The sequence below is a fragment of the Vibrio sp. D417a genome (assembly GCF_030248595.1).
Classification (GTDB): domain Bacteria; phylum Pseudomonadota; class Gammaproteobacteria; order Enterobacterales; family Vibrionaceae; genus Vibrio; species Vibrio alginolyticus.
This window is the reverse complement of record NZ_JAHGAM010000003.1, coordinates 113793-171463: the sequence shown is the minus strand read 5'-3', so window position 1 is coordinate 171463 and position 57671 is coordinate 113793. Positions and strand designations below refer to the sequence as shown.

Genomic DNA, 57671 nt, shown 5'->3' with positions numbered 1-57671 from the left:
GCAGCACAACGTGACCAAGCTTTCGAAGCAATCACCTCAAGCCGTAGTGCTCTATTACCACAAATTAACCTTACTGCGGGTTACAATTTAACTCGTGGTGATACTGAATACGATTCAAATCTAATTAGCGACGTATCAAACGATGGCAACGCACTAACCGCTGGCGTTAGCTTTTCACAAGCACTTTACAACCGCGCATCTTGGATCTCTCTAGATACTGCTGAGAAAAGTGCTCGCCAAGCAGACGCAACTTACGCAGCGACGCAACAGGCACTGATTCTTCGCGTATCACAAGCGTATTTTGAAGTTCTACGCGCACAAGATAATCTTGTTTTCGTACGTGCAGAAAAAGCCGCGGTTGGCCGTCAACTTGAGCAAACTAAACAGCGTTTTGAAGTAGGTTTGTCTGCAATCACTGACGTGCATGACGCACAAGCTCAGTACGACCAAGTGCTAGCGGACGAAGTGTTGGCAGAAAACGCGCTCACTAATAGCTACGAGTCACTGCGTGAAATTACAGGCCAAGAGCACAAAGATCTCAACATTTTGGACACTGGCCGCTTCACTGCTAGCCCATCGACCGTACCTGCTGAATCGCTCATTGATGAAGCAAAAACCAAAAACCTGACCTTGCTATCTTCACGTATTCTTCAAGACATTGCGCGTGACAATATTTCACTAGCAAGCTCTGGCCACCTACCAACGCTCTCTCTAGATGGTGGTTACAACTACGGTGATACTTCTCATAGCTCTCGTGACAACACGACAGACAACTTCAATATTGGTGTGAACCTTGCTGTACCGCTATACACAGGTGGTAACGTAACCTCTCAAACCAAACAAGCTGAATACGCGTACGTGGCTGCAAGCGAAGATCTTGAAGCGCAATACCGTAGCGTAGTAAAAGATGTTCGCGCACAAAACAACAACATTAACGCCTCTATCGGCGCATTACGTGCGTATGAGCAAGCGGTTATTTCTGCACGCTCTGCACTAGAAGCAACAGAAGCTGGCTTTGATGTAGGTACTCGTACTATCGTTGATGTACTGGACGCGACTCGTCGTCTATACGATGCGAACAAAAACCTATCGAACGCTCGTTACGACTACATTTTAAGTGTTCTTCAGCTACGCCAAGCAGTTGGTACGCTAAGCGAACAAGACATCTTGGACGTTGATGCAGGTTTGAAAGCGGCAAAATAACCGCGAACTGAATACTTCAGGTCTTAATAAATAAAAAACGCCAGTTGAGTTATCAGCTGGCGTTTTTTATTACTTGTAGTTCAGAGCTTAAAAGTGCCTCTGAACTACAAGTATCAAAAAGGCCGCACTTAGCGACCTTTATGAGCAAATAGCATTTCAATGCTAACAAACAGCAGCCTTAGCCCTTACCGCCTTTGATTGCATTAATGATTTCACTGGTCGAGCAGCCATCTTCAAAGTTCAATACACGAACTTCACCACCCGCCGCAATGACTTCTTTACCACCAGCAATCTCTTCTGGTTTGTAGTCACCGCCTTTTACTAGCAAGCTTGGTAGAACTTCTGAGATCAAACGCTGCGGCGTATCTTCACTAAATGGTACAACCCAATCCACAGCACCCAAACCTGCCAACACCGCCATGCGGCGATCGGTTGGGTTTACCGGACGACCAGGGCCTTTAAGGCGTTTTACTGACTCATCGGTATTTACCGCAACGATTAGGCGATCGCCCAGTTCAGCAGCATGGTTTAAGTAAGACACATGCCCAGCGTGTAGAATATCAAAGCAGCCATTTGTCATAACGACTTTCTCGCCACGAGCACGTGCTTTTTTCACCGCTTCGATCAGTGCTTTTTCTGAAACAACACCGTAATCCGTGTCTTGGCTGCCATGTACCGCTTCTGCTAATTCAATCTCAGAAAGCGTTGACGTGCCTAGTTTACCAACTACAACACCTGCCGCTGCGTTTGCTAGTGCACACGCTTCTTCAAATGATTTGCCTGCGGCAACAGACGCTGCCAATACAGAGATAACCGTGTCGCCCGCACCTGTCACGTCGTACACTTCTTTCGCTTGAGTTGGAAGGTGGAACGGTTCCTGACCACGACGAATCAAGGTCATTCCGTTTTCGCTGCGTGTCACTAAAAGCGCTTCAAATTCAAACTCTTCAACCAAAGCCAGTGCTTTCTCTACTAGCTCTTGGTCAGATTTCACTTTACCTACAACGTCTTCGAACTCTTTCATGTTTGGCGTAAGAAGTGTTGCGCCACGGTAGCGTTCAAAATCCGCACCTTTCGGGTCAATGAAAACCGGAATATTTGCTGCGCGCGCTTTTTGAATGTATGCCTGAACATGCTCTAACGAACCTTTTGCGTAATCAGACATAATCACGGCTTTAACGTTTGGCAGTGCGGCATCCATTCGAGATAACACTGGCGCAGAATCTGTGTTTTCAAACTTGTCTTCGAAGTCGAGACGAATAAGCTGTTGTCCACGGCTCATTACACGAAGCTTCGTAATCGTTGGGTAATCAGGCAGTGCAACGAAATCGCACTTCACATTGAGTGAGCTCAGCGTCTCCGTCAGCACTTTTGCAGGCTCATCTTCCCCAGTTAGACCAACAATGTGAGCATGGCCACCTAGTGATGCGATGTTCATCGCAACGTTCGCAGCACCACCAGGACGCTCTTCATTGTTTTCTACTTTTACAACAGGAACCGGCGCTTCAGGAGAAATGCGCCCGGTTGGGCCATACCAGTAACGATCTAGCATGACATCACCGATGATGAGCACACCAGCGCTGTTGTAATCAGGTAGAATTGGTTTCATTGTTGGTCTCCAAAAATTAAATCGAAGTGAGTTTATCACAGCCCTTATCGAGGCTAAATATATGGTCTTAACTGAACCACTGATTCCAAGCCTGTTTTACCCACTCCCTTTCGGCAACAAACTTATCTTCCACCACATCAGCGTCTAAATTGAGTAGATTTCGGCGGTGTATTTCGTTGCGCATTGTCGTGTAAGCACGTATCAACTGCATTGCTTGGTCTTCGTCCATAACATCTTGCGCAATGAGCGTTTCAAAGATGCGCACATTATCACACCAACGCGTCAATTTCGGCTTATCGTGACTATAGTTGAGCACTAGGTACTGAGCGAGAAATTCGATATCGGTAATCCCACCTACATCTTGCTTGAGCATAAAGCGGCCTGGCTTTTTCCCCCCAAGATGACCGCGCATTTTTTCTCTCATTTCGACAACGTCTTTTTTCAGTTCAGCTTGATCGCGTGCTTTGCACAACACATCATGCCGCGTATTGTGAAATGCAATCGCCAGTGGTTCATCACCATAAATCATGCGCGCGCGGACAAGTGCTTGATGCTCCCATGTCCACGCGTCTTGATGTTGATAGTCGTCGAACGCGTCCGTTGGGCTAACCAACAAACCCGATGCACCGGACGGACGCAATCGGGTATCGACCTCGTATAAAATACCGGAAGCGGTGCGAGTGGAGAAAATATGAATGATACGCTGTGCTAAACGAAGGTAGAACTGACGACCATCAATCTCTTTTTTGCCGTCAGTGTAGACATTGACTGGGCAGTCATGCATGAAGACAATATCCAAGTCGGAGTTATAGCCGAGCTCCCACCCTCCGACTTTACCATAGCCAATTACAGCAAAGCCTTTGCCTTCACGATCTTTCACATGCGTTGGCTCGCCATACTTTTCAGATACTTGCAACCAAGCCTGACAGATCACCGCATCCACGATAGCTTCCGCTAAATAAGTTAAATGGTCACTCACTTTCATCACTGGCAATGCGCCAGCAATATCTGCCGCTGCAATACGCAAAATACAAATTTGCTTAAACTGACGCAACGCTTCCATTTGCTGTTCCATATCATCTTCAGGAATACGCGCCAAATAATCACGCAGCTCTGTACGGTAACTGTCTAATGGAATGGGATTGTACAGCTGCGCAGGGTCGATTAACTCATCAAGCAAGATAGGATAACGAGACAGCTGCTCTGAAATCATTGGGCTTGCGGTACACAAACGTACGAGCTGCACCAGAGCCGCTGGATGCTCATCCAATAATTCCAAGTAAGTTGTGCGAGTGCAGATGTTGTGTAGCAAATGAAGTACACGAGATAAACCAAACTGTGCATCAGGATGGGCAAAGACCGCATCAAACACTTTCGGCATCAAACGATTGAGCACTTCGCGTCCACGTGGGCCTAACGTTTTTTTGGCCAGATCGGTTTTAAAGTTGATGATGGTTTTCGCGCATGAAGCAAAGTCTTCAATCTGAATATCCTGCTGCAAGATATGCTCAAGAACGTCTTGTTTGTCGGCCATATCCCATAGCTCATGAAAATGACGAGCAACGGTAGTCCCCTCGTCTTCTTCATCATCACCAATTAGTGATTCAAAAACTTGGTGAACATTTGCCATATGCTGCTGGGTTTGCTCAATTAATTGCTCCCAACAGCTCATTTTCATCGCGGTGGCGAGCTTTAAGCGTTCGGTTTCGCAATCAGGCAGCGTCTGGGTTTGCTTATCCGCCATTGCTTGCAACAAGTTTTCTAATTGACGCAAGTACTTGTATGCGGCTTCTAGAGCGCTGACTTCTTGTGGAGTAAGCAATGCCAGCTCTTCAATGCCTTGCAGCGTTTCCAACAGCCCTCGATTACGCAAAGAAGGCTCTCGACCACCTCGAATTAATTGAAAAACTTGAGCGATAAATTCAATTTCTCGGATGCCACCCGCACCTAGCTTAATGTTGTTATTCAACCCTCGGCGGCGAACCTCGCTACTGATCATCGACTTCATTCGTCGCAAAGATTGAATCGCACTGAAATCAATATAACGACGAAAAACAAAAGGGCGCAGCATTTGGCGTAGCTCTTGATACTGCGGGTACATCTCACATCCCATCACCCGAGCTTTGATCATCGCGTAACGTTCCCAATCTCGCCCCTGTTCTTGGTAATAATCTTCAAGTGCGGCATAGCTCATTACCAAGGGGCCACTTTCTCCAAATGGGCGAAGTCGCATGTCGACGCGGTAGCAAAAACCATCGAAGGTTTGTTGGTCGAGCGCTTTGATGATGCGTTGACCAAGACGAGTAAAGAACTGGGCATTGGCAATGCTTCGGCGTGCGCCTTGGGTTTCGCCATTCTCTGGGTACGTGAAAATTAGATCAATATCGGAAGAAAAGTTTAGCTCGCCACCACCCAGTTTCCCCATGCCGATAATTAACATCGGCTGCACTTCACCGTCCTCACTTGTTGGTGTGCCCCACTCCTGACAACACACTTGATATTGCCATTGATAGGTTTCAAAAATCATCGCTTCTGCCAACTCAGATAAGTGGCTTAAAGACGTCTCTAGCGACCATGCATGCGTGAAATCCTTCCACGCAATGTACACCATTTCTCGGTTGCGAAACTGACGCAACACGCGATGACCAGACATCTCATCAGGACATTGTTCCAACAGTTCAGCAAGACGTGAGCGGTAAGACTCCTGACGACTTGGCTGCGCTAACATACTTGGCAACTCACGGGCTAGGACTTCATCGCGATGAATAGCTTCGGTTATAAATTGGCTTAAGCCCGCCACATAACGAAATTGCTGCGCAACCTCATCGGGCCAAAGGGGAAAATAACCTGCGTCTTGGGCGTTTTGTACGGCAGATTCAGCGATAGAAATCAGTGGCGAAGGCAGCTGCATTTTTCTTCCTTGTTTGAAAAGCACGGTAACTCATTCTTTATACCAGACTGAAAGCAAATAAAAACGCCCACAAAAGGTTTGTGGGCGTTTTATCAAAAGTTCGGGATCGAATATTAAACTTGGAAAGATTTGATCTTCTTGTCTAGCTCACCTGCATTATTTTGCATCATTTCAGAGGTTTCTAGCAGCTCGGTAACAACAACAACTGAGGCTTCCACCAACTCACGTACATTGGTGAGGTTTTGGCTCATCTCTTCTGCAACACTGCTTTGCTGACCAGACGCCGTCGCGATCTGGAAGTTCATGTCATTGATTTGCGTCACTTGCCCAACAATACCATCGAGCTCAGATCCAGCATTAGAAACCAACTCGTTTCCATCTGCCGCTTCTACAACGCTTTTTTCCATGAGTTCTACCGCAGATTCAGCACTGGTTTGCAGCTGTGCGATCATCTCTTGAATTTCTACCGTCGCTTGTTGTGTACGTTGGGCAAGGTTACGAACTTCATCTGCAACCACAGCAAAACCCCGCCCAGCCTCGCCAGCTCGCGCCGCTTCAATCGCCGCATTCAGTGCAAGCAGGTTGGTTTGTTCAGAAATGCCTTGAATCGTCCCTACAACGCTACCAATGGCTTCAACACGTTCTTCAACTTGGTTAACCGCTTGTGCCGATGAAGCGATATCCGACGAAAGTTCACTCATTTTCGCCATTGTACTTTGCAAGAACTGCTGACCAGAAATTGCTTGCGCGGAAGCTTGCTCTGTTAGAGAAGATGCCGTCTGGGCATGTTCCGCAACCGTTTGGACCGTCGACGACATTTCACTCATCGCCGTAGCAAGTTGATCAATTTCGTTAAACTCTTCTTGCGCCGATTCCTTCGTTTCCGACATGCTCAGTGTCATGACTTCGGTGAGCGTTGATAATTCATCAGACGCATTAATTTGCATTTGAATCACATCGTGCAATTGTCGACGTGTCTTTTCTAATTCACGTGCCACGTCTCCGTATTCATCTTTACAATCCATACCAAATGGAACAGAGAGGTTCTTGCTCGCCATCAGTTTGATCGCGTCGCTCAGATACTGTGTTTGACGCAACATCACTCTAGCCGCCGCTAATAAGAGCACGACAAAAACCACTATCAATAAGGCGGTTTGCCAAGCAACTTGCGTTAAGTATGCTTCATAATGCTGTTGGGCAACTTGCGCGTTTTGTGTCGCCGCTAAAAGTGAGTCGTAAAAAGTGTTTGCGTCCCACAGTTGTTTTGCCACGATCAGGACAGTACTGAAGACCATCAACATGACCATTTTAGGCACCAGTCGAATGTCGGATATGACCCTTTCCCATGGCTTAAATGCCAGCTTTTCCATTGTCAGTTCTCCACCGAGTCTTATATAGTCTTTATCTGTAATCTTTATATTACTTATAGTTATGTTCGCGCTTTGCGTGGTTACGCGATTTATTTTGAGCTTCGTATGAAAAACAATGATATCAAAGACAGCACACGACCGATGGGCCTGTTGTCACTAATATTGTCTTTTATGGCACTATTTGTGATCTCTGGCTTGTTGTTTTTCCCGATCGATCACGAAACCCGTCAAGTTCTTATCGGTCTGGATTTCATAATCTGTAGTATTTTTCTACTACAGCTCACCATTGATTTGATCCGGTCCACAGATCGCTGGTTATTCCTTAAACGTCATTGGATAGATTTCGTGGCGAGTATCCCATTGATAGAGCCCCTGCGCTTTGCTCGTATTTTTCATATTATGCGAGTGGTATTAGTACTGCGTTCGTCAAAGTTCATTTTGCATCAGCTCAAAGAAAACCGCCGCGAAACCACGCTCGCCTCTATACTGCTATTGATGGTTATCCTCATAACACTCGGTTCTAGTGCAATGCTGTTTATCGAAGCGAAAAACCCAGAAGCGAATATTCGTACTGGCGCCGATGCTTTGTGGTGGGTATTTGTAACAATCTCAACGGTTGGTTACGGCGATCATTATCCAGTGACCTCCATAGGAAAGTTTTTGGCTGTCATCATCATTGTTTGCGGGGTGGGTATCTTTGGTATGATCTCGGGTCTTATCACCTCTATTCTTACTGCCCCAACGAAACAACAGACGCACAGTTCAATCAATAAAGAACGTATGCTCGAGCAGCTCCTAAGCCAACAAGCGCAAATACTAGAACGACTCGATTTCATGGAAAAAGAGCTACAACAACGTAAAACAGAGACAAAAAAATAGGACCATGCGGTCCTATTTTTTTGTTCTTATCACCAGAACGATCATTCACGCCAATAAGGCTGAACTTCCACACTGATCGCTCGGGTTTGATCCATTGCATGCAAAATTGAGCGCTCTTGACGGTGTAACCAGCGTTCTAACTGCTCTTTTTCTGCGTCTTCCAGCATATCAACCAACGGGAGCAAGTGGTTCAGCATTAGCAGATCATCGATACCATGCACTAGATCCGCCCATGGTAAACGGAAGCTGTTACGCTCATCTGAATTATACAAACTCGCGAAACCAATACCAGTATAGAGGTTACGCAATAAGCGATAACGCTGATCAACGTACTCTTGCGCCGTCAGATCGCGCTCTGCTGGGAAAGCTTCCATTAGCTCAGCCCAAGTGCGATCGAGCTGAGTAACTGAAAACGGCATGATGTTACTTGCCATTTTTTCACGTGCTTTTTCATCAAGAAATGGCTGCCAACCGCGCGCTAAGATCCAGCGGCTTAGATCCAGCAGTAACCCTGTGTAACGCGCGGAATTGAGCAACCCTAGCACTTCTTCACGGCTTGGCAACTCTTGTAACTGCTGAGTCAGCTCAGATACTAAGAACTTACGTGCATCCAACTTACGCAGCACATTGCCTTTGTCATCTAAGAGCTCTTCAAGGTGTGCATGCTCATCCAACCAACTCAGTTCTTCTTCCAACCATTTAAGCTCTTGGCGCAGAATCGCGCTCGCGCGACGAGGGACAATCCCGCCAAAAATAGTCAATGTTTGACGAATGAAACGAATGGCATTACTGATTTCACGCAGTGCTTCCACGCTGTCACGCTCAGCATAAATTTGCTCGTGATAATGCCAATGAGACAAAGCGTGCTCTAAAGAGTTGATCAAGCAAAATTCAACGGTATCCGTCGGACTACTGTCCACAAGTGCCAATGATTTTACTTCATCACCCGCATAACCACTTGCAAGTCGATAACCTTTCGCCGCTTTGCTCAAGTTACCCAAGCGCATACCGCCTTGCTCGCAAAAGCTGCGTGCCAGCGTGAATAAAGCTTCGGTTTGGCCTGACTTAAGTTCCAGTTCAACTTCGCAAATCGGCTCTTGCTTCTCTTCTTCGTCTTCACCTTTGGCTACAACTAAGCCTTGGTCAAAGGCAACTTCAATCTGACTGCCATCGGGCATGCCAATCAGCCATTGTTCACGTGTGAAGTTGGTCGAGAATAATGGCATAAGCTCGGATTGCAGCGTTTCTGCATCTTTACCTGGAGGCCAAATATCTAGAGGATGAAGCGACAGATTAGGCTCGTCACTAGTGTGCTCAGCATTGTATTCTGGTCTTTGATGTAAGCCTGCGACGACGCGTCCTGCTGTCTTTACGGTTTGGACGAATACATCATCAAAACGGCGAATTCTTAAACCAATGTCGTGCTTTCGAAGCCATTTATCGGCAGTATCAAAATAGGTGTTACCCAAGTCACGACAACTATGCTGAAGTACTTTTGTCTCAGAAATTTTTTCTTTTAAAGTTTCTGAAAATTCAGGAGAAACAAAAAACTTCAGTTCTATTTCGGTTTCCATAGCTATACCTTTCAAAGCAGATAGAAACAGGATATTGCGTAATTTCTCACACGGCAAGAGAGAAATATCGCCGGATTGATGATCTAAAACAGTTTTAATGAGCGATTTAATGCGTTACCATGCGCGCCTTTATAGCCATCGTTCAACATTTCGCCAAGCACTCAGAAATGGTGTATGTTTTTTTAAGGTTATAGTTATTAGGTTGAATGACCATGCCAGTAAATACAATTATGGGGTTATTTGCAAAGTCCCCAATTAAGCCTTTGCAACGCCACGTTGTGTGTGTCAACGAATGTTGTTCACACTTGGTGAAATTCTTTGAAGTATCTTCAAAGGGTGATTGGGAAAAAGCAGCAGAAATCCGTGCACAAATTTCTCACCTAGAGAAAGAAGCGGATGTGCTGAAACGTGAAATCCGTCTAAAACTGCCTCGCGGTTTGTTCATGCCAGTCGACCGTACTGACATGCTTGAGCTTTTGACTCAACAGGACAAACTTGCAAACCTGGCAAAAGACATTGCTGGCCGTGTATATGGTCGTCAACTTGTCATCCCTGAGGCTCTCCAACCAAACTTCCTCGCTTACGTTCAACGTTGTCTTGATGCTGCCGATCAGGCGCAAAAGGTAATCAATGAACTTGATGAATTGCTAGAAACCGGCTTCAAAGGCCGTGAAGTGACGCTCGTCGCTGAAATGATTCATCAATTAGACGTTATCGAAGATGATACCGATGCCATGCAGATTGAACTTCGCCAACAGTTGATGGTGATTGAAGCTGACATGAACCCTATCGATGTCATGTTCCTATACAAGATTCTTGAATGGGTAGGTGGTATTGCCGACCAAGCGCAGCGCGTAGGTGCTCGTTTGGAAGTCATGCTATCTCGATCTTAAAACATAAAGTTAACGACATAACGAAGAGCATAATTAACACGTGTCATAGGGACGATGACTATTTTCATCGTCTTATGGTTTGGCGCGCGTAAAATTTTGTTCCGCTTGTTATAAAACAACTAGGTATTACGATGGATATCCTTGCGAACTACGGCACTGTCCTGATTATTGTTGCAGCGATTTTTGGTTTCATGATGGCGATTGGTATTGGCGCGAACGACGTTGCTAATGCGATGGGTACATCTGTAGGTTCAAAAGCGCTAACTGTAAAACAAGCTATCATCATTGCGATGATCTTCGAATTTGCAGGTGCTTACCTTGCAGGCGGTGAAGTAACCGACACTATCCGTAAAGGTGTAATCGAAACTTCTTTATTTGCTAGTCAACCAGATGTTCTTGTCTACGGCATGATGTCTGCGCTTTTAGCAGCAGGTACATGGCTGCTTCTTGCTTCTTACATGGGCTGGCCAGTATCAACGACTCACTCAATCATCGGTGCAATCATTGGTTTTGCATGCGTATCAGTAGGTACTGAAGCGGTTGACTGGGGCAGCGTTCAAGGCATTGTTGGTAGCTGGATTATTACGCCAGTGATTTCAGGTTTCTTTGCTTACGTTATCTTTGTCAGCGCACAGCGCCTGATTTTTGATACTGAGAACCCTCTGTTTAACGCAAAACGTTTTGTACCTGTTTACATGTTCATCACAACAATGGTGATTGCACTTGTAACCATCAAAAAAGGTCTAAAACACGTTGGTCTTCACCTGACCAATGGTGAAGCCTGGATGTGGGCAGCAGCAGTTTCAGCACTTGTGATGATTGGCGGCTACGTATACATCCAGAAAAAATTCGCTAATCGCGAAGAAGACCGCAGCTTTTCTGGCGTGGAAGGTATCTTCAGCGTTCTGATGGTTATCACCGCTTGTGCGATGGCATTTGCACACGGTTCAAACGACGTTGCAAACGCCATTGGTCCACTGTCTGCTGTCGTATCGACTGTTGAACACATGGGCGAAATCAGCACGAAAAGCACCATCGCTTGGTGGATTCTACCTCTTGGTGGTATTGGTATCGTGGTCGGTCTTGCAACACTAGGTCACAAAGTAATGGCAACCGTTGGTACAGGCATCACTGAGCTAACGCCTAGCCGCGGTTTTGCAGCACAGCTAGCAACAGCATGTACGGTAGTTCTAGCGTCTGGTACAGGCCTGCCAATTTCAACCACTCAAACATTGGTTGGTGCGGTTCTCGGTGTTGGCTTTGCTCGTGGTATCGCAGCACTGAACCTAGGAGTAGTTCGTAACATCGTGGCATCATGGATCGTTACACTACCAGCGGGTGCGTTATTGGCCGTAGTATTCTTCTACGGACTTCAAGCGATGTTCGCTTAAGACACTCGTCAATAGAATGTAAGCGCTTTGTCATTATTGACTCAAACGCACAGAAAGGGAGGCTTTGCCTCCCTTCTTTGTTGCACCGAGGTTTGAAACTGCATACTATTCGTCTATTTCCGGCTCCAATCATTCGGTGCCAACGCTGTCTCCAAGAAAAATCGTTAAGGGATTTACTGTGAAAAAACTAATCATCACGGTTTTGTTTACTTTGCTAGCAGCGCCAGCGGCCCTAGCAGCAGACCGTTATATTTCTGATGACCTCTTCACTTTTATGCATTCAGGTCCAAATAACACCTACCGTATTATTGGTAGTGTTAACGCCGGTTCTAAAGTACAACTGATTAAAACCAACCGAGATACTGGCTATACGCAAGTTCGTGATGACCGTGGTCGCACTGGTTGGGTACAAAGCAAGTTTGTGACAAACCAAGAGAGCATGGCAATTCGCCTTCCTCGCATTGAGAAAGAGCTAGCCGAAGTAAAAGAGCAGCTTGCTAATGCTCGTCAAACTTCTGATGCAGAGAAAGCCGGTCTTGTTACCTCTCTCGAAACACGTAACCAACAAATTTCAGATCTAGAAAATAAATACTCTGAGATCAGCGATCAGCTTACTTCTGTTGAAACAGAAAACCGCGAGCTACGCGCAAAACTGGATACTCAAAAAGATGACATGCTGCTTAAGTACTTCACTTATGGCGGCGGTGTCGCAGGTTTAGGTTTACTATTTGGTTTGATTCTTCCGCATGTCATGCCTCGTAGAAAGCGCTCTCCTGCGGGTTGGGCATAAACCCTCACGCTTTTATCTTTAAAAAGAACGCAAAAGCCAGTCGATATCGACTGGCTTTTTAGTTTGCTTCGTTTGACAGAAGTAAGTACTACTCCCCCATTGAACTAGAGGCTCGACGACGATCCGTTGCGCCATAAAGCTTGCCATCTTTTAGCTCAATTGCATTCAAACCGCTTACCACTGGAATAACGTGCACTGGGTAGCCAAGCTCCATAAACTCAGGCACCAACATTTCTGAGAACGTTTTCTTTTCCACCAGCAAACCAGTCGGGTCATAAGACTTGGTGCGGTCTATCTTAGTGCCATACTGGATGTTTGGTAAGTCAATAGCCTCTTGCGCTGATAAATTCCAATCCAGCACCCCAACCACGGTTTTGAGTACATACCCCGGGATTTGTGAACTACCTGGTGACCCAACCACCAAACGCAAGTTATCATCACTGTCCATCACCATTAATGGCGTAATAGCCGAACGTGGACGCTTGCCCGCTTCAATTGAGTTTTGCGTAGGCTTGCCGTTAACCGTTGGCTGAGGTGAGAAGTTAGCCATCTGCGCATTCAAGATAACGCCATCGACCATCACACCCGAGCCCATACCCGTGCCAACGGTGCTGGTCATCGCAATTGCATTTCCATCTCTATCGACGATAGAAATATGCCCTGTATCTTTGCTCTCGAAGCCTTGATATTGCGCATACTGAGTTTGCGTTATCTGTCCTGCTTTTGGATCCTCTTTTAAAGTGCCATTATCAGGGATTAAATCACGTCTCTGATCTAGATAGGCTTTAGACAACAACTGTTCAACTGGCGTTTCCACATAATCCGGATCTCCGGCATACGCAATACGATCGGCTTTTGCAATTCGCATCGCTTCAGTCATGAGACGCCAAGGTTCCACATCCGTTTTCGCCATATGGGCAATGTCATAGGGTGCGAGCAGTTCAAGACTCTGAGCGACCATCACACCGCCCGAAGCTGGGTAACCAAAAGAGACGATTTTATTCCCACGGTAGTCGCTCTCAATGATGTCACGCTGCTTCACTTGGTAATGTTTAAAATCTTCTAAAGACAACTTCTCGTGTTGGTCATCAATACGACTATTAACCGTCTCTACGATGTGCTGACCAAGCTCACCACCATAAAGGTAACGATCGCCTTGTTGCGCGATCTTCCTCAGCGTCTCAGCCATCTTAGGGTTCTTCATCAAGGTTCCCGTCGGCTTAATATCGTCCCCTTGCCAATACAAGGCTTTCACTTCCGGATCTTGCTCAAGTCGGCTTTGCTCTCTTACTACGATGTCGTAGGTGTAGCTGTTCATCGCGTACCCATTGCTCGCCAATGTAATCGCCGGCTTAATCAGCTCTGCCCATGGCAACTTGCCATATTGTTCATGAGTGGTGTAAAGCAACCGCAATGTGCCCGGAACCGCAACAGAACGAGGGCCTAATATTTCGTTGCGACTGAGTACTTCCCCATTCTCAACAAACATTTCAGGGTTCGCGCTAGAGGGCGCTTCATCTCGACCATCAAGGGCCAGAAATTTTTTCTCGTCATGTTGATAAAACAGCGCGAAAGTCCCGCCGCCAATTCCGGTCATATCTGGCTCAACGACAGACATCACCATCTGCATCGCGACCATAGCATCAACAGCATTACCGCCTTCTTTCAATATTGAGTAACCGGTACTGCTCACGTAAGGATTCGTCGCACTGACCATGAAATCTTGCCCGCGACTATCTGGTGTAACTGGGAATGGGTCTGGCTTTGCTGCATAGCTTGTCGATGCAACAATGCTTAAAGAAAAAATCAGAATACGCATGTGTCTCTGTTTAGACTCCTATTATGTGATGGGGTCTAACGTGGACCAAGTCATTACTCCGAAGTTCGTGAAGATGGTGTCTTTTTACACAACGTTGACTGGAATCGCGCTATCAATAGATGAATGATATTGGTGCTATTTAAACGACTGAGAAAAGCTATATTTTGCTTGTTTGAGTATCTAAAAATCATCACCAGAATAGATGCAAAAGATGCTCTGAAAAATAAAAAGCCAGCGATATGATTTCGCTGGCTTGATGTGTTTCTACAAGAGTTACCCTTTCCACTCATACAACGCTGGTATACGAATTTGCTCACCTTGGAACTCAACAATCACAGCTTGCGGTTGTATTTCTCTTAGAGTGACCTGATCATCAACGACATCCCCTTGATGATATTCAATATTGTTAATTTTCACCCAACGGCGATTTTCATCACTAGCGTACATATGGGTTTGCAAATTAAGCGCAGGTAGACGCCCTTGCCACTGGTGAGCGTTGCGCTCTAAATCGTTCACGCGTGCCGTTTGTGATGAAGAATTGTCATCATCTCGGGATAAGGCATTTTCGACCTTCCTAGCTAAATCAGGAGATAATGAGGATAAATCCAGATCATCCAAAGACAACCCGAGGTCCTCTTCAGCAGCAGAAGTCGCTTGGGTTGATGCTGAGTTGCGTGTTTCATCTCTGCTTGGTGTATGGCTCGTGTATTCATCGGGGGTGGTAAATGTACCAAAATCACGCGATAGCTCTGCACTTGGCCACTCTCTTGGCAATTGGGCCAACTGGGTGTTCTCTGGATAGTCTAATACTTTGAAAGGTGATACCACTTCGACCTTTTCTATCGGGGACGTTGTATCTACTTCAGCACTCGGTGCAAAGAGATCTAAGTACCAAGCGACTCCGATAGCAGAAGCAGTGATTGGCAGCAAGAACAGACCTATATGTTTCACAGCTGACATTATGCGTCCTCCTTCTCGATTCTCGCCAGTTGAGGCGCATCTGGCTGAACATTTTGCTGAAGTCGGTCTAGCGTTCGCTTACCTGCAATACCATCGACACCAATTCCTTGCCAACGTTGAAATAACTCGACTCGCTCTTTCATCGCACCATCAAAAATAGACGTTTCAAGCAGTGGCTCACTCACCGCTTCTGCTAATAATCGGTCTAATACTTCAATCGCAGGGCCTTCCATGTCTAAACGTAATGTTTCATTCAGCGGAGCATGCCACAGTTCGATAATATTGCCCTGCCACAACGGCTTTAGCCACGAAACTGGCAGACGGAGACGCTGCTTACCATTGAGCACTTCAGCTTGATCATTACCGACGGCATATAGAATGACATACCCAACATCACCTTGATAATTCAACTCCAAGATCACAGGGCGATTTTGTTGCATCAACAGCGGCCAAGTCGCCATTTTACGCTCACAACGCATAGTCGACTGCGGTTCTGACAAACAAAGATTATCGCGAACCGATGCTTGATACCCCCACAAACGATACAAATCATTTACAGCGAGGTTCGACTGTTTTTGTGTTAACAATAAATCACGCTGCTCATCCGTTAACTGTTGGCTGACGACGGTTGGTGTTGGCTCTACTCTTGGCTCCGTCACTTGTGTCAACACTGACGTCGCTTGAGCTGGCATATAATTCACGACCGCCCACCCCGTACTTAATGCAGCAATAAGGCCTACCGTGACTGAGCCCCAAGCAGGCCAACGGAAAGTCCGGCGCTCTTTTTTATCTTGCTGATAAATATCTGCCTGAAACTGCATCACCTCTTCACAGGCCTGCTGAACGGTTTGCTTATCCACCACCACATTACCCTGGTGATAACTAATGTTGAGGGATTTGTCACAGATAAGGTTGATGAGCCGCGGTATACCGTGACTGTATTTGGCTATAAGTTTACAAGAAGCACGATTAAACAGTTGCTGGTTGCCACCTGCTGTATGTAGTCGAAATGCGATGTAATCTTCTGTCTCTTTTTCATCCAACGGCAACAGGTGATAACGCCCAGTAATACGCTGGGCAAGTTGGCGTAGTTGTGTTGTTTGTAATAACCGCTGCAATTCAGGCTGCCCGACCAACAACACTTTGAGCAGTTTTCTGGTATCGGTTTCCAAGTTGGTCAACAAGCGCAACTGCTCTAGAACGTCGGCAGCAAGGTGTTGAGCCTCATCAATGACCAGCAATGTCTGCCAGCCTGAACGATAATTACGCAGCAAATATTGATGGATAACCTGGTTTAGCTGTTTGAGGTTTGCGTCTGGCGGATAGGTGATTTTGAACTCATCACAAATGGCTTCGAGCAAATCTCTACTCGAAAACGTGGGATTGAGGATAAGACCCGCTTTGGTGTTATCACCCAAATTCGCCAGCATCGCTTTTGCGACGGTCGTTTTGCCTGTACCTACTTCGCCAGTAAGCATAGCAAAGCCACCGCCATCGCCTAGCCCAGCTTGGAGATGTGTGATTGCCTCTTTGTGACGTTGGCTTAAATACAAATAACGTGAGTTTGGAACAATCGAAAATGGTTGTTCGACAAACCCAAAAAAGTCCTTATACATTAGGCTCTCCAGCTAAAAAACCACCTGGGAATAGTCAGACATGGTATAAACGCTCTTCTTCTATTCTTAGGAGTAAAGAAAAGTACCATTGCTTGCTACAATGTCCAACGGCATATCCATAAATTAAGAGGTAATTTGTGCAAGTTTATTTAGTAGGTGGTGCTGTTCGAGATAAATTGCTCGGAATTGATAGTTATGACAACGATTGGGTAGTCGTAGGCGCGACGCCTGAGATGATGCTGTCCCAAGGATACACCGCCGTTGGTAAAGACTTCCCTGTATTTCTGCATCCCAAAAGTAAAGAAGAACATGCCCTTGCACGAACAGAGAGAAAGTCAGGTTCTGGTTACACTGGTTTTGAATGCTTCTTCGATCAAAACGTCACCTTAGAAGAAGATTTGATACGTCGTGATTTAACCATTAACGCGATGGCAATGGAGAGTGATGGCAGGATCCATGACCCATATGGTGGCCAGCAAGATCTCAACGATAAACTGCTACGCCATGTATCAGACGCCTTTATTGAAGACCCTCTACGCGTTTTACGTGTCGCTCGCTTCGCAGCGAAGCTTGCTGATCTAAACTTTACGATTGCCGACGAAACCATGCGGTTAATGCGTCACATGGCAGAGTCCGGAGAGCTGAGCACACTGACTCCCGAGCGTGTTTGGCAAGAATGGCATAAATCTCTCTCTACTCCTCGCCCTGATATCTTCTTATCGGTTCTACGAGACTGTGGGGCATTAACCGTGGTGTTACCTGAAATTGATGCACTATTTGGCGTACCTCAACCTGAGAAGTGGCATCCAGAAATCGATACTGGCATCCATACTTTGATGGTGGCAGAGCAAGCCGCAAAATTGAGTAACTCACTCCCCGTCAGGTTTGCCGCCCAAGTGCATGACTTGGGTAAAGGCGTGACGCCAGAGAGCGAATGGCCAAGCCACAAAATGCATTGCCATACAGGATTAAAACTGATCAAAAAGCTGTGCGAACGTGTCCGGGTACCAAATGAGTTTCGTGATTTAGCCTTGATGGTGTGCGAACAGCACTCCAATATTCATCGCGCGGCTGAACTTAAACCACAAACCATAATTAAAATACTCAATAAACTTGATGTGTGGCGTAAGTCCGAACGTCTGCAAGATATCTTGCTTTGCTGCCAAGCGGATCACGCTGGTCGTAAAGGACTGGAAACGCAACCATATCCACAGGCGGATATTTTTAGGCAATCCTACCAAGCAGCAGCGGCAGTTGACGTTCAAACCATAATCAAAGAGGGCTTTAAAGGCCCTGCGATTCGTGACGAGCAAGAAAAACGACGTATTGAAGCAGTGAAAGCAGCACTTAAGAAGTAACGAACAAACAAAAACGCCCGCGGATTTCGCGGGCGTTTTTCGTTAACATCAATTATGCACTTAATAGAAAAGCGAACAAACCGACGCCCAAAATCAGACGGTAAATCACAAACGGTGTCATGCCCATGCGTGAAATCATCTTCAAGAAGAAGTGGATACAGATGTACGCACTGATAAACGATGTGATAATGCCAGTAAGTAAGAAACCAACATGGACAGGTTCACCACTGGTCACTAACTTCATGCCTAAGTAGCTACCAGCTAATGTAATGATTGGGATCGACATTAAAAACGAAAATCGGGCAGCCGCTTCTCGAGTAAAGCCAAGGTAAAGCGCTGCTGTGATGGTCGCCCCTGAACGTGAAGTTCCAGGAATCATCGCTAAGGCTTGAGCAATACCGATAAATACAGCTTTCTTCCAACCCGTTTGGTATTCATCGGCAACGAGTTTAGCGTTTTTGTCTACCCACCATAGCAAAAGGCCAAATACGATCGTAGTAGTCGCGATGACGTAAGCGCTACGTAGATACACTTCAATGATGTCTTTCATCAATAAGCCGAACACACAAGCTGGAATCGTCGCAATCACGATCATCCAAGCCAATTTAGCTTCTTTACTGCGATCTCCTTTAAAGATCGAAGCAAATAACGCTTGAAACAAAGTGATTACTTCATGACGAAAATAGATCACGACAGCCATTAATGTACCGACGTGAACAGCAACATCAAAGGCCAGACCTTGGTCTTCCCATCCTAAAATAGCGGAAGGCAGGATCAAATGGGCAGAGCTTGAGATAGGCAAAAACTCTGTCAGCCCCTGAATCAGAGCCAAAATAAAGGCTTCAAAATAACTCATGTAAACAACTCAAATTAAAAATGAAAGGAAACGGGTTTGAGCGAATCGACTGGCTGCATAGCATGCCAAATGTCTGCGACTGTGCGTCCATCGCCTGGGATCACTAATTGCGGTTCGAGATCATACAGCGGCTTTGTGACAAAAGGATATTTGTAGATATCACTGCGAGGTAGCTCAGGTTTTTTCTTGGAGACGCGCTCACCGAACAACACTATATCGAGATCCAGTGTTCGATCCTGATACTTTTGCGCGTTTTCTTCGCGTCCCCACTTAAATTCAATCTCGCGTAGTTGATGGCTCAACTCTTCTAATGACAACTCGGTACGCATTGCAACGACAAAGTTGTAGAAATTCTTGCTGCTAAAACCAATAGGTTCGCATTCATATATCGGTGATACGAGGAGATTTTCTCCAAGCCGTTGCAGCTCCTGATACGCAGCAAGCACATGTTGCTCTCTTTCTACGTTCGTCCCAACACCAATATAAGTGGTGATCATGCTCGGCCTCGCTCAATCACCACACCAACAGCACGTGCTTGCGGCACGGCGCCAGGCTTCGCTAGGCGGATTGTCACCCAAGGCACAGAGAAACGCTGCATGATAAGCTCTGCTACTTCTTCAGCCACGCGCTCGACCAGTAAGAAACGACCATTTTCAATGTGGTTAAGTACCGCCTCACTCACCTGCGAATAATCCAGTGCATCTTGCACATCATCACTTTTGCCCGCAGGTTTATTATCGTGTGCCATTTCAATATCTAGAACCAACTTTTGTTTGATTTGTTGCTCCCAGTCGTACACGCCAATTGTGGTGATTACTTCTAACTGTTCAATAAAAACTTTATCCAGAGCCATCTTATGTCCTTCTATTACAGAGGTCGGATACCCGTGAGGGGTAATTTGATCGTAGTATTCTATACCTAAGTAACATTTACTTTGGTCATCACAATGTTACTTAGGTATAAACTGCGAAAGCATCTTTATATACAAGAAATCACATAATGCAAGCTCTATCACAGTGAGGATTTCTGCATTATGTAAATTCGGGGTATGATAGCAACTACGCGGGAACCGAGCATTAAATTCCAATCCATCAAGGACTTCTATGGACGCACTGGCACTGATAATGACAATGGCCGCCTATTTATTAGGTTCGGTTTCCAGTGCGGTTTTGATCTGTCGACTCTTAAAACTGCCAGACCCACGCAGTGTGGGATCTAACAATCCTGGAGCAACGAACGTATTGCGTATTGGCGGACGAGGAGCCGCTGTTTCAGTCTTGTTGTGCGATATGCTCAAAGGCACTATCCCCGTGTGGGGCGGATACTTTCTTGGTATCGACCCTATCATTCTTGGCGTCATCGCCATTGCTGCCTGTCTTGGCCACATGTACCCCATCTTTTTCCACTTTAAAGGCGGAAAAGGTGTCGCAACCGCGCTTGGCGCTATCGCTCCGATTGGTTTGGACTTAACAGGATTGGTAATGTTAACTTGGCTGTCAGTAGCCGCGCTATTCCGCTATTCATCCTTAGCGGCTCTCGTCACGGTTTTGGTCACTCCGTTTTATACTTGGATGTTTAAACCGCAATACACGTTACCTGTTGCTATGCTGTGCTGCTTAATCGTATTTAAGCATCATCAAAATATTCGTCGGCTTTTGTCTGGCGACGAGCCAAAAATCGGCGAGAAAAAACTGACACAAAAAAACTCGGCTTAATGCCGAGTTTTTCGTTTAAAGAAGGATGTATTGGTTATGCATGAACTCGATTCAGGAAGTTCAACAACATCTGGTTGACGAACTCAGGTTGCTCTAAACAACTGATATGTCCAGCTTGGGGAATCTCCACCAACTCACTGCCTGTGATACAGTCTTTCATTAAATAAGATTCAAAAACTGGACGGGGTTTATCTTCACAGCCCACTGCAATTAACGTCGGCAGAGCAAATTTTTCCGAATCCTCAATCACATCCCGGCGACCAAACACCATGCGCCCTATGCGAGCTACTTCCACCGCACGCTCACCGTTCAGCTCTTCTAAACTGCGTTTGAATGAAGCGACAAGTTTAGGGTTATCCTGATTGACGTTGTTGGCAAAGAACAGCGGCACAACGGCTTCAATAATTGGCGCAGGCACTGCTTGGACTTGGCTGATGGTATCAAGCATTGCAAAATACTTTTTATACGTAACTTCTGGCTCCCAGCCAATGAAGGTATCCATCAATACCAGTGACTTAACACGTTGCGGCGCTTGAGCCGTTAGCTCTGCTCCCCACATGCCGCCAACAGATAAGCCCACTATCGAGAACTCTTCGATATCTAAATGATCCATCAATGCCAACATATGTTGTGCATAGTCGGCCAATGACTGTGTCGATGCAGGTGCAGCGTCCGATTCACCATGTGCCCAAAGATCTGGCACAATACAACGGAATGACTGGCTTAAAACCTCAACTTGCGGCGCCCACATTTGGCTATCCCAAAGGTAACTATGACCAAATAGAAGCACAGGGCCCTCACCTTTATCTAGATAAGCAAGTTGCTGACCTTCAATTTCAAACTTATTCATTGTTATATCCATTTCTTATTCTTCCACGTCATCCTAGCACTGAAACAATAGCGAACTGCTCGCATCAGTCAGAATGTAAAACGAGGCGGTTCATTGAATAATTAAAAATAAAGGCCTCTGAGGAGCAGAGACCTTTATTACACAGAACCGGTTTCAAACCTACCGCATAAATTTGACTAAGCGACAGGTGTTAGTTGATCAATTGGCCAACGTGGACGAGCCTCTACTGACATATCAGCCACTTCGCCATTCTTCAAGCGCTGCATGCCTGCGTAAGCGATCATCGCACCGTTATCTGTACAGAACTCAGTACGTGGGTAGTAAACTTCGCCGCCAACTTTCTTCGCTAACTTCTCTAACTCAGCTCGCAAACGACGGTTAGCACTCACACCACCAGCAATAACAATGCGTTTCATGCCTGTTTGCTCAAGCGCGCGCTTACATTTAATAGCCAACGTAGCACACACAGCTTCTTCAAATGCTAATGCGATGTCCGCGCGAGTTTGCTCGTCATCACCGTTTGCAGCAATCGTGTTAGCCGTAAAGGTTTTTAGACCAGAGAAACTCATGTCCAAACCTGGCACATTCGTCATTGGGCGCGGGAACTTAAAGCGGCCCGGTGTACCTTTTTCCGCCAGTTTAGATAATAGTGGACCGCCTGGGTAATCCAAACCCATTAGCTTCGCTGTTTTATCAAACGCTTCGCCCGCCGCATCATCAATCGACTCACCTAGAATTTTGTACTCACCGATGCCTCTCACCTCCACCATCATAGAGTGACCGCCCGATACTAATACCGCCACAAACGGGAACGGTGGAGGGTTATCTTCCAACATTGGGGCCAATAGGTGACCTTCCATATGATGAACAGGTACCGCTGGCACTCCCCAAGCATAAGCAATACTGCGACCGATAGTCGCACCCACTAATAGCGCCCCAACAAGACCAGGCCCCGCGGTATACGCGACACCATCGATGTCTTTTGAAGTTAAGTTCGCTTCTTTTAGTGCCTCTTTAATAAGAGGAATGGTTTTCTTTACGTGGTCACGTGAAGCCAACTCAGGCACCACACCGCCGTAATCTGCGTGCAGTTTTACTTGGCTGTATAGCTTGTGTGACAAGAGACCGTTTTCATCGTCATAAATTGCGATGCCAGTCTCGTCACAAGAGGTTTCAATACCAATAATGCGCATGGTTTTCTCAGTATGCTTTCTGTATAGAGGAAATTTGGGCGTCATATTACCTCGCCTTGGTGCTGCAAACAAATTTTGTACAGACAATAATCGACAAAAGGCTTTACAAAGTAGTTGTGATCGGATTAAAATTCCGCACCATTTTTGATCAAGCTGGTAAGAGACCTAACAATTGTGATTTGGTCTGTTGAATACCAGCGTTAACGAATAACCCCTGAGGTGAAAGGCATATGCCAGTAGTTAAAGTACGTGAAAACGAACCGTTCGACGTTGCTCTACGTCGTTTTAAGCGCTCTTGCGAAAAAGCAGGTATCCTTTCTGAAGTGCGTCGTCGTGAGCACTACGAAAAACCAACTACAGTTCGCAAACGCGCTAAAGCAGCAGCTCAAAAGCGTCACGCTAAGAAGCTAGCTCGCGAAAACGCTCGTCGCGTTCGCCTGTACTAATAACTGAGCTCCAAAAGGAATTTAGTTATGGCTCTGATTGATCAACTCAAAGAAGAGCAAAAATTAGCGATGAAAGCCAAGGACAAATTGCGCCTTGGTACTATTCGTTTAGCCCTATCAGCAATCAAGCAACGTGAAGTTGACGAACAGATTACTCTGAACGATGACGACATTCTTGCAGTATTGACCAAGATGGTTAAACAACGTCGCGATTCTGTAGCGCAGTTTGAAGCAGCGGGTCGTCAAGATCTTGCTGATGCGGAACAAGCAGAAATTACCGTTCTTGAGGACTTTATGCCTCAACCACTGACAGACGAAGAAGTAGCGGCTCTCATCGAGAACGCGATTGCTGAATCTGGCGCAGCTGGCATGCAAGACATGGGCAAAGTAATGGGCGTTCTGAAACCGCAAATTCAAGGGCGTGCAGATATGGGTAAAGTAAGCGGTTTAGTTCGCGCTAAATTGGCTTAAGGTACCCCACCCAATTGCAGCAAGCCGTGCTATCCTTTGGAGCGCACGGCTTGTTTGTATCTGGATGGATGGAATGAAATCAATGGGCAATACGCTCATTCTTTTAAGGCATTCACTCCACTCATCATCTTCTTTTTTTGTTAGGTTTTATGGCTGGACACATCCCTCGCAGTTTTATCGATGACCTTCTAGCTCGACTTGATATTGTCGATATCATCGACGCACGTGTGAAACTTAAGAAAAAAGGCAAAAACTACGGCGCATGCTGCCCGTTCCACAACGAAAAGACACCCTCATTCAGTGTCAGTCAAGAAAAGCAGTTCTACCATTGTTTTGGTTGTGGCGCGCATGGAAATGCCATCGATTTTTTGATGGAATTCGACCGACTAGAATTCGTCGAAGCCATTGAAGAACTCGCTTCATACTTGGGTTTAGATGTTCCTCGCGAACAACGTAGCGGCGGTAATGGTTCGTTTCAATCAGGCCCACAAGCAAGCAGCAGTGAAAAACGTAACCTATACGACTTAATGGGCAGCATTGCTCAATTTTATCGTAACCAACTCAAACAGCCAGCAAGTAAGGTGGCGATTGAGTATCTGAAAGATCGCGGCCTGTCTGGTGAAATCGTCCAGAAGTTTGGCATCGGCTATGTGGCTGATGAATGGGATTTAGTTCGTAAGAACTTTGGCCAGAATAAAGAAAACCAAGACATGCTCGTCACAGGCGGCATGTTGATTGAAAACGATAAAGGCAACCGCTACGACCGATTCCGTGGTCGAGTGATGTTTCCTATTCGAGACAGACGCGGCCGAGTAATAGGCTTTGGTGGTAGAGTATTAGGTGACGGGACACCAAAATATCTCAACTCACCCGAAACCCCGATATTTCATAAAGGTAAAGAGTTGTATGGCCTTTATGAAGTACTACAAGCGTACCGTGAGCCACCACAAATTTTAGTGGTTGAAGGCTATATGGATGTTGTCGCGCTTGCTCAATATGGCGTAGATTATTCCGTTGCCTCATTGGGAACCTCGACAACGGGCGATCACTTGCAAGTGTTATTCAGGCAAACAAGCACCGTCGTGTGTTGTTATGACGGTGACCGCGCAGGCCGTGAAGCAGCGTGGCGTGCCATGGAAAATGCATTGCCTTACCTAACTGATGGTCGCCAGTTAAAATTCATGTTTTTGCCGGATGGAGAAGATCCCGACTCTTATATCCGGCAAAACGGAAAACAAGCATTTGAGCAGCAAGTGTCTAATGCGATGCCCTTGTCTGAATTCATGTTCAGCTCATTGACTCAGCAGGTCGACATGAGCACGAAAGAAGGCATGGCAAAACTGAGTACTCTTGCGGTTCCTCTCATTGATAAAGTCCCTGGCGGCACTTTAAGACTATACTTGAGAGAATTGCTTGGCCGCCGTTTGGGTTTGGTTGATGAACGCCAACTACAGCAGCTAATTTCAAAACAAGGTAAAGAGGATAAAAGGCCTCAACCTCATAAAGAAATCAAGCGAACGCCGATGCGAGAAGTGATCGCGTTACTGATTCAAAACCCACAATACGTAAGTATGGTGCCAGATCTAACTAGCGTTAGAGATTTGCCCATTCCTGGTCTAAGTTTATTTGTTGATGTACTTGATAAATGCCAAGCGCATCCCCATATCAACACAGGCCAATTATTAGAGCATTGGCGAAACAGCCAAAATGAGACCCTTCTGTCTCGTCTCGCGAGTTGGGACATTCCACTCGATGAGGACAACCAAGAAGAAATCTTTTTAGACTCACTGGATAAAATTATTGCCCAGTGCGTAGAAAAACAAATTGAAAACCTGCAGGCCAAAGCAAGAAGTGTCGGTTTATCAGCCGAAGAGAAAAGGGAGCTGCTAGCACTTATGCTAGATTTAAAAGCGTAACCCTGTTTAATTAGTCAGCAACGATTTAATTTGTTATAGTAAGTGGTTTGCATTTCGCATACTGATTCCTTCACCAGATTACGAAGTTGGATACCGTCTATGGATCACAATCCGCAGTCACAGCTAAAGTCACTTGTTATTAAAGGCAAGGAACAAGGCTATCTGACCTACGCCGAAGTAAATGACCACCTACCTGCTGAAATCGTAGATTCAGAACAGGTAGAAGACATCATTCAGATGATCAACGACATGGGCATTAAGGTAGTAGAAACTGCTCCTGATGCTGATGATTTAGCACTGAACGATGACACAAATATTACCGATGAAGATGCAGCCGAAGCTGCAGCCGCTGCACTTTCTAGCGTAGAGAGTGAGATTGGTCGTACAACAGACCCAGTACGTATGTACATGCGTGAGATGGGTACTGTCGAACTTCTAACTCGCGAAGGCGAAATCGACATCGCAAAACGTATTGAAGAAGGTATTAACCAAGTTCAATCGTCTGTTGCTGAATACCCAGGCACAATTCCGTACATTCTTGAGCAATTTGACAAAGTTCAAGCTGAAGAACTACGTCTTACAGACCTAATTTCAGGTTTTGTAGATCCAGATGCTGACGACACCGCTGCACCAACGGCAACACACATCGGTTCTGAACTGACTGAATCTCAGTTAGAAGAAGAAGACGATGAAGACGTTGATGACGACGAAGATAGCGATGACGATTCAGATGATTCTGAAGAAGATGTAGGTATCGATCCAGAATTAGCGCTAGAGAAATTCAACCAACTACGCAGCACCTATCAAAATCTTCAATTAGCAATCAACGAGTACGGCTATAACAGCCCGAAAGCAACCGTTGCTAATGAAATGATGCTAGACGTATTCCGCGAGTTTCGTCTAACGCCTAAACAGTTTGATCACTTAGTGAATGAACTGCGTACTGCTATGGATCGCGTTCGTACTCAAGAGCGCCTGATCATGAAGTCTGTGGTTGAATACGGCAAAATGCCGAAGAAATCATTCATCGCGCTGTTCACTGGTAATGAATCAAGTGAAGCTTGGTTGGATGAAGTTCTTGCTTCAGACAAGCCATACGCTGAAAAGATCAAACGTAACGAAGAAGAAATCCGTCGTTCAATCGCTAAGCTAAAAATGATTGAAGAAGAGACTTCTCTAAACGTACAGAACATTAAAGACATCAGCCGTCGTATGTCTATCGGTGAAGCAAAAGCTCGCCGTGCGAAGAAAGAGATGGTTGAAGCGAACTTGCGTCTTGTAATTTCTATCGCGAAGAAATACACCAACCGTGGTCTACAGTTCTTGGATCTCATCCAGGAAGGTAACATCGGTCTGATGAAAGCGGTAGATAAATTCGAATATCGTCGTGGTTACAAGTTCTCGACTTACGCAACGTGGTGGATCCGTCAGGCAATCACTCGTTCAATCGCGGACCAAGCACGTACGATTCGTATTCCGGTACACATGATCGAAACGATCAACAAGCTAAACCGTATTTCTCGTCAAATGTTGCAAGAGATGGGTCGTGAGCCACTACCGGAAGAACTGGCAGAGCGCATGCAAATGCCAGAAGACAAGATTCGTAAAGTACTAAAAATCGCTAAAGAGCCTATCTCAATGGAGACACCAATCGGTGACGACGAAGATTCGCATCTAGGTGATTTTATCGAAGATACAACGCTAGAACTTCCGCTAGATTCTGCAACTGCAACTAGCCTTAAAGTGGCAACAAAAGACGTGCTTGCAGGTCTAACGCCACGTGAAGCGAAAGTACTTCGTATGCGCTTTGGTATCGACATGAACACTGACCATACTCTAGAAGAAGTTGGTAAGCAGTTCGACGTTACTCGTGAGCGTATCCGTCAGATCGAAGCAAAAGCACTACGTAAACTTCGTCACCCAAGCCGCTCAGAGACTCTGCGCAGCTTCCTAGACGAATAATCGCAGCGCATACAAGCTTTTAGAAATCAAAAAAGGTGACTTTAGGTCACCTTTTTTATTATCTACTGTTCTAAGTGGATAAAAACTAAGCGCAATTGCCCTAGTTGGTATCTAGACACCTTGCAACGCTTCCCCTATAATCGTTGTCCTATTAAGGCCCCTTAGCTCAGTGGTTAGAGCAGTCGACTCATAATCGATTGGTCCGCAGTTCAAGTCTGCGAGGGGCCACCATATTCCGAAAGGCGTAGCAGGTTAATACCTACTACGCTTTTTTTGTATCTTATATCTTTGGGTACAGTTTCGGTTGCGGTAACTCGTCACTAACCTCGTAATAGCTTTTCCTCTTCCCCTTTTCTTTAACTATTATCTGGCTTTCTATATGTAGCAATGAAACAAAATGTCCGCTCGTGATTTAAACCATTGACCCTCAGACAACTTCTGATAGGATGGACATACAAACGTATGGACGTCTAAAACAAAAAATGGAGCTACAATGAAAAGTATTGGTCACTTAAAGAAACTAGCTTTGATTCTCACGGCAGTAGTCGGCTTAAGCGCTTGTGGAGAAAAAGATGACTCTGTCATTAAAGTGGGCGCGACAGTTGGACCACATGCACAAGTAGTCGAGGCGGTAGCGAAGGAGGCAGCGAAGCAAGGTTTGAATGTCGAAGTCATTGAGTTTTCTGACTACGTGACACCTAATGCCGCTCTTAGCGATGGTAGCATCGATATTAATAGCTATCAGCACCAGCCATTTTTAGACAACTTCAACAGTAGCCATAACGCCCAATTAGTATCAATTGGTCAGTCCATTCTTATGCGTATGGGGCTTTATTCCAATAAGTATCGCTCACTGCAAGAGCTTCCAAACAATGCACGTATAGCGCTTCCAAATGACCCTACCAACGGTGGTCGTGGTCTATTGCTACTCGCCGATGCAGGTTTAATTGAGCTGAAACAGGGTGTTGGCCATAAAGCCGCCCTAACTGATATCACAAAAAACGCAAAATCATTTGAATTTGTCGAGGTAGATGCCGCTCAGCTACCAAGAACATTAGATGATGTGGACGCGGCTGCGATTACAATGAACTACGTAATGTCTTCTGGTTTAGATCCGAAGAAACAAAGTATCTATCTTGAAGCAAAAGACGCCCCATTAGCAGTCATGGTCATCGCCACTCGTGACGCAGACAAAAATAATGAAGCGTATAAAAAGTTCGTTTCTATTTATCAATCTCAAGCGATTCGTGATTATCTCGATCGCACTTTCAAAGGCACAATCGAAGCAGCTTTTTAATCAATAAAGCAGCGAATACTTTGCCCCACGAATCAGATAGAAAAGAGGCTAATGTTTTCTCATAGCCTCTTCTTTTCATTACTCACTAAATCGACTCATTGTCGACTTTCAGCCTCTAACTTCATTGCCAAATAAGCTTGGTCAGCAGACACCAATTCAGGACGGTTAATCAACTTCCAGAGGAAGTATGGTGGGATTAAAAATACGATGAAGTAGAGAGATTCATGGAAGAAAACATCGGCTATCGTTTGCTGATGCTCCCAAAGTGCCGTCAGTGCGAAGAGCTCTAACATCACGCCTAATACGCCAAAAACGACAGAGACAACAATCGCTAAACCCAGTAGTTCTCTAATAAAGTGCTTGTATGCCATGATACTAATTCCTTCTAGCAATAAGTCATGCTAACTTACGCTCATAAGAAAGAAGCCAGCTTGACTATCATCAAACTCCCCTCATCACAGTTAAGAACTTAGTTTTATAAAAAAGGACTTGTATATAGCACCATTGAAGATTGACCTGTCTATCACAATACAATGACATCATTTCTCGACTTTGAGACTAGCCTTTTACATTTATCAGCAGTGTAAACAAGAGGTCATAATGAAAAAATATACCTATCCTTTACTTGCTATCTCAGGTGGTCTTTTATTGACGGGCTGCGGTAGCGACGACTCTTCATCCGATACAGAAGCAGCCACTTTTTCTCTCAGCGTTTCCGATGCTCCTGTCGACGATGCCAACAAAGTCGTTTTAGCGTTTCAAGATGTTGTCCTTGTACCATTTGACCCTGAAACTGGCGAGCAAACTGGAGAACACATTCTGTTAGATGCTAGTGACAATGGAGCACTACACCAAGTTGATCTAATGGAATATCAGGGAAGCAACGCTAAAACGATCATTCACGAACAGGACATCGCTCCTGGTGATTATGCTATGTGTGTGTACGCTAAAGACGGCAAACAATTAAACGATACAACACTGTCATACGTAGAGAAGACAGACGGCAACATCAAAGGCTTAGTTGTACCTAGCCGAGGCAGCTGTTTTGGTTTTAAACCAGATATGAGCGATCAAGGTCGCTTAAAGTTTTCGCAAAAAGGTCAGTATGTAAAAGTTCATACTGGTCATAATAGCTATGTTGTCGAGTTTGACTTACGCAAAGGTCTGGCGGATCCAACAGGCAAAGATTACATGAACATGAACTCTAATGCGGTAAGCTTAGTAAACGCATCAGAATCAGGTCATATTAGTGGTGAAGTCAGTGAAATTCAGTATCAAGCGTGTGAAGCAGACAGTGCAGCATCAAATGCAATAAATGACGTTCCTGCCGTTCACTCTGTTTACCTATATGCAGGTTCAATGGATCGCTCAACCATGGGCGATATGGGTGCGACAGATCCACTCAACGCGCCAGTTGCGGTAGCTAACGTGAATGAATCGCAAGACGAAGAAGGTAATACAACCTACAGCTACGAGTTTGGTTACATCGGCCCGGGTACTTACAGCATTGGCTACACATGTACTGCGTATATTGATACGCCAGACGCTCATGAAACTTCAGAAGACGGTTTCTTGATTTACCAGCACTACACGCCAGTTGATGTTGTCGAGGCAGAACTGACAACTCAGGACATTAATCCAATTCTTTAAGTCACCATATTAAAAAAGCCGCTCGTACTGAGCGGCTTTTTACTTAGTCAGAAAGGTAATATTGAACCGTCGATACCACTCGTACTTTCTTAATGTAAGGCGTGTTGCTGTCTCGGTCATAAATCGAGAACTGCCCTTGAGTTGCACGTTTGATCTTACCCAGTGAACTCTGTGAGTCTTTCGCAAATTTCTCAGCCACTTCACGCGCATTCTTAGTCGCTTCTTCGATCATGTCTGGCTTCACATCATTCAGCTTAGTAAAGCTATACTCAACACGATTTGCATAAGGATCTTGGTTAAGCAAAACGCCTTGTTTTCCTAGCTCACCTATTTCATTGATTGCCGCTCGAACAACATCAACACTCTGGCTGTAAACCGTAACGGTTCGCGAGGCCAAATAACGATACTCAATGTCTTGCTCGCTCCCATATTGCTGTGCTTTTCTGTCAATGACCGCTGGGGAAGAAAGGGAAACGCTGGTTTCAGGAAGCCCTTTGGCACTTAAAAAGTCCAAAATCAAACGGGTTTGCTGGTCAATTTCATCAAACATGGCTCCCATATCATTACTCGCTAGAGTAAATTGAATCGGCCAAATCACCGTATCAGCAGGATACTCACGCTCCGACAAACCTTTTACTGTCACGACTCTTTCATAGGCTCGGTATTTCACCGCCGTCTGCTGCATAAAATAGCCAAGGATGCCAAGACCAAGTATCAAACTTAGCCCAATCCAAAGTGCTGCTTTATTGGAAACTCGTTCCATTATTTCCCCCTGATAAATATCAACTTAGCTTAATCTTTGTTCTAGATAATATAGCCTATCTATTGTTTTAAGAGGGAGACATAACGCGAGTTTTGATTCATAGCACAGTGATATACCGTTTTCTTTAGTCAATAAAGCTTCATTGGTTTGTCACCAAAGGCTCATGCTTTTGCCTCTTAACTGTCATCTGTAATTTCTACTATCCAATCAGCAACTTGTACGCTGAGGTAAATATGGATAGTTCAACCCCTTTTCGTCTCCCTCGTAAAACGCCGTTTGGCATTGGTGAAAACGTTGCTGAATGGGCAACCGGTTTAAACCAACTTGATAAGTTCTACGCCCAACGCCCCGTTAATGCCGATACCAAAACTTTTCTCCGCTTCACGCTGGATATCTTAGGTATCGATTATCGCATTGCTCATGGTTCACTCGACTCAGTACGTAAACAAGGTGCTACCGTCATTGTGGCGAACCATCCGCTTGGTTGTGTGGAAGGCGTCATCTTGGCCGAACTCTTGTTGATGGTACGAGACGATATCCAAATTCTAGCCAATCAATACCTGAAAACCGTACCAGAGTTAGATCAGCTCTTCATTGGTGTCGATGTGTTTGAAGGCAGAGACGCCGTCAAATCGAATATGAAGGCCCTCAGAGCGGCTAATAAACACCTCGCAAGTGGCGGCTTATTGCTTGTCTTTCCTGCCGGTGAGGTTTCCCAGTTAGTCGATGCCAAACAGCAACGCTTGGAAGACAAAGCGTGGAGTCGAAGCGTAAGTAGCCTGATCCGCAAAAACAAAGCAACGACAGTTCCAGTATTCATCAGTGGTCAGAACTCGAAACGCTTCTATATGGCAGGGAAAATCCATCCACTTTTGCGCACCCTACTGCTTGGGCGAGAACTGCTGAACAAACAGGCGCAAACCATCAACTTATCCTTTGGCCAAGCGATAAAATTTAAAGAGATCAACACGCTTAACGATGATCAAGTAGTGAACTATTTGCGGCTCAACACTTACTTACTCAATCGTGAAATCCAATCGGTGAAGCCCTCTTCCTCATCAGAACGGCTCTCACCAATAGCGGCAGGGTTACCCGTAGGCGAATTGCTTGAAGAACTGAACAACTTACCAAAAGAGTCCAAGCTGCTAACAAGTGGTGAGTTCGATGTCTACTGCACGGAGTCGCAGAATATCCCTTCCCTACTGCATGAAATTGGTCGCCTACGTGAGCTCAATTTCCGACAAGTTGGCGAAGGGACGGGACTAGCAATAGACATTGACCATTTCGATCATGATTACCTGCATCTGTTTGTGTGGGACAGAGAGAATCAATGCTTGGTGGGCGCGTATCGTTTAGGTCTGGTTGATCAACTGATTGAAAAGCGCGGCGTAGCAGGTCTGTATTCACGAACGTTGTTTAACTATGACCAACGCTTTATCGACCAAATGGGTAAATCCATTGAGATGGGGCGCTCTGTGATTGCACAGCAATATCAAAAGAGCATGAGCGCGCTACTGCTGCTGTGGAAAGGCATCGCAACCTTCGTGCATCAAAACCCAGATTACACTCACCTATTTGGTCCGGTAAGCATTAGCAACGACTATAGTGATACTGCACGCCAACTGCTGGCTCAATCAATGACGCTTCACCACTACGATAACAACTGCGCAGAGTATGTCACACCTTCTAACCCACTTCCTGAGCACCACCGTGACTGGAACACCAGCATGCTCACTGCTCTGGGTGATTTACAGCTATTGTCACGTGTCATTGCCAGAATCGATGAAGGGAAAGGAGTGCCCGTTTTGCTGCGTCAGTACTTAAGCCTCAATGGCAAGCTGGTATGCTTCAACGTCGACCCTGCATTCAATAACGCTCTAGATGGATTGATTATGGTGGATTTGCGCGATGTTCAAGAAAAGACGTTGGCAAGGTATATGGGACGCGAGCAAGCTCATGACTACCTCGTCTATCATACTAAATAGCAACGATGATTAAGAACAGTGATTAAATAGAGAGTTGGGAATCACAAGAAGAACCGTGTGGCAACTCTCTTTATTTACCCTTTCATTAACTAATTAGGCGTGCTCCGTGAAGTGCGCCGAAAAGACTCTTATAGATACAATCTATCGAAAGATCTAGATAGCATTTATCTCACCAATTCCGTCACAAACTTTCACAAAAAACAAAAACAGATCCAAGTCACACTTTAAATTCACCACAACTCAACACAAAACGTGACATTGATCATCACAAGTATTTAATTCGAATTTCAAAAAAAATTAAAAGTGATCAAAGTCACAAGGTATTTTAATTTTAAATTTGTCAGAAGATCGGATTGATCACTAAGATTTTTATTGACAGATTTGAAAGTGGCTTTTTGTTATTAAGTTACAAGTTAATAAGTTGAACTTGGTCACTTAAAAACCGTTTCTCAGCCTAAGAAATTCGGGCGTAGATCACAAAAAACCCGTTGTCAGTTCCAATTGGAAAATGTGTGGTAAATTGATTGGGTACTAAGCAATCAAACAAACGGTTTTGGCGAACCGTTTACTACAACAAGATTCATCAGAACATCGAACGGGGAATTGTTATGATATCACCAGATGCCAAGATCAAGATACAAAATTTTGGTCGTTTTCTGTCAAACATGGTAATGCCAAACATCGGCGCGTTTATCGCATGGGGCTTTATCACTGCTCTATTTATCCCAACTGGATGGCTACCAAACGAAACGTTAGCCTCTATGGTTGGCCCAATGATTACCTACTTGCTGCCACTACTTATCGGTTACACCGGTGGTAAATTAGTTGGTGGCGATCGTGGTGCGGTAGTCGGTGCAATCACAACAATGGGTGTGATTGTCGGCACAGACATCCCAATGTTTATGGGGGCAATGATGGTCGGCCCAATGGGCGGCTGGGCTATCAAGAAATTCGATAACTACATCGATGGTAAAGTAAAAAGTGGCTTCGAGATGTTGGTTAACAACTTCTCTGCGGGCATCATCGGCATGCTATGTGCGATCCTTGCCTTCATCTTTATCGGTCCATTCGTAAAAATTCTTTCTGGTGGCTTGGCGGCTGGCGTTAACTTCCTAGTTTCTGCTCACCTACTACCACTGACTTCAATCTTCGTTGAACCTGCGAAGATCCTGTTCCTAAACAATGCGATCAACCACGGTATTTTCTCTCCACTGGGTATCCAACAAGCGTCTGAAACAGGTCAATCGATCTTCTTCCTAATCGAAGCAAACCCAGGTCCTGGTCTAGGTATCCTGCTAGCTTACATGGTGTTTGGTAAAGGTACGGCTCGTCAAACGGCAGGTGGTGCATCAATCATCCACTTCTTCGGCGGTATCCACGAGATTTACTTCCCATACATCCTAATGAACCCTCGCCTAATCCTTGCGGCTATCGCAGGTGGTATGACTGGCGTATTCGTTCTAACTATCTTTAACGCAGGTATCGTTTCTCCAGCATCACCAGGTTCAATCTTTGCAATCTTGTTGATGACTCAGAAAGGCTCAATCGTTGGTGTTCTAGCGTCTATCGCAGCAGCAACAGGTGTGTCATTCGCGGTAGCAGCACTACTAATGAAGACACAAACGTCCACAGAAGAAGACGGTGATGAAGCAGCACTAGAAAAAGCAACATCACAAATGAAAGACATGAAATCTGCATCTAAAAACGATGCGGTGGTAAACAGCCAAAGCAAAGGTGACGTAGACCTAGCGACAGTACAAAGCATCATTGTCGCTTGTGATGCGGGCATGGGCTCAAGTGCAATGGGCGCGAGCATGCTACGCAAAAAGGTTCAAGACGCAGGTCTGAACATCCACGTAACCAACCTTGCCATTAACAGCTTACCAGAGAGTGCAGATATCGTGATTACTCATAAAGACTTAACGGATCGTGCACGTAAGCATGCTCCAAACGCACACCACATTTCATTGACTAACTTCCTAAACAGCGAGATGTACAACCAGCTAGTCACCAAACTACTAGCAGCACAAAACCAATCCGCAGCCAATGACGACCAAATGGTAAAAGTGTCGCTCGTGGCAGCAAACGACGACAACTTCGAGCCACAGCAAACGTCGGTGTTCCAAATCCAGCGTGAAAACATTCACCTAGGTTTGAAAGCTGCCAACAAAGAAGAAGCGATTCGCTTCGCGGGCAACAAGTTGGTCGAACTTGGCTACGCAGAACCAGAATACGTAGACGCGATGTTTGAGCGTGAAGCATTGGTTCCAACTTACCTAGGCGAATCTATCGCAGTGCCTCACGGCACGGTAGAAGCGAAAGACCGCGTGAAGAAAACCGGCATTGTAATCTGCCAATACCCATCGGGTATCCAATTTACTGAAGATGACGATGATGTAGCGAAACTGGTTATCGGCATTGCCGCTAAGAACGATGAGCACATCCAGGTGATTACCACCATTACGAACGCGCTCGATGAGCCGGAGGCAATTGAGAAGCTAACCAGCACCAACGATGTGAAAGAGATTCTAAACATCCTTGGCGGTCAACAAGCGGCTTAATTACCCCTTTAATTTGCTCCTGAGGCAAATGAGGTCAGCTGTCACCCCCTATGCGGTTGGCCTCCCCCTAGTTTCGTAAGTCAACATTTTAGACATTGGTAGGTAAGAATTATGAAAAACGCAGTTCATTTTGGCGCAGGTAACATTGGTCGTGGCTTCATCGGTAAACTATTAGCAGACGCAGAAGTCGAGGTGACATTCGCAGACGTTGACGCTCCACTCGTCGACCAACTGAGTCACAAGCAAGAATACAAAGTAAAAGTGGTCGGTACTGAGTGCCAAATCGACACAGTAACTCACGTCACCGCAGTAAACTCAGCCAGTGAAGATGTCATCGACCGCATTGTAAAAACCGACTTGGTAACAACAGCGGTTGGCCCTAACGTACTGGACATCATTGCAAAAACCATCGCTACCGGCATTGCTAAACGCTTTGCAGCAGGTAACGATAAACCATTGAACATCATCGCGTGTGAAAACATGGTTCGTGGCACCACACACCTAAAAGGTGAAGTGTACAAACACTTGGATGAATCATTACACGCGAAAGCAGACGAATTGGTTGGCTTTGTCGATTCAGCGGTAGACCGCATCGTGCCACCAGCAGAAGCGGCGAACGATGACCCACTAGAAGTGACGGTAGAAAGCTTTAGCGAATGGATTGTGGATGAACAGCAATTCAAGGGCGAAATCCCTGATATCGCAGGCATGGAAAGAACCAACAACCTAATGGCATTTGTAGAACGCAAGCTGTTCACTCTCAATACTGGTCACTGCATTACCGCTTACCTAGGTTGCTTGAAAGGCCATCGTACCATTCGTGAAGCAATTGAAGACCCAAGCATTCACGCTGAAGTAAAACAGGCGATGCAAGAGAGTGGTGAAGTGCTGATCAAACGTTACGGCTTCGACCGTGACATGCACAACGCCTACATCGAGAAGATTTTAGGACGCTTTGCCAACCCATACTTAGTGGATGAGGTGGATCGCGTAGGTCGTCAACCAATTCGAAAATTGGGTGCAAACGATAGATTAGTGAAGCCTTTACTCGGTACAATTGAGTATAGCACTGAAAATCAAACACTTTTGAAAGGTATTGCCGCTGCGTTGAAGTACACTAACGACACTGACCCACAAGCCGTAGAGCTACAAAACTCATTAAAAGAAGCCGGCGTGAAGAAGACCCTAGCAACATACACAGGTCTTGCAGAAGACAGCGATGAAGTGGCTCAAATCGAGACACTTTACAACCAACTTTGATTTACCTAGGGGAGCTCGGCTCCCCTTCTATGTCCTTCTCTGCTTGAAGAGTTGGGATAGCTAATAATTAGAAATGTATTCAGTATATGGCAGATAACATCAACGAAACCGAGATCATTGAGCGATTAAACAGCGCACCATCGGTACGAGGCTTTTTCATTGCAGCAGTCGACGTTTTTAACGATTCGATCGACGGGTTGGTGCAAAGAATCTTTCGTAAAGATAACTTCGCTGTTCAATCGGTTGTCGGTCCGCTGCTACAAGACTCTGGACCGCTGGGCGATCTGTCTGTTCGTTTGAAGTTATTGTTTGGCTTGGGAGTGCTCCCCGATGACATTTACCACGACATCGAAGACATCATCAAACTCAAAAACCAACTCAATAGTGACGCTTCAGATTACGAATTCACTGACTCGAATATTCTAGAACCAATTAAGAAACTGCACTTGGTGAAGAAAATGGGCATGGTGCAACTGGAAGTCAGCGAACCAGATGACGACATCGACCTTGAGTTTTATCAGCTACAACTGCAACGTCAACAACAAATCATTAAGTCAGGGCTCTCACTTGCCATTGTCGAGATTTGCAATGAGCTCGGCAAAGACAGCCCTTTTTAATCGAAAAACTGGCACGGAAGCCTCCTCAACTCGCCCCCTCTTTTTGCACATTCTTCTATACAACGTGCGTGAAAGCCATCACAGTCCATATTCCGATGTCTCTGTAACATCAGACCAATCTATCGCTAGTATTGAAACGGGATCGCATGCTTTCAATCGAAGACACTAAAACTAAGTGGGAGTTTTTCCAGAAACACCACTGGGTATCTCCAGAATTTTCCCGCACTCCCGTCCTCGAGTCGTGGGAGCGTTGCATAAAGCAATGCAGCCCTTACACCTGGTCAAAACCACATATTGCCTCTGGATTTACCTTCTCATCTCTAATGAAGCGCAACGAATATCTCATCGAATGCGCCACGACCGTGCTTGAAGATACGTACGATATGCTTGGTGACGAAGACCTGGTATTGATGGTAACTGACGGCAACGGCTGCGTTCTATCTGTTGTGGGGCATAACTCAATGCAACAAGAGATGCAGGCGCTCGGTATTAAACAAGGCTGCTTTCTCTCCGAAGGAAAGATAGGAACAAATGCAGTCAATCTCTGTATCAATACTCATATCCCGTGTGAAGTTTTTGCTGCCGAACATTTCAATCGCCACTTGCACTCTTATGCCTCTGTAGCGGCGCCTGTTTTTGACCAATTTGGCAAATTACGCGGTACAACATGCCTTTTCAGAAAAGCGGAAAGCTATAAGAAAGAAGACTTAGTCATCATCGCGTCGAGCGCGAAAGAAGTCAGCTTGCAAATCCACATTCAGTCGGAACAAGAAAACATGAACCGCCTCACTTGTGCGCATAACGCAACGTTAGAGTGCATGGATGACGGCCTTCTAGCGTGGGATGAAGAAAATCGCATCACCATGGTAAATCACCAGTCCGAGCGTTTGTTAAACATTGAAGCCAGTCAGGTCTTGGATAAAGAAGTCTTTTCTGTTTTTCGCTTCCCACCGAATGTCCTTACTAGTATTGAGTCAGGTACGAGCATAAACCGTAAACTCACAACGGTAGAGGTTCGTGGCGAGTTTGTTGAAGCGATCATCACCTTGCGTCCACTCAACGACGGCACACACTTATTGTTCTTGCACCCTATCGATAAAATTCGCGAACTTGCTCAACAACAAATAGGTGGCAGTGCGCGCTATACGTTCAGCACTTTGCCCGTCATTTCACGAAAAATGAAGCATGTCATTACCGTGGCAAAACGGGCCATAAAGTCAAAATCACCGATTCTAATTACAGGTGAAGAAGGCGTAGGAAAAGCCACTCTCGCCATGGCGATTCATAACGAAAGCGCCTACAAAGAAGGACCATTCATTACGCTCAACTGCCGCTCCATCAATACAGAGCAACTGGTCAAAGAAACCCTGGGGTACGACGAAGGGCAAGGCATGCCTTCAAAGTTTGAGCTCGCCCATGGCGGTACGCTCTTTTTAGAAAAGGTGGAATATCTGTCGCCCGATTTACAAGCCGTGCTACTTAAGTTGTTAAAAACTGGGCTCGTCAGCCGCAGCGACAGTTTGCGATTGATCCCCGTAGATTTTCAACTTATTACCAGCACCTCTTCAGAGATCAGCGAGTATGTCACTCAGCGCTCATTTGGTCGGCAACTTTATTATGAAATCTCCTCGAACGAGCTGCATATTCCACCACTACGAAAGCGTAAAGAAGACATTGAATTTCTCGTCCAGCAGCTTATCAGCCATTACGAACGCCGCCACAATGTGACTATCTCGATAGAGCCAGTCGCACTGGAAGCGTTGATGAATTTTCGTTGGTCAGGCAATAACTCCGAATTAAGAAACCGAACTGAGCGAATTTTGCTTAATCGCAGTTCGAACTTAATCAAGCTGAACGATATTCCTGAAGACATTAAACTGAATTCTCGCCATACCGCAGAAAATACGCCAGTAATCACGTTAGAAGAAGCCGAGAGAAGAGCTATCGTTCAAGCTTGGAATCAGTGTGATGGCAAAATGCATGATATGGCGAAAGCATTGCAAATTGGCCGCACGACCTTATGGAGAAAAATTAGTAAGTTTGGGCTGCAGGAGCAAATGAAGCTGTATTAAGTCGTGAATTGGCGTTCCTATAACAAAAGTAAAACCGGCGTAAGCACGCCGGTACAGATGTACTAACGATAAGGTATCGATTAAACATCGACAGACAACTGACGAATCTGCGCTTTTAGTCCCGGGAGCATACTCGAACTGGCGCTGAATTTTCGCAACCCCACGCGAAGCAATGTTTCTGTGGCATTTGGATCGCCAGCCATCTCACCACACATACTAACCGGTATGCCCGCGCGATCGCCTGCTGCACACGTGAGCTCAATGGCTTTTAGTACCGATGGTTCAAAGTAGTTCACCAATTCAGCAACAGCGGCGTTACCTCGATCGGCGGCCATAACATATTGAGTCAAATCATTGGTGCCGATAGAGAAAAAGTCGACTTCTTGGGCTAACGCATCAGCATTTAACACCGCGGCTGGTACCTCAATCATAATACCAACGGGCAAATGAGTCGCATCCAAGCCGAGTTGGTTTGCTTGATGCGCCAACAGCACTTTTACTTTTCTCACTTCTTCAACCTGAGCCACCATCGGTATCATCAATTGAATATTCGGTTGCTCGTGAAAGGCTCTCAGAATGGCTCGAAGTTGAGCGGTAAACAATGACTCATGTTGAAGGCACAACCGCACCCCTCTCAAACCTAAAAATGGATTATCTTCTGCTGGCATAGGATAAGCGGCTAAAGGCTTATCACCGCCAACATCTAGACTACGAATCGTAAGTGGCTTATCACCAAGTGCGGCAGCAATATCACGATACACTTGGTATTGCGCTTCCTCAGTCGGCAACTCATCACTGTTTTGAAATAGAAACTCAGTCCGGAATAGACCAACGCCCTCAGCTCCTGATGTTAGTGCATCATCAATATCTTTCGGTCCACCAATATTGGCGAATACTGGAATATGGACACCATCACAGGTGACTGCGGCTTGCTGAGCACTCGCTAGCGCACTTTGTCGGATGCTTTGCCACTCAATTTGTTGCGCTTCTAATTCCTGCTGTACGGAATCTGAAGGAGAAAACCATAAATGCCCTCGGAAGCCATCAATAGTCACCACTTGACTAGCGCGCACAGCATCAAGGCAGCCCTGAGCTTTAACGATGGCAGGAATCCCCATCGCACGAGCAAGAATCGCACTGTGAGAGGTTTTCCCTCCTTCACTCAAACAGATACCAAGCACTTTAGATTTATCAAGCCCGGCCACATCAGAAGGCATAAGGTCACGGGCCAACAAAATACTCGGTTCCTTAATGTCGATGGCATTAGGCGTTACGCCTGTCATTTCGACCATAACTTGGCGTGCGATATCATGCACATCTGCTTCGCGTTCCCGCATGTACTGACTTTCTGCCTGGCGAAACTCTTCGGCCAACGTTTGCAGTGATTCTACCCAAGCTTGCTCGGCTATCATGCCCGTTTGAATTCGCGACTCGACCGATGCCCATAATTCTGGGTCACTGAGCATCATGCTATGAGCGGAAAATATTTGCCCTTTCGGCTGCTTCGCTTGCTCCTGCAAATGTTGAAAAACCACGCCTATCGCACGCTTAACCCGTTCAATTTCATCTTGTTCGCTTTGGAAATCACGTTCAGGCACAGCTGGCATTTCATGAGTAAAAAGGACAGCAGGAGCAGTAGCGATACCGTCATTGACTCGAATACCCACAACAGCACCTTCAATCTGACTTGAGGCCATGCCATCGAGCAGAGTATCCGAGCTTTCTTCAGGTTCGACAATGCCTTGCTCAACCGCCTCTTTTTCTCCGAAGTGCTCACTAGCTAAGGCTTCAAATGCCTTGATTGCTTCACTGGATTGAGGTCCAAGTGCGCATAAGGTGATCGTCTCTTGACTACGAACGCCAAGTTTCGCAATGCTGTTCAAGCTTTTCGCGTTCACACGGCGCTCGCCTTTTTTCAACCATAATTGGCAGTCGAAAGGCGCGAGTGCACCAACAATGGCCGCAGCGGGACGAGCATGTAATCCATGCGGATTTTGCACTACCCAATCAAATGTCCGTTCTTGCTCAAAGTTTTCTGATACTGGCGCTATCTCAGCGGATGTTAGTGGCTGATCACCAAGGTGCTCTTGTTTTACGCTTAACGCATTCTGTGCCTCTTCGACTACCGTCGATAAAGGCAGTCCGGCGGCGGCAGCCACCGACGCCGCCATGGTTCCTTCAACAATAGGTGCCGAGATAAGGGTGACATTTTCCCTCACATGATCATCAATCAGATCCAGAGCCATTTCCGTGCTAAGCAACGCGCTGCCAAGATCCATCAACACAACAACCCCTTGTTGATCTTGTACCTGCTCAATCGCTTCCATCACGGCAATGGCATCGGTTCCGATCGGGTTCTCTGGATCATCAATCCCAGCAGCAATCGCAAGCTTGGCTTTGCCTTGCGTCATTTGGGTGGCAAGTTCGGCCACCCCTTCTGCAAGGCGACGACTATGAGATACAACTACAATTCCCACCATCTTAATTACCTGCTATTGCCTGCTGTAGTGCTTTAATCATTAACAAAGAAGAGGTTGCACCGGGATCTTGGTGGCCAATACTACGTTCCCCAAGATAGCTTGCTCGCCCTTTTTTCGCCAACATTTCAATCGTGGCAACCGCGTTCGTTTCTGCTAGCTCAACCATTTCATTCAATAGATGGTCAGCGCTCATGCTATTTTCTAACGATGCCTTCACGCTAACTAAAACGGGTAACCAAACATCACACATGGTTTTATCACCCAGTTCCGCTTTACCACGAGACACCACGCCATCCACACCGCTTTTTAGTGCATCCACCAACTCTTCAAACGTTAATTGCTCTCGGGTTCCGACAGCGGCGGCCGTGCGAATAAACAGCGTGCCATACAGAGGGCCACTTGCCCCACCGACACTAGAAAGCAAGGTCATGCCCGTATTCTTGAGAATGCTGCCGATATTTTGGTCCGCAAATTGCGGCAGTTTTTCCGCGACTTTTTTAAAGCCACGGTTCATATTGAGACCATGGTCTGCGTCACCAATATCACGATCAAGGTCGGTCAGAAAATCTTGATTCTCTTGATACGTTTTTGCACATAGCTCTAACCAGTGAACGATATGTTGTTTTTCAATTTGCATGTTTACTCCCCCCTGTTACCACTTGATCGCAGCCGTATCGACAGGAGCATCAAACAGCTCCAACATCTCTTTGTCTGCCTTCAGCAACGTAATTGAAACGCCTTCCATATCGAGTGACGTACAGAAGTTACCGACCATATTCCGCACGATACGGAACCCCACTTGCTCGCAGTTATGAGCAAGACGGCGGTACACTCCGTAAAGCTCTGAAGTTGGCGTACCTCCCATACCATTCACCATCACGATGTAGTCGTGCTCAGCGGCGAAAGGCTCAATGCTGGATTCCACTTCATCCCATTCACCTTCGTCACGATTCCAACTACGCAATGTGCGCTGATAAGGCGTGTTTTCAGCAACTTCAGCAAACATTTCATCCACTAACGTATCGACATCGGTGTATTTCACTCGCTTGATACCTGGTTCGCCATGGATACCAACACCAAACTCAACTTCATCATCTTCCAGAACAAAAGATGGTTTACCCGCCGCTGGTACAACACAAGCATTAAGCGCCACGCCAAATGAACGACAGTGATTATTCACGCGACGAGCCAGCGCTTCACATTGCTCCAACGAATAACCTTTGCTCGCGGCAGCCCCAACTAACTTTTCAACCAATACCGTTCCAGCAACGCCACGGCGACCAGCGGTGTATAGGCTGTCTTTGACTGCAACATCGTCATCCACCAACACCGACCCAACTTTGATACCATCGGTATGAAGGAGCTCCACGGCCGTTTCAAAGTTCAATACGTCTCCGGTGTAGTTTTTAATGATAAATAGCACGCCTTCACCAGTATTCACTTGGTTGCCACATTCGTACATTTGATCAGGTGTAGGTGAAGTAAATACCTCACCAGGACAGGCGCCTGTCAGCATGCCTTTACCAATAAAACCAGCGTGCAAAGGTTCATGACCACAGCCACCACCAGAAACCAGTGCCACTTGCCCCGGCGTTTCCTCATGCCACATGTAACGAGGTTCGTAGTTCGCTTTTAGCTCTGGGCGAGATAAAGCCAGACCTTCCATTTGCTGCAATACAACATCATCAACTTGGTTAATTAACTTTTTCATCGTTCTATCTCATTCCATTTATATTTTTATGTAGGGTATGAATTCATCTTAAACAGAGAAAAAGCGTGCTCAACAAAAATCAATCTGTTTCATATTGAAACAAAAACTTCGGCATTATTGTTTCAATATGAAACGAAAAACGACAAATTTTCCTGAATAGTGATCGTCGCCATAAAGCATGCTGATGCTTATTACTTCTGACAGTCGGTTTGACACAGAGGTCATAAAAGCATGGAACAAAACCAGAGATATCCTTCACCACTTACCACACCAAACCTAATATAAACCTTATCCCTACAATGGATATTCATTGCACTCCAAAACACACACAAAAAAGGTTAAAGGTTTGAATTATGGACAAAATTATTATCAGCCCAAGCAAATACGTCCAAGGTGAACAAGTACTTACATCTATCGCTCACTATGTGAAAACATTGGGTGAACGTCCGTTAGTAATTGCCGATGAGTTCGTGACTAACCTGGTTGGTGATGACGTCAAACAAAGTTTTGCTGACGAAAAGCTTCCACTCACTATGAACATTTTTGGTGGCGAATGTTCGCGCGTTGAGATTGAACGCATCACGGACATTTGTGCCACTCAAAAACACGATGTCATTGTCGGTATTGGTGGTGGTAAAACGTTAGATACAGCAAAGGCTGTTGCGTTTTACACCAAAATTCCTGTCGTGGTGGTTCCTACGATTGCCTCGACTGATGCGCCAACCTCAGCGCTTGCGGTGATATACACACCTGAAGGTGAATTTGCAGAATATTTGATGATCCCTAAAAACCCAGACATGGTCATCATGGATACGTCAGTCATCGCCAAAGCCCCTGTTCGCTTACTTGTATCGGGGATGGGCGACGCGCTTTCCACCTACTTTGAAGCTCGTGCCAACATGACTTCTGGTAAGGCAACAATGGCTGGTGGGTTAGCGACGCGTTCAGCACAAGCGCTTGCGAAACTTTGCTATGAAACCTTGCTTGAAGATGGTGTAAAAGCAAAAGCTGCGGTAGAAAATGGTGTGAGCACCAAAGCGGTAGAAAACATTATTGAAGCCAATACATACCTAAGCGGTATCGGTTTTGAAAGCAGTGGTCTAGCGGGTGCTCACGCTATTCATAACGGCCTAACTAAGCTTGAAGAGTGTCATCATCTCTATCATGGTGAGAAAGTCGCGTTCGGCACACTAGTTCAGCTGGTACTAGAAAACGCAGCGATGGAAGAGATTAATACGGTTCTTGCATTCTGCCGCTCTGTAGGTCTACCAACCAACTTATTTGATATGGGCGTTAAAGAGCTTAACCACGCTAAGTTGCGCGAGGTCGCCGAAGCCTCAACGGCCGAGGGAGAAACCATCCACAATATGCCATTCCCAGTGACGGCAGAAAATGTCTACTCTGCAATTCTAACCGCTCACCAGTTGGGTCAATAACTCACCCCCTTAAAGTGGGCTTAAATAAAAAAGCGGCACATACTCTCGCATGTGCCGCTTGGATTTTTGCTGTTAAGCGTAATTACTCAACCGTCACCGCTTTCGCCAGGTTACGTGGTTGGTCTACGTCCGTACCTTTGATCAGTGCTACGTAGTAAGACAGTAACTGCATTGGGATGGTGTAGTAGATCGCCGCCGTGATTTCACTAACGTGAGGCATCGTTATGATCTTCATTGTTTCATCGCCTTCGAAGCCTGCGTCTGCATCTGCGAATACGTATAGAAGGCCGCCACGCGCACGCACTTCTTCAACGTTTGATTTTAGCTTTTCAAGTAGGTCGTTGCTTGGTGCAACCACAACAACTGGCATGTCAGCATCAATTAGAGCCAGAGGACCGTGTTTCAGTTCACCCGCCGCGTACGCTTCTGCGTGGATGTACGAGATCTCTTTCAGTTTTAGAGACGCTTCCATCGCGATTGGGTAGAACTCGCCACGGCCTAGGAACAATGTGTGGTGCTTGTCTGCAAAATCCGTTGCTAGTGCTTCAATTTCTTTCTCGAAAGAAAGTGCCGCGTTTATTTGCTTAGGAAGTGCATGCAGCGCTTCAACGATCTCTTTTTCTTTCTCTTTGCTGATGCGGCCTTGCTCTTTACCTAGTGCCGTTACCAGCATAAGTAGTGCAGAAAGTTGAGTCGTGAACGCTTTGGTTGAAGCCACACCGATTTCAACACCAGCGCGAGTCATGAACGCAAAATCTGATTCACGAACCAGAGAAGAGCCAGCTACGTTACAAATGGTCATCGCCGCCATGTAACCTTTCTCTTTTGCTAGGCGAAGTGCTGCTAGCGTATCAGCGGTTTCACCAGACTGAGACAACGTGATCAATAGGCTGTTTGGGCGAGTCACAAACTTGCGGTAACGGAATTCAGACGCAATTTCTACATCACAGCTAACACCTGCAATGTCTTCAAACCAGTAACGTGCCGTCATACCTGCGTTGTAAGACGTACCACACGCCACGATTTGTACGTGTTCTACTTTGCTTAGAATGTCTGCCGCGTGCACACCGATCGCGTCTGTCACAACAGAATCTGACGTGATACGACCTTCCATTGTGTTGATCAACGCTTTAGGTTGCTCATAGATTTCTTTTTGCATGAAGTGACGGTATTGACCTTTATCACCTGCATCATGCTCTGCATTAGATTCAACAATTTCACGCTCAACTGGCTCACCCGTTGCATCAAACACAGTGACTTCACGGCGAGTAATTTCTGCTACGTCACCTTCTTCTAGGTACATGAAACGGCGCGTAACGTTAAGTAATGCAAGTTGGTCAGACGCTAGGAAGTTTTCACCTACACCAAAACCGATCACGATCGGGCTGCCTGAACGCGCTACTACGATGCGTGAAGGATCTTTGCTATCCAACGCTACCGTGCCGTATGCGCCTTCAAGTTGTTTTGCTGTTTTTTGTACCGCTTCTAATAGCGTTTCTGAAGTACGAAGTTCCCACTCAACCATGTGTGCGATAACTTCTGTATCCGTTTGCGATTCAAACACATAGCCACGAGATTGAAGCAACTCACGCAGCTCTTCATGGTTTTCGATGATGCCGTTATGGACCACTGCGATATCACCAGACATGTGTGGGTGAGCATTGATTTCAGAAGGTTCACCGTGCGTCGCCCAACGAGTGTGCGCAATGCCAGTTCCGCCGATCACTTTTGCTTCTTCTACTGCATCAGCCAATTCTTGTACTTTACCCAAGCGACGAACGCGCGTTAGGTTTGATTCGCCATCAACAACCGCAACGCCAGCAGAGTCGTAACCGCGGTACTCTAAGCGGCGTAGACCTTCAACCAAAATTTCTGCAACATCTCGTTGTGCTACTGCACCTACGATTCCACACATGTGTTTATCTCCGTTTGTAGTTTTGTTCTTCCCTAGCCATGATTTCAAATAGAGGCAGCAAGCAAAGGCCTTTATCCAGAGGGAAGTAAAATATGAAACTGATTACATTATTAGGCGCAAATGACTTTCACGCCATGTTGTTCAATCTGTACTTTATGCTCTGCTTGGATATCTGCATCGGTCACCAACACATCAACTTGATGCCAAGCGAGCTCTAAGTTTGGGATCTTACGGCCGATTTTTTCGGACTCGATCATTACGATCACTTCACGTGACGCTTCTGCCATTACCTTACTTAAGCCAACCAACTCATTAAATGTCGTGGTTCCACGCTCGAGATCGATGCCATCCGCACCGATGAATAGTTGGTCAAAGTCGTAAGCTCGTAATACAGATTCGGCCACTTTGCCTTGAAAGGACTCTGAGTGCGTATCCCAAGTACCGCCAGTCATCAGCAGTGTCGGTTCGCTCTCTAATTCATTTAGGGCGTTAGCAACATGCAACGAGTTGGTCATGACCACTAAGCCACGTTTGTCATTCAACTGTTGAATCAGCGCGGCAGTCGTGCTGCCACTGTCGATCACGATGCGATTATGATCGCGAATCAATGATGCTGCTGCTTTTGCTAAGCTTAACTTTCGAGTCGAAACATTAGCGCCCAATTCTTCGTGAATGACTTCCTTTGGGATAGCAATCGCACCGCCATAGCGGCGTAGAAGTTGGCCGTTTTTCTCTAAAGAAGCTAAATCCTTTCTAATCGTGACCTCTGAGGTTTCGAATTTCTGAGCAAGTTCATCAACGCTGACTTCTCCTAGTTCAGAAACCAAGTTAGATATGGCGTGTCTTCTTAATTGAGTATTTCGTTTCGACATTTAAGTTTTGATTTTAAGTTTCGATGTGAAACTTATTATAGTCAAACCGAAACTTTTAAGTCCATTTATTTCGATCCAAAAAATTAATATTTCTCGATAAAACCTTGTCCTAAGACAATTCTTAAACAGTGATATTGGATTCATTCAGTGGTAGAATTCGCCACCGAAAAGAAAAAAAATTACAGAATTGAAGGCTATTTTTTTGCAACTTTCTGCATATAAAGTGGGATTAGTCACAAAAAGGTAACCAAAATCGCCGATCTTTTAGTCATAAAATGACTAAACTTGGTGAAAGACTTTCAGAATCTGAAGTTCTAATAATGAGACGAAAAATCGGTGGGTGACAGGTACTAAATGTCATCAAAAACGTCCTGACTTCAGAGTAAATAACCGACTTTCAAATTGTAACTATACTTACCGGAGAGTATCTTCCATGAAAAAGACCAAAATCGTATGTACGATTGGCCCTAAAACAGAATCTGTAGAGAAGCTAACTGAACTAGTTAACGCAGGCATGAACGTAATGCGCCTTAACTTCTCTCACGGTGACTACGAAGAACACGGCACTCGTATCGCGAACTTCCGTAAAGTAATGGAAGCTACTGGCAAACCACTAGCAATTCTTCTAGATACTAAAGGTCCAGAAATCCGCACTATCAAGCTAGAAGGCGGTAACGATGTTGATCTAGTAGCAGGTCAAGAATTCACTTTCACAACTGACACTTCAGTTGTAGGTAACAAAGATAAAGTTGCAGTAACTTACGCTGGTTTCGCAGCAGACCTAAACGTAGGTAACACTATCCTAGTAGACGACGGTCTAATCGAGATGGAAGTTATCTCTAAGACTGAAACTGAAGTTAAATGTAAAGTTCTTAACAACGGTGCACTAGGCGAAAACAAAGGTGTTAACCTTCCTGGCGTTTCTGTAAACCTACCTGCACTATCTGAAAAAGATAAGAACGACCTTAAATTTGGTTGTGAGCAAGGCGTTGACTTCGTAGCAGCTTCTTTCATCCGTAAAGCGTCTGACGTTCAAGAAATCCGTGAAGTACTTGCTGCAAACGGCGGCGAGAACATCCACATCATCTCTAAGATCGAAAACCAAGAAGGTGTTGATAACTTCGACGAGATCCTAGAGCTTTCTGACGGCATCATGGTTGCACGTGGTGACCTAGGTGTTGAAATCCCAGCTGAAGAAGTAATCTTCGCTCAGAAAATGATGATCGAGAAGTGTAACCGTGCACGTAAGATGGTTATCACAGCAACTCAAATGCTTGATTCTATGATCAACAACCCACGTCCTACACGTGCGGAAGCAGGCGACGTTGCTAACGCGGTAATGGACGGTACTGACGCAGTAATGCTTTCTGGTGAAACGGCGAAAGGTAAATACCCTGTTGAAGCGGTAACTATCATGGCTCAAATCGCGAACCGTACTGACTCAGCGCTAAAAGCTGAACTAGGTTCTCGTCTAGACAGCCCACGTCTTCGCATCACTGAAGCAGTATGTAAAGGCGCTGTAGACACAGCTGAGAAGCTAGCAGCTCCACTTATCGTTGTTGCAACTGAAGGCGGTAAGTCTGCACGTTCAGTACGTAAGTACTTCCCAACTGCAAACATCCTAGCGCTAACAACTAACAAGAAAACTGCTGCACAGCTAGTTCTAACTAAAGGTGTTACTCCAGTAGTTGTTGATTCAATCGAAAGCACTGACGCATTCTACGTAGCGGGTAAAGAACTTGCTCTAGAATCAGGTCTAGGTAACAAAGGCGATATCGTTGTTATGGTTTCTGGCGCTCTAGTTGCTTCAGGTACTACGAACACAGCTTCTGTACACGTGCTATAAGACTGAACTTTTAACACTTCAGTTTCTTGAGAAGGAGGGCTTATGCCCTCCTTTTTTATATGGCTTTCTTGCTCTCATAATAGGCTAATTGTATTATTTACCTCTATCAGAATTTCGTACTGTTTAATTTTATCGTCACGATTAAAGTTTCTATGAGGTGTATGTGTCTAGTCCCACTCTTACCGACAAAGTATTAAGAATGATCCGTCAGGATATTCTCGATGGCGAGCTTAAACCAGGTCAAAAACTCGTGGTTGCCGAACTCAAAGAGAAGTACAACGTAGGAGCGTCACCCATTCGAGAAGCATTGGTGCAATTATCTTGGAGCAAATACGTCAAACTCGAACCGCAAAAAGGCTGCTGGGTTGCGCCTGTATGTAAAGATGAGTTACATGACTTGTACGAAAGCCTGCAAATGGTCTCCGCATGCTTACTCAGTAAGGCAATTATGATTGGCGATGAAAAATGGGAACTGGATGTACTAACTGCTTATCACAAGTTATCCCGAGTAAAACCTGGCGAAAGCTTTTGTTGGAGGGAATGGGAAGAGCGCCAAAATCAGTTTCTTACTGCGCTGTTTGAAGGTGCTGGCTCTGTCAATATGTTTGGGTTTTTCCGCGATCTACTCACGCAAATTAAACGCTACCAATACTTCGCGATGCAGATTTTAGGCACAGGGAACCCTGGGCACTGTAACCTCGATGAGCAAGAAATACTGATGAAGGCATCGCTAGACAAAAAGAGTCAGGATGCTTTAGGTTATCTAGAGCGTTATTTGAGACAGTCAATACAGTGTATCGAAGCCGCCATCGACAACCAATGTCGCATACTGGCTAGCGAATAACGCTGAGACTAAAAAGCGGGGGTCTATCCCCGTTTTTTCGTTTTTGTAAAAGCACTAAGCAATATCATCATAACTATGACATAGCGATACGCAGTTACGCCCTGCACTTTTTGACTCATACAAAGCAATATCAGCACATTTATACGTTCTTGTACGATCAGAGGTTAAATCACTATACCCAGCACTTACAGTAATGCCTCTATCACTACGCATTTGAACCGCGACACGTAGCCTGTTCAATACAATTTCAGCCTCTTCTAGTGTTGTATGCGGCATAATCACTGCAAATTCCTCACCACCGACACGAGATACAAAGTCTGTGCTGCGGACTTCTTCTAGGAGGGTTTCTGCGACACTACAAATCACCTTGTCTCCTTCGTCGTGGCCAAGCTCGTCATTAATACGTTTAAAGTGGTCAATATCAAACAACGCCAAACAAGCAGGAGGGCTATCAGGATAGCGTTCAATAATCCCCGCATATTGCGCCAATTGCTCTTCAAATTTTCGGCGGTTCCACAACCCCGTCAAGCCATCTTTTTCGCTTAGGTTTCGTAATTTTTCTTCTAACTCTTTTTGCCCAGAGATATCCACCAGCGACGTAATGTAATAACTCACTTTACCTGATTTGGTTAAATTCGCCTGAATACGCATTATTGCAGTAAAGACTTGATTAAACTTAGTTCGACAACGAATCTCCCCTTCCCATACGTGTTCACTCTTCAGTGTTTTCCAGATACTCAGGTTTGCTTCGAGATCTTCAGGTAGAAAAATTAAATGATGTGCACTCCAACCTTGGGCATGCTTGGTTGAGTAACCCATCATGTTTTCAAACTCTTGATTAACCATGATGATTCTATGTGAAGCATCCGAGATCATCACCGCAGTCATACCATCAAGAGCAGCTCGAGCCAACTTCGATTCCATACTATGACGCCGATAATGCAGAGCAAGGGCTGCCGTCGGCAAAGTGAAGCCGAGCACCAAACTTAGAACAAAAAACGCTTCTTGGATTAAGTCATCAATATCCCTCTGAGCTCGGGATAATAACTGCTCATTGGTAAGATCAATAACCAGATGAAGAGGTTCGCTAGAAACAAACTGGATGGTGCGATACGCGACCAAATTCGAACCATTGTAAGCATAGCCCGAATCTTTTGAATTTAAACTACGCCAAATGTTTGGGTACATCCGGCCAAAATTAAATTGAGAGCGAGCGGGAATTATATGGCCATACAAACGAGCTGATTTAGGGCTATCAATGTAAAATCCGTCACTCTTAATCAGCTCAATATGGAAATCAAGCACTGACGAATAGTTGAGTCGAGAGGATAAATAGTCAATATCAACATTAAGCACAAGATACCCTTCGCGCTTTCCGTTAAGCGAAATAGGCATCAAAATACGCAGTGACGGGCTATAGGGATAGACTAACTCGCCATACTCTCGTTCTAAACCTATCCCCCACGAAGCGATTTCGCCATCGTCTAAGTTCTTAGCGAATTGAAAGTAATCTCGCTCTGACTTATTTTGCAATTTGATCGCGGGCAACGCAGCGCCTGTTTCAATCTCATAATTAATCCTCACTTTTTCTCGACCAGAAACATCAAGAAAGCGAATTTGCTTATACAACTTTTGATTGATTGCGACCGAGATCCACATGTCTTCTAAGATGGAACGGTTCACCCGGTTAGGTTGGCGCAGATATTCATACAGACTTTGGCTGTGACCAAGTAGGTCACTGATCGTTTCGATTTGATCCTGAATATTGCTGTATTCACGGCCAGTATAGGCCAATTGATGTAACGCTTCTTGAGCGGTGTTCTCAACATTGTTTTCTAACAACGTCAGATATTTCTGATAGTAGTAAGCGGCAGTGAGTGCACTAAAAAATAGTGCTGTCGCCAATAAGGTGCCGACTCGCTTAGGTACTTTCACACGTCTAATGCCTATCATGCTTACTAAAACGACAATTATATCATTAATTGTTATTTTCTAAACAAAAAAGCCACTTAGATTAAGTGGCTTTTCTATATGCAATCAGAGAGTTAAGGTTTGAGGGCTCGCTCTCCTCGCGCAATGCCAACGACACCACTACGAGCAACTTCGACAACTTCGGTCACTTCGGATATCGCTTGAATGAAGGCATCTAGCTTTTCACTCGTACCCGCAAGTTGTACGGTGTATTGGGAAGCCGTGACATCCACGATCTGGCCACGGAAGATGTCTGCCGTCCGCTTCACTTCTGCTCGCGCAAAACCACTGGCTTTCACTTTCACCATCATCAGTTCACGCTCAATGTGCTCATACTCGGTGACTTCTTGTACTTTCAGCACATCGATCAGTTTGTGTAACTGCTTCTGAATTTGTTCCAACTGCATCTCATCAGATGTCGTGGTAATGTTCATTCGCGACAGGGTTTCATCATCAGTCGGTGATACCGTCAAAGATTCAATGTTGTAACCACGTTGAGAGAACAAACCAACAACACGAGACAACGCACCCGGTTGGTTTTCCAATAGCAATGAAATAATGTGTCTCATATTAAGTTCTCTCCGTTTTGCTTAGCCACATTTTATCCATACCCTCACCTTTGATTTGCATCGGGTATACGTGTTCGGTTTCGTCTACGTTGATGTCCACAAACACCAGACGATCTTTCATATCCAACGCTTTTTGTAGCCCTTCTTCGAGCTGATCAGGCGTTTCGATACGAATACCGACGTGACCATAAGCTTCTGCAATCGCTGCAAAGTCAGGAACAGAACTCATGTAAGAATTAGAGTGACGACCTTGATAAATAATGTCTTGCCACTGTTTTACCATGCCTAAGAATCGGTTGTTCAGGTTGATGATCTTCACTGGAATGTCGTATTGCATGGCTGTAGACAATTCTTGAATGTTCATCTGAATACTGCCGTCACCAGTCACAACCACGACCTCTTCTTGTGGCATGGCAAACTTCACGCCCATGCCAGCCGGAAGACCAAATCCCATGGTGCCAAGACCACCAGAGTTTATCCAACGGCGCGGCTTATTGAATGGGTAGTACAGCGCCGCAAACATCTGATGCTGGCCCACATCAGACGCCACATACGCGTCGCCATTAGTTAGCTTGTGCAGCGTTTCAATTACTTGCTGTGGCTTGATTCGTTCTGGAGACGTTTCATAAGACAAGCAGTTGCGGTCACGCCACACTTGAATGTCATCCCACCATGCGGTAATAGCATCTTGATCATTTTCACTACCTTGCTCTGCAAGCAGCCCGAGCATGGTTGTCAGCACTTTTTCCGCAGAACCTACGATCGGCAAATCCACTTTCACGTTTTTCGAGATCGATGACGGATCGATATCAATATGCATCACTTTTGCGTTTGGGCAGTACTTTTCAAGGTTGTTGGTTGTACGGTCATCAAAACGCACACCGATACCAAAAATAAGATCCGCTTCATGCATTGCCATATTAGCTTCGTAAGTGCCGTGCATACCCAACATGCCCAGTGAGTTTTTATGTGTACCCGGGAATGCCCCCAAGCCCATCAAAGTACTCACTACTGGTAGGTTCAGTTTGTCGGAAAGCTCTAAAATATGTTCATGGGCGCCAGAAATCACCGCACCACCACCGATATAAAGCACTGGTTTTTTCGCTTCTAATAGCGATTTAAGCGCTTTTTTAATCTGGCCTTTATGGCCCGAAGTTGTCGGCTTGTAAGAGCGCATAGAAAGCGTTTCTGGATATTGATAAGGCAGTTTGATTTGCGGGTTCATTACATCTTTTGGCAAATCGATCACAACTGGACCAGGTCGACCTGTAGTCGCGATATAAAACGCTTTTTTGATTGTTTCAGGAATATCTTCCGCTTTTTTTACTAAAAAGCTGTGTTTGACCACTGGGCGGGAGACACCGACGATGTCACACTCTTGGAAAGCATCATTACCAATTAGGCTATTCGGTACGTTACCCGAGATAACGATCATTGGGATAGAGTCCATATACGCTGTTGCAATACCCGTAATGGTATTGGTCGCGCCCGGCCCCGAGCACACAAGTACGACACCCGGTTTACCGGTAGCTCGAGCGTAACCATCTGCCATATGAGTGGCGGCTTGCTCATGCCTTACAAGTACGTGTTTGATTTGATCGGTTTTGGCATGCAGTGCATCGTAGATATCCAAAACAGAGCCACCTGGGTAGCCAAAGATCTGCTCTACGTGCTCTTCTATCAGAGATTGAACCACCATCTCTGCGCCTGACAACATTGCTGTCATAATTGCTCTCCTTAGCCAGTTTCCTCACCGTAAGGTCAACGGATTGGTCTGGTTTTACATAGTCTAGGTCTTATTCGTAGCCTAATCGAAATACTTCCACGTTTTCGGCTATGTCTTGCGTTCGTCATAACATCCCGCAAGGTTACCCAACAAATGTAACGTTTTATTATCAAAGGGTCTAATGAGAGATTGGTCTACTTTTTAAACAAGATACTAGTAATTAGAATGTTAGTAGGAATAGCAGCCACACATCTCCTATTTCACAGTACAACCTAAAAAATTAACGCTTAAAAAAAGAACATTATTTCATAAGCTTTTAGCTATAGGGTGCGAAATAGCGTTATTTGACGAGCAAAGCAGAAAAAATCAATGCAAACAAAAATCCCCAGCAATGCGCGATCACATCACTGGGGATTTTTTCATCAATATAAAACCTAAGTCAGCTTAAGTTACTTTTTATCCGACTTTTCCTTATACATTTCTTCAATTTCATCTTGGTATTTGTCATTGATGACTTTACGACGAAGTTTTTGAGTTGGCGTTAACTCACCATCATCCATAGAGAAAGCTCTTGGTAACAATTTAAACTTCTTCACTTGTTCAAACTTTGCCAACTCTTTTTGAAGATCGTTCACACGCTTCTCAAGCATTTCGACCACCTGGTGGTGCTTAATCAACTCAACGCGATCGTGATATTTGATATTCAGCTCTTTCGCGTACTCTTCTAGCGAGTCATAACAAGGCACGATAAGCGCAGAAACAAACTTACGAGTATCCGCAATGACTGCGATTTGCTCGATGAAGTGGTCTTTACCAATCGCACCTTCAATCATTTGTGGAGCGATGTATTTACCACCTGAAGTTTTCATCAACTCTTTGATACGATCGGTGATGAACAAGTTGCCATTTTCATCAATGTAACCAGCGTCGCCCGTTTTTAGGAAACCGTGCTCATCAAAGGTCTTTTCCGTCTCTTCTGGCATTTTGTAATAGCCACGCATCACCATTGGACCACGAACCAGAATCTCGTTGTTTTCGCCGATCTTAACCTGTGCGCCAGGCATCGACATACCAATAGAGTCGGGGTTAAAACATTTATCATCCCAACAGGATACTGTCGCCGTGGTTTCAGTCATGCCGTAGCCCAACTTAACGTTGATACCAATCGCATGGAAGAATCGACCGATGGTTTCATCCAGCTTTGCACCACCACAAGGCATAAAGTTGATTTGCCCGCCAAGTAGCGCACGCAGTTTGCTCAGAACCAACTTATCCGCCAAAGCGTATGACTTACGCAGCAAGAGCGATGGCTGACGTTTTTCTTGATGACAAGCGGCCATTTTTGCGCCCATGTTGACTGCCCAAGTAAACATGATCTTACGATGAATCGGCGCGCGAGACACTTTCTCGTGAATCGCAGAGAAGATCTTCTCATAGAAACGCGGTACGGCACACATCACGGTAGGTCGCACCTGGCTCAGTGCATCACGTACTTGCATGGTGTCTTGCAAATAGCAGTTGGTCGCCCCTTTGTACAATACATAAAAGGTCCAAGCGCGCTCAAATACGTGTGACAACGGAAGGAAACATAATGACACGTCACTTTGAGAAAGGCTCAAGCGCTGATCGTGCCCTTCCAATTGCGCCGCAATGTTTGCGTAGTCCAACATAACGCCTTTTGGCTGGCCTGTTGTACCCGAGGTGTAGATGAGCGTGAGTAGATCATCTTCTTTTGCCTGATCTAAACGCGCATCCAATTCAACTTGATATGTAGTGTCGCCTTTGGCAACAAATGCTTGCCAAGAGATAACGAAATCATGATCGCCAAGTTCTATATCATCAGACATCGCAACAATGAGCTCTAACTGTTCGCACTGGTCAAAAATGCTCACTGCTGCATCAAATTGAGGCTGTTCACCAACAAACAGAACTTTGACGTCTGCATTGTTGATGATGTACGCCGACTGAGCGGCAGTATTGGTTGGGTAAATAGGTACTGTCACGCTGCGTAATTGCAGTGCTGCGATATCAGCAATCGTCCATTGCGGCATGTTGTTCGAGAAAATGCCGATCTTATCTTGGACTCCTAATCCCTGAGCCAAAAGTGCAAGTGATAAAGCATCAACTTGCTGACCAAATTGCGTCCACGTAATACCTTGCCACTCCTCACCCACTTTATGCTTGAGTGCAACGCGTGTACCACCGTTCGCAATTTGTTCACGAATACGTTTAACGATATGAAAATCTAACTTGGCCATTCTTTTACTTACCTTTTGGCTTACAGGCGTAAGCTAATTGAGCGAACAAGTGTACT

44 protein-coding genes and 1 tRNA gene (1 of these 45 only partly in view) are annotated in these 57671 nt (G+C 45.5%); 22 read left to right on the top strand and 23 right to left on the bottom strand.

Annotation, left to right across the window (positions count from 1 at the left end):
- On the top strand, window positions 1–1203 hold the 3' portion of the coding sequence (tolC, locus tag KI742_RS03125; protein WP_005379884.1) for an outer membrane channel protein TolC. The gene continues 126 nt to the left of window position 1, outside the view; 1203 of the gene's 1329 nt are visible here — the last part of the coding sequence; its start codon lies beyond the left edge, outside the window; the stop codon is at window positions 1201–1203.
- A 178-nt stretch (window positions 1204–1381) separates the two neighbouring features.
- On the opposite strand, the gene hldE is transcribed toward tolC, so the two are convergent.
- From hldE to KI742_RS03110, 3 genes are all read right to left on the bottom strand, one after another.
- On the bottom strand, window positions 1382–2812 hold the full coding sequence (gene hldE / locus KI742_RS03120; protein ID WP_285385143.1) for a bifunctional D-glycero-beta-D-manno-heptose-7-phosphate kinase/D-glycero-beta-D-manno-heptose 1-phosphate adenylyltransferase HldE: 1431 nt from the start codon (window positions 2810–2812) through the stop codon (window positions 1382–1384).
- A 67-nt stretch (window positions 2813–2879) separates the two neighbouring features.
- The gene (gene glnE, locus KI742_RS03115; protein ID WP_285385142.1) at window positions 2880–5723 is read right to left on the bottom strand and encodes a bifunctional [glutamate--ammonia ligase]-adenylyl-L-tyrosine phosphorylase/[glutamate--ammonia-ligase] adenylyltransferase; all 2844 of its coding nucleotides are present in this window, start codon (window positions 5721–5723) and stop codon (window positions 2880–2882) included.
- 113 nt (window positions 5724–5836) lie between these two features.
- On the bottom strand, window positions 5837–7093 hold the full coding sequence (locus KI742_RS03110; RefSeq protein ID WP_005379890.1) for a methyl-accepting chemotaxis protein: 1257 nt from the start codon (window positions 7091–7093) through the stop codon (window positions 5837–5839).
- Window positions 7094–7198: 105 nt separating this feature from the next.
- On the opposite strand from KI742_RS03110, the gene KI742_RS03105 reads away from it, so the two are divergent.
- Window positions 7199–7972, top strand: coding sequence for a potassium channel family protein (locus KI742_RS03105; RefSeq protein ID WP_285385141.1), 774 nt, complete (start codon window positions 7199–7201; stop codon window positions 7970–7972).
- 41 nt (window positions 7973–8013) lie between these two features.
- On the opposite strand, the gene KI742_RS03100 is transcribed toward KI742_RS03105, so the two are convergent.
- A complete protein-coding gene (locus tag KI742_RS03100) occupies window positions 8014–9546 on the bottom strand; it encodes an inorganic triphosphatase (protein ID WP_005379894.1) in 1533 nt (510 codons plus the stop codon).
- Window positions 9547–9758: 212 nt separating this feature from the next.
- On the opposite strand from KI742_RS03100, the gene KI742_RS03095 reads away from it, so the two are divergent.
- The 3 genes from KI742_RS03095 to KI742_RS03085 all read left to right on the top strand — a co-directional run bounded on the left by KI742_RS03095 (window position 9759) and on the right by KI742_RS03085 (window position 12620).
- Window positions 9759–10439: a TIGR00153 family protein gene (locus KI742_RS03095; RefSeq protein WP_005379896.1), complete on the top strand. Its 681-nt coding sequence runs from the start codon at window positions 9759–9761 to the stop codon at window positions 10437–10439.
- A 131-nt stretch (window positions 10440–10570) separates the two neighbouring features.
- A complete protein-coding gene (locus KI742_RS03090) occupies window positions 10571–11830 on the top strand; it encodes an inorganic phosphate transporter (RefSeq protein WP_005379898.1) in 1260 nt (419 codons plus the stop codon).
- A gap of 178 nt (window positions 11831–12008) precedes the next feature.
- The gene (locus KI742_RS03085) at window positions 12009–12620 is read left to right on the top strand and encodes a TIGR04211 family SH3 domain-containing protein (RefSeq protein WP_005379900.1); all 612 of its coding nucleotides are present in this window, start codon (window positions 12009–12011) and stop codon (window positions 12618–12620) included.
- Window positions 12621–12708: 88 nt separating this feature from the next.
- Here KI742_RS03085 and ggt read toward each other — a convergent pair whose 3' ends face one another.
- The 3 genes from ggt to KI742_RS03070 form a co-directional block, all read right to left on the bottom strand.
- Entirely contained in the window at window positions 12709–14439 is a 1731-nt protein-coding gene (gene ggt / locus KI742_RS03080) for a gamma-glutamyltransferase (protein ID WP_182015954.1), read from the bottom strand.
- 273 nt (window positions 14440–14712) lie between these two features.
- Window positions 14713–15399 carry a general secretion pathway protein GspB gene (locus KI742_RS03075; protein ID WP_182015955.1) on the bottom strand — a complete coding sequence of 229 codons (687 nt, stop codon included), beginning with the start codon at window positions 15397–15399 and terminating at the stop codon, window positions 14713–14715.
- Complete coding sequence (locus tag KI742_RS03070; RefSeq protein ID WP_193837544.1) at window positions 15399–17015, bottom strand: ExeA family protein; 1617 nt, start codon at window positions 17013–17015, stop codon at window positions 15399–15401. The genes KI742_RS03075 and KI742_RS03070 overlap by 1 nt, the downstream gene beginning before the upstream one ends.
- 137 nt (window positions 17016–17152) lie before the next feature.
- Here KI742_RS03070 and KI742_RS03065 point away from each other — a divergent pair, with 137 nt between their 5' ends.
- On the top strand, window positions 17153–18373 hold the full coding sequence (locus KI742_RS03065) for a multifunctional CCA addition/repair protein (protein ID WP_193837543.1): 1221 nt from the start codon (window positions 17153–17155) through the stop codon (window positions 18371–18373).
- Window positions 18374–18425: 52 nt separating this feature from the next.
- Here KI742_RS03065 and KI742_RS03060 read toward each other — a convergent pair whose 3' ends face one another.
- The 3 genes from KI742_RS03060 to folB are packed head-to-tail and all read right to left on the bottom strand — an operon-like array spanning window position 18426 to window position 20082.
- A complete protein-coding gene (locus KI742_RS03060; protein WP_017636143.1) occupies window positions 18426–19229 on the bottom strand; it encodes an undecaprenyl-diphosphate phosphatase in 804 nt (267 codons plus the stop codon).
- Window positions 19230–19243: 14 nt separating this feature from the next.
- A complete protein-coding gene (gene folK / locus KI742_RS03055; protein WP_005387457.1) occupies window positions 19244–19726 on the bottom strand; it encodes a 2-amino-4-hydroxy-6-hydroxymethyldihydropteridine diphosphokinase in 483 nt (160 codons plus the stop codon).
- A complete protein-coding gene (folB, locus tag KI742_RS03050; RefSeq protein WP_053350198.1) occupies window positions 19723–20082 on the bottom strand; it encodes a bifunctional dihydroneopterin aldolase/7,8-dihydroneopterin epimerase in 360 nt (119 codons plus the stop codon). Before folB ends, folK begins: the two co-directional genes overlap by 4 nt.
- A gap of 250 nt (window positions 20083–20332) precedes the next feature.
- On the opposite strand from folB, the gene plsY reads away from it, so the two are divergent.
- Window positions 20333–20944, top strand: coding sequence for a glycerol-3-phosphate 1-O-acyltransferase PlsY (gene plsY / locus KI742_RS03045; RefSeq protein ID WP_005379857.1), 612 nt, complete (start codon window positions 20333–20335; stop codon window positions 20942–20944).
- A gap of 34 nt (window positions 20945–20978) precedes the next feature.
- Here plsY and KI742_RS03040 read toward each other — a convergent pair whose 3' ends face one another.
- On the bottom strand, window positions 20979–21794 hold the full coding sequence (locus tag KI742_RS03040; protein WP_053350197.1) for an alpha/beta fold hydrolase: 816 nt from the start codon (window positions 21792–21794) through the stop codon (window positions 20979–20981).
- 176 nt (window positions 21795–21970) lie between these two features.
- Complete coding sequence (gene tsaD / locus KI742_RS03035) at window positions 21971–22987, bottom strand: tRNA (adenosine(37)-N6)-threonylcarbamoyltransferase complex transferase subunit TsaD (RefSeq protein WP_005379854.1); 1017 nt, start codon at window positions 22985–22987, stop codon at window positions 21971–21973.
- A 230-nt stretch (window positions 22988–23217) separates the two neighbouring features.
- Here tsaD and rpsU point away from each other — a divergent pair, with 230 nt between their 5' ends.
- The 6 genes from rpsU (at window position 23218) to KI742_RS03005 (ending at window position 29079) form a co-directional block, all read left to right on the top strand.
- Window positions 23218–23433, top strand: a complete 216-nt coding sequence (rpsU, locus tag KI742_RS03030) for a 30S ribosomal protein S21 (protein ID WP_001145625.1) — start codon at window positions 23218–23220, stop codon at window positions 23431–23433.
- Between the two features lie 27 nt (window positions 23434–23460).
- Window positions 23461–23904, top strand: a complete 444-nt coding sequence (locus KI742_RS03025; RefSeq protein WP_005379720.1) for a GatB/YqeY domain-containing protein — start codon at window positions 23461–23463, stop codon at window positions 23902–23904.
- 149 nt (window positions 23905–24053) lie between these two features.
- Window positions 24054–25820 carry a DNA primase gene (gene dnaG / locus KI742_RS03020; protein WP_005379719.1) on the top strand — a complete coding sequence of 589 codons (1767 nt, stop codon included), beginning with the start codon at window positions 24054–24056 and terminating at the stop codon, window positions 25818–25820.
- 99 nt (window positions 25821–25919) lie between these two features.
- Window positions 25920–27782 carry an RNA polymerase sigma factor RpoD gene (rpoD, locus tag KI742_RS03015; protein WP_005395986.1) on the top strand — a complete coding sequence of 621 codons (1863 nt, stop codon included), beginning with the start codon at window positions 25920–25922 and terminating at the stop codon, window positions 27780–27782.
- 155 nt (window positions 27783–27937) lie between these two features.
- A tRNA-Ile gene (locus KI742_RS03010) sits at window positions 27938–28013 on the top strand.
- A gap of 262 nt (window positions 28014–28275) precedes the next feature.
- The gene (locus tag KI742_RS03005) at window positions 28276–29079 is read left to right on the top strand and encodes a MetQ/NlpA family ABC transporter substrate-binding protein (RefSeq protein ID WP_017633488.1); all 804 of its coding nucleotides are present in this window, start codon (window positions 28276–28278) and stop codon (window positions 29077–29079) included.
- A 95-nt stretch (window positions 29080–29174) separates the two neighbouring features.
- On the opposite strand, the gene KI742_RS03000 is transcribed toward KI742_RS03005, so the two are convergent.
- Entirely contained in the window at window positions 29175–29450 is a 276-nt protein-coding gene (locus tag KI742_RS03000) for a hypothetical protein (protein ID WP_005383040.1), read from the bottom strand.
- Window positions 29451–29679: 229 nt separating this feature from the next.
- Between KI742_RS03000 and KI742_RS02995 the strand changes: the two genes are divergently transcribed.
- Window positions 29680–30729: a DUF4382 domain-containing protein gene (locus tag KI742_RS02995; protein WP_213964155.1), complete on the top strand. Its 1050-nt coding sequence runs from the start codon at window positions 29680–29682 to the stop codon at window positions 30727–30729.
- A 43-nt stretch (window positions 30730–30772) separates the two neighbouring features.
- Here the strand turns inward: KI742_RS02995 and KI742_RS02990 are convergent, their stop codons facing one another.
- Window positions 30773–31492 (bottom strand): SIMPL domain-containing protein, encoded by a 720-nt coding sequence (locus KI742_RS02990; RefSeq protein WP_005379714.1) that lies wholly within the window; start codon window positions 31490–31492, stop codon window positions 30773–30775.
- A gap of 233 nt (window positions 31493–31725) precedes the next feature.
- Here KI742_RS02990 and KI742_RS02985 point away from each other — a divergent pair, with 233 nt between their 5' ends.
- The 5 genes from KI742_RS02985 (at window position 31726) to dhaR (ending at window position 39987) form a co-directional block, all read left to right on the top strand.
- A complete protein-coding gene (locus tag KI742_RS02985; RefSeq protein WP_285385138.1) occupies window positions 31726–33477 on the top strand; it encodes a lysophospholipid acyltransferase family protein in 1752 nt (583 codons plus the stop codon).
- 608 nt (window positions 33478–34085) lie between these two features.
- Entirely contained in the window at window positions 34086–36038 is a 1953-nt protein-coding gene (locus KI742_RS02980; RefSeq protein WP_262630239.1) for a PTS mannitol transporter subunit IICBA, read from the top strand.
- 111 nt (window positions 36039–36149) lie between these two features.
- On the top strand, window positions 36150–37298 hold the full coding sequence (locus tag KI742_RS02975) for a mannitol-1-phosphate 5-dehydrogenase (RefSeq protein WP_115385716.1): 1149 nt from the start codon (window positions 36150–36152) through the stop codon (window positions 37296–37298).
- Between the two features lie 86 nt (window positions 37299–37384).
- On the top strand, window positions 37385–37915 hold the full coding sequence (locus KI742_RS02970) for an MltR family transcriptional regulator (protein ID WP_213915906.1): 531 nt from the start codon (window positions 37385–37387) through the stop codon (window positions 37913–37915).
- A 146-nt stretch (window positions 37916–38061) separates the two neighbouring features.
- Window positions 38062–39987 (top strand): dihydroxyacetone kinase operon transcriptional regulator DhaR, encoded by a 1926-nt coding sequence (gene dhaR / locus KI742_RS02965; protein ID WP_285385136.1) that lies wholly within the window; start codon window positions 38062–38064, stop codon window positions 39985–39987.
- Window positions 39988–40067: 80 nt separating this feature from the next.
- Here dhaR and ptsP read toward each other — a convergent pair whose 3' ends face one another.
- From ptsP to dhaK, 3 genes are read right to left on the bottom strand one after another with little or no spacing between them, the layout of a single operon-like run.
- Window positions 40068–42467 (bottom strand): phosphoenolpyruvate--protein phosphotransferase, encoded by a 2400-nt coding sequence (gene ptsP / locus KI742_RS02960; protein ID WP_285385135.1) that lies wholly within the window; start codon window positions 42465–42467, stop codon window positions 40068–40070.
- Window position 42468: 1 nt separating this feature from the next.
- Window positions 42469–43104: a dihydroxyacetone kinase subunit DhaL gene (gene dhaL / locus KI742_RS02955; protein WP_285385134.1), complete on the bottom strand. Its 636-nt coding sequence runs from the start codon at window positions 43102–43104 to the stop codon at window positions 42469–42471.
- Window positions 43105–43119: 15 nt separating this feature from the next.
- Window positions 43120–44178, bottom strand: coding sequence for a dihydroxyacetone kinase subunit DhaK (gene dhaK / locus KI742_RS02950; protein ID WP_285385133.1), 1059 nt, complete (start codon window positions 44176–44178; stop codon window positions 43120–43122).
- A 353-nt stretch (window positions 44179–44531) separates the two neighbouring features.
- Here dhaK and KI742_RS02945 point away from each other — a divergent pair, with 353 nt between their 5' ends.
- Entirely contained in the window at window positions 44532–45614 is a 1083-nt protein-coding gene (locus KI742_RS02945; protein WP_005379703.1) for a glycerol dehydrogenase, read from the top strand.
- A gap of 82 nt (window positions 45615–45696) precedes the next feature.
- Here the strand turns inward: KI742_RS02945 and glmS are convergent, their stop codons facing one another.
- Together glmS and KI742_RS02935 are read right to left on the bottom strand one after the other, a co-directional pair.
- Window positions 45697–47529, bottom strand: coding sequence for a glutamine--fructose-6-phosphate transaminase (isomerizing) (glmS, locus tag KI742_RS02940; RefSeq protein ID WP_064376681.1), 1833 nt, complete (start codon window positions 47527–47529; stop codon window positions 45697–45699).
- Between the two features lie 110 nt (window positions 47530–47639).
- Complete coding sequence (locus KI742_RS02935) at window positions 47640–48401, bottom strand: DeoR/GlpR family DNA-binding transcription regulator (protein ID WP_005379701.1); 762 nt, start codon at window positions 48399–48401, stop codon at window positions 47640–47642.
- 433 nt (window positions 48402–48834) lie between these two features.
- Here KI742_RS02935 and pykF point away from each other — a divergent pair, with 433 nt between their 5' ends.
- Both pykF and KI742_RS02925 read left to right on the top strand, forming a co-directional pair.
- Window positions 48835–50247: a pyruvate kinase PykF gene (gene pykF / locus KI742_RS02930; protein WP_005392243.1), complete on the top strand. Its 1413-nt coding sequence runs from the start codon at window positions 48835–48837 to the stop codon at window positions 50245–50247.
- Between the two features lie 157 nt (window positions 50248–50404).
- Window positions 50405–51091, top strand: coding sequence for a GntR family transcriptional regulator (locus tag KI742_RS02925; RefSeq protein ID WP_080659233.1), 687 nt, complete (start codon window positions 50405–50407; stop codon window positions 51089–51091).
- A gap of 54 nt (window positions 51092–51145) precedes the next feature.
- On the opposite strand, the gene KI742_RS02920 is transcribed toward KI742_RS02925, so the two are convergent.
- From KI742_RS02920 to KI742_RS02905, 4 genes are all read right to left on the bottom strand, one after another.
- Window positions 51146–53026: a GGDEF domain-containing protein gene (locus KI742_RS02920; protein ID WP_206953635.1), complete on the bottom strand. Its 1881-nt coding sequence runs from the start codon at window positions 53024–53026 to the stop codon at window positions 51146–51148.
- Window positions 53027–53136: 110 nt separating this feature from the next.
- Window positions 53137–53631 carry an acetolactate synthase small subunit gene (gene ilvN / locus KI742_RS02915; RefSeq protein WP_005379697.1) on the bottom strand — a complete coding sequence of 165 codons (495 nt, stop codon included), beginning with the start codon at window positions 53629–53631 and terminating at the stop codon, window positions 53137–53139.
- Between the two features lies 1 nt (window position 53632).
- Window positions 53633–55357 (bottom strand): acetolactate synthase 3 large subunit, encoded by a 1725-nt coding sequence (locus tag KI742_RS02910; RefSeq protein WP_005383061.1) that lies wholly within the window; start codon window positions 55355–55357, stop codon window positions 53633–53635.
- Between the two features lie 449 nt (window positions 55358–55806).
- Entirely contained in the window at window positions 55807–57615 is a 1809-nt protein-coding gene (locus KI742_RS02905; protein WP_033906039.1) for a long-chain fatty acid--CoA ligase, read from the bottom strand.
- Window positions 57616–57671: the final 56 nt, after the last annotated feature.

What these genes read in the sequence shown, in the direction of transcription:
- KI742_RS02990 (WP_005379714.1), bottom strand. Translation starts at nt 31,492, where the DNA reads ATGGAACGAGTTTCCAATAAAGCAGCACTTTGGATTGGGCTAAGTTTG.
- KI742_RS03095 (WP_005379896.1), top strand. Translation starts at nt 9,759, where the DNA reads ATGCCAGTAAATACAATTATGGGGTTATTTGCAAAGTCCCCAATTAAG.
- KI742_RS02970 (WP_213915906.1), top strand. Translation starts at nt 37,385, where the DNA reads ATGGCAGATAACATCAACGAAACCGAGATCATTGAGCGATTAAACAGC.
- KI742_RS02995 (WP_213964155.1), top strand. Translation starts at nt 29,680, where the DNA reads ATGAAAAAATATACCTATCCTTTACTTGCTATCTCAGGTGGTCTTTTA.
- ggt (WP_182015954.1), bottom strand. Translation starts at nt 14,439, where the DNA reads ATGCGTATTCTGATTTTTTCTTTAAGCATTGTTGCATCGACAAGCTAT.
- KI742_RS03090 (WP_005379898.1), top strand. Translation starts at nt 10,571, where the DNA reads ATGGATATCCTTGCGAACTACGGCACTGTCCTGATTATTGTTGCAGCG.
- pykF (WP_005392243.1), top strand. Translation starts at nt 48,835, where the DNA reads ATGAAAAAGACCAAAATCGTATGTACGATTGGCCCTAAAACAGAATCT.
- KI742_RS02985 (WP_285385138.1), top strand. Translation starts at nt 31,726, where the DNA reads ATGGATAGTTCAACCCCTTTTCGTCTCCCTCGTAAAACGCCGTTTGGC.
- dhaR (WP_285385136.1), top strand. Translation starts at nt 38,062, where the DNA reads ATGCTTTCAATCGAAGACACTAAAACTAAGTGGGAGTTTTTCCAGAAA.
- KI742_RS03000 (WP_005383040.1), bottom strand. Translation starts at nt 29,450, where the DNA reads ATGGCATACAAGCACTTTATTAGAGAACTACTGGGTTTAGCGATTGTT.
- ptsP (WP_285385135.1), bottom strand. Translation starts at nt 42,467, where the DNA reads ATGGTGGGAATTGTAGTTGTATCTCATAGTCGTCGCCTTGCAGAAGGG.
- KI742_RS02945 (WP_005379703.1), top strand. Translation starts at nt 44,532, where the DNA reads ATGGACAAAATTATTATCAGCCCAAGCAAATACGTCCAAGGTGAACAA.
- dhaK (WP_285385133.1), bottom strand. Translation starts at nt 44,178, where the DNA reads ATGAAAAAGTTAATTAACCAAGTTGATGATGTTGTATTGCAGCAAATG.
- KI742_RS03075 (WP_182015955.1), bottom strand. Translation starts at nt 15,399, where the DNA reads ATGTCAGCTGTGAAACATATAGGTCTGTTCTTGCTGCCAATCACTGCT.
- KI742_RS03060 (WP_017636143.1), bottom strand. Translation starts at nt 19,229, where the DNA reads ATGAGTTATTTTGAAGCCTTTATTTTGGCTCTGATTCAGGGGCTGACA.
- hldE (WP_285385143.1), bottom strand. Translation starts at nt 2,812, where the DNA reads ATGAAACCAATTCTACCTGATTACAACAGCGCTGGTGTGCTCATCATC.
- KI742_RS03070 (WP_193837544.1), bottom strand. Translation starts at nt 17,015, where the DNA reads ATGTATAAGGACTTTTTTGGGTTTGTCGAACAACCATTTTCGATTGTT.
- KI742_RS03110 (WP_005379890.1), bottom strand. Translation starts at nt 7,093, where the DNA reads ATGGAAAAGCTGGCATTTAAGCCATGGGAAAGGGTCATATCCGACATT.
- tsaD (WP_005379854.1), bottom strand. Translation starts at nt 22,987, where the DNA reads ATGCGCATTATTGGTATTGAAACCTCTTGTGACGAGACTGGCATCGCA.
- dhaL (WP_285385134.1), bottom strand. Translation starts at nt 43,104, where the DNA reads ATGCAAATTGAAAAACAACATATCGTTCACTGGTTAGAGCTATGTGCA.
- KI742_RS03100 (WP_005379894.1), bottom strand. Translation starts at nt 9,546, where the DNA reads ATGGAAACCGAAATAGAACTGAAGTTTTTTGTTTCTCCTGAATTTTCA.
- rpoD (WP_005395986.1), top strand. Translation starts at nt 25,920, where the DNA reads ATGGATCACAATCCGCAGTCACAGCTAAAGTCACTTGTTATTAAAGGC.
- KI742_RS03040 (WP_053350197.1), bottom strand. Translation starts at nt 21,794, where the DNA reads ATGAATAAGTTTGAAATTGAAGGTCAGCAACTTGCTTATCTAGATAAA.
- glnE (WP_285385142.1), bottom strand. Translation starts at nt 5,723, where the DNA reads ATGCAGCTGCCTTCGCCACTGATTTCTATCGCTGAATCTGCCGTACAA.
- folK (WP_005387457.1), bottom strand. Translation starts at nt 19,726, where the DNA reads ATGATCACCACTTATATTGGTGTTGGGACGAACGTAGAAAGAGAGCAA.
- ilvN (WP_005379697.1), bottom strand. Translation starts at nt 53,631, where the DNA reads ATGAGACACATTATTTCATTGCTATTGGAAAACCAACCGGGTGCGTTG.
- KI742_RS02975 (WP_115385716.1), top strand. Translation starts at nt 36,150, where the DNA reads ATGAAAAACGCAGTTCATTTTGGCGCAGGTAACATTGGTCGTGGCTTC.
- KI742_RS02910 (WP_005383061.1), bottom strand. Translation starts at nt 55,357, where the DNA reads ATGACAGCAATGTTGTCAGGCGCAGAGATGGTGGTTCAATCTCTGATA.
- folB (WP_053350198.1), bottom strand. Translation starts at nt 20,082, where the DNA reads ATGGCTCTGGATAAAGTTTTTATTGAACAGTTAGAAGTAATCACCACA.
- rpsU (WP_001145625.1), top strand. Translation starts at nt 23,218, where the DNA reads ATGCCAGTAGTTAAAGTACGTGAAAACGAACCGTTCGACGTTGCTCTA.
- KI742_RS02980 (WP_262630239.1), top strand. Translation starts at nt 34,086, where the DNA reads ATGATATCACCAGATGCCAAGATCAAGATACAAAATTTTGGTCGTTTT.
- KI742_RS02905 (WP_033906039.1), bottom strand. Translation starts at nt 57,615, where the DNA reads ATGGCCAAGTTAGATTTTCATATCGTTAAACGTATTCGTGAACAAATT.
- glmS (WP_064376681.1), bottom strand. Translation starts at nt 47,529, where the DNA reads ATGTGTGGAATCGTAGGTGCAGTAGCACAACGAGATGTTGCAGAAATT.
- KI742_RS03105 (WP_285385141.1), top strand. Translation starts at nt 7,199, where the DNA reads ATGAAAAACAATGATATCAAAGACAGCACACGACCGATGGGCCTGTTG.
- KI742_RS03005 (WP_017633488.1), top strand. Translation starts at nt 28,276, where the DNA reads ATGAAAAGTATTGGTCACTTAAAGAAACTAGCTTTGATTCTCACGGCA.
- KI742_RS02935 (WP_005379701.1), bottom strand. Translation starts at nt 48,401, where the DNA reads ATGTCGAAACGAAATACTCAATTAAGAAGACACGCCATATCTAACTTG.
- plsY (WP_005379857.1), top strand. Translation starts at nt 20,333, where the DNA reads ATGGACGCACTGGCACTGATAATGACAATGGCCGCCTATTTATTAGGT.
- KI742_RS03025 (WP_005379720.1), top strand. Translation starts at nt 23,461, where the DNA reads ATGGCTCTGATTGATCAACTCAAAGAAGAGCAAAAATTAGCGATGAAA.
- dnaG (WP_005379719.1), top strand. Translation starts at nt 24,054, where the DNA reads ATGGCTGGACACATCCCTCGCAGTTTTATCGATGACCTTCTAGCTCGA.